This is a genomic window from Acinetobacter sp., assembly GCF_036666595.1.
Lineage (GTDB): Bacteria > Pseudomonadota > Gammaproteobacteria > Pseudomonadales > Moraxellaceae > Acinetobacter.
Window position 1 is genome coordinate 172640 of sequence record NZ_JAVWVO010000004.1, and the last position, 55392, is coordinate 228031.

66 protein-coding genes, 4 tRNA genes and 1 pseudogene (2 of these 71 only partly in view) are annotated in these 55392 nt (G+C 43.2%); 47 read left to right on the top strand and 24 right to left on the bottom strand.

Annotated elements, in window-relative coordinates; genetic code table 11:
• Window positions 1–330 carry the start of a glycerol-3-phosphate 1-O-acyltransferase PlsB gene (plsB, locus tag RR876_RS07740; protein WP_332476450.1) on the bottom strand. 2244 nt of this gene lie to the left of the window's left edge, so 330 of the gene's 2574 nt are visible here — the first part of the coding sequence; it begins with the start codon at window positions 328–330; the stop codon falls past the left edge of the window.
• Between the two features lie 292 nt (window positions 331–622).
• Here plsB and RR876_RS07745 point away from each other — a divergent pair, with 292 nt between their 5' ends.
• Entirely contained in the window at window positions 623–1495 is an 873-nt protein-coding gene (locus RR876_RS07745) for an acyl-CoA thioesterase II (protein ID WP_004691343.1), read from the top strand.
• Between the two features lie 229 nt (window positions 1496–1724).
• Complete coding sequence (locus RR876_RS07750; RefSeq protein WP_332476451.1) at window positions 1725–2984, top strand: dicarboxylate/amino acid:cation symporter; 1260 nt, start codon at window positions 1725–1727, stop codon at window positions 2982–2984.
• A gap of 55 nt (window positions 2985–3039) precedes the next feature.
• On the opposite strand, the gene RR876_RS07755 is transcribed toward RR876_RS07750, so the two are convergent.
• The 6 genes from RR876_RS07755 to RR876_RS07780 form a co-directional block, all read right to left on the bottom strand.
• Entirely contained in the window at window positions 3040–3984 is a 945-nt protein-coding gene (locus tag RR876_RS07755; RefSeq protein WP_332476452.1) for a metal-dependent hydrolase, read from the bottom strand.
• A gap of 140 nt (window positions 3985–4124) precedes the next feature.
• Complete coding sequence (yihA, locus tag RR876_RS07760; protein WP_332476453.1) at window positions 4125–4985, bottom strand: ribosome biogenesis GTP-binding protein YihA/YsxC; 861 nt, start codon at window positions 4983–4985, stop codon at window positions 4125–4127.
• A 103-nt stretch (window positions 4986–5088) separates the two neighbouring features.
• On the bottom strand, window positions 5089–5538 hold the full coding sequence (locus RR876_RS07765; protein WP_004977913.1) for an Rrf2 family transcriptional regulator: 450 nt from the start codon (window positions 5536–5538) through the stop codon (window positions 5089–5091).
• An 88-nt stretch (window positions 5539–5626) separates the two neighbouring features.
• The gene (hmpA, locus tag RR876_RS07770) at window positions 5627–6835 is read right to left on the bottom strand and encodes an NO-inducible flavohemoprotein (protein ID WP_062032527.1); all 1209 of its coding nucleotides are present in this window, start codon (window positions 6833–6835) and stop codon (window positions 5627–5629) included.
• A gap of 150 nt (window positions 6836–6985) precedes the next feature.
• Window positions 6986–8602, bottom strand: coding sequence for a helicase HerA-like domain-containing protein (locus tag RR876_RS07775; protein WP_332476454.1), 1617 nt, complete (start codon window positions 8600–8602; stop codon window positions 6986–6988).
• Between the two features lie 8 nt (window positions 8603–8610).
• Window positions 8611–9819 carry a PLP-dependent transferase gene (locus tag RR876_RS07780; RefSeq protein ID WP_332476455.1) on the bottom strand — a complete coding sequence of 403 codons (1209 nt, stop codon included), beginning with the start codon at window positions 9817–9819 and terminating at the stop codon, window positions 8611–8613.
• Between the two features lie 160 nt (window positions 9820–9979).
• Between RR876_RS07780 and RR876_RS07785 the strand changes: the two genes are divergently transcribed.
• From RR876_RS07785 to RR876_RS07935, 31 genes and pseudogenes are all read left to right on the top strand, one after another.
• The gene (locus RR876_RS07785) at window positions 9980–10717 is read left to right on the top strand and encodes a type 1 glutamine amidotransferase (protein ID WP_332476456.1); all 738 of its coding nucleotides are present in this window, start codon (window positions 9980–9982) and stop codon (window positions 10715–10717) included.
• A 264-nt stretch (window positions 10718–10981) separates the two neighbouring features.
• Window positions 10982–11293, top strand: a complete 312-nt coding sequence (gene rpsJ, locus RR876_RS07790; RefSeq protein ID WP_000070912.1) for a 30S ribosomal protein S10 — start codon at window positions 10982–10984, stop codon at window positions 11291–11293.
• A 60-nt stretch (window positions 11294–11353) separates the two neighbouring features.
• On the top strand, window positions 11354–11992 hold the full coding sequence (gene rplC / locus RR876_RS07795; RefSeq protein ID WP_004691328.1) for a 50S ribosomal protein L3: 639 nt from the start codon (window positions 11354–11356) through the stop codon (window positions 11990–11992).
• Window positions 11993–12003: 11 nt separating this feature from the next.
• The gene (gene rplD / locus RR876_RS07800; RefSeq protein ID WP_004691326.1) at window positions 12004–12606 is read left to right on the top strand and encodes a 50S ribosomal protein L4; all 603 of its coding nucleotides are present in this window, start codon (window positions 12004–12006) and stop codon (window positions 12604–12606) included.
• Window positions 12603–12923, top strand: coding sequence for a 50S ribosomal protein L23 (rplW, locus tag RR876_RS07805; protein WP_004691323.1), 321 nt, complete (start codon window positions 12603–12605; stop codon window positions 12921–12923). Before rplD ends, rplW begins: the two co-directional genes overlap by 4 nt.
• 11 nt (window positions 12924–12934) lie before the next feature.
• Window positions 12935–13759 (top strand): 50S ribosomal protein L2, encoded by an 825-nt coding sequence (rplB, locus tag RR876_RS07810; protein ID WP_004691322.1) that lies wholly within the window; start codon window positions 12935–12937, stop codon window positions 13757–13759.
• A 19-nt stretch (window positions 13760–13778) separates the two neighbouring features.
• A complete protein-coding gene (gene rpsS, locus RR876_RS07815) occupies window positions 13779–14054 on the top strand; it encodes a 30S ribosomal protein S19 (RefSeq protein ID WP_004281508.1) in 276 nt (91 codons plus the stop codon).
• Window positions 14055–14063: 9 nt separating this feature from the next.
• The gene (rplV, locus tag RR876_RS07820) at window positions 14064–14393 is read left to right on the top strand and encodes a 50S ribosomal protein L22 (protein WP_004691320.1); all 330 of its coding nucleotides are present in this window, start codon (window positions 14064–14066) and stop codon (window positions 14391–14393) included.
• Between the two features lies 1 nt (window position 14394).
• A pseudogene (gene rpsC, locus RR876_RS07825) lies at window positions 14395–15211 on the top strand (30S ribosomal protein S3).
• On the top strand, window positions 15151–15564 hold the full coding sequence (gene rplP, locus RR876_RS07830) for a 50S ribosomal protein L16 (protein ID WP_004691317.1): 414 nt from the start codon (window positions 15151–15153) through the stop codon (window positions 15562–15564). The pseudogene rpsC and the gene rplP overlap by 61 nt, the downstream one beginning before the upstream one ends.
• Window positions 15564–15761, top strand: a complete 198-nt coding sequence (gene rpmC / locus RR876_RS07835; RefSeq protein ID WP_004650482.1) for a 50S ribosomal protein L29 — start codon at window positions 15564–15566, stop codon at window positions 15759–15761. The genes rplP and rpmC overlap by 1 nt, the downstream gene beginning before the upstream one ends.
• Window positions 15758–16015: a 30S ribosomal protein S17 gene (gene rpsQ / locus RR876_RS07840; RefSeq protein ID WP_004691314.1), complete on the top strand. Its 258-nt coding sequence runs from the start codon at window positions 15758–15760 to the stop codon at window positions 16013–16015. The genes rpmC and rpsQ overlap by 4 nt, the downstream gene beginning before the upstream one ends.
• A gap of 92 nt (window positions 16016–16107) precedes the next feature.
• On the top strand, window positions 16108–16476 hold the full coding sequence (gene rplN, locus RR876_RS07845) for a 50S ribosomal protein L14 (protein WP_004657680.1): 369 nt from the start codon (window positions 16108–16110) through the stop codon (window positions 16474–16476).
• Window positions 16477–16485: 9 nt separating this feature from the next.
• Window positions 16486–16803, top strand: a complete 318-nt coding sequence (gene rplX / locus RR876_RS07850; protein WP_004691313.1) for a 50S ribosomal protein L24 — start codon at window positions 16486–16488, stop codon at window positions 16801–16803.
• 15 nt (window positions 16804–16818) lie between these two features.
• Entirely contained in the window at window positions 16819–17355 is a 537-nt protein-coding gene (rplE, locus tag RR876_RS07855; RefSeq protein WP_004691311.1) for a 50S ribosomal protein L5, read from the top strand.
• A gap of 9 nt (window positions 17356–17364) precedes the next feature.
• Complete coding sequence (gene rpsN / locus RR876_RS07860) at window positions 17365–17670, top strand: 30S ribosomal protein S14 (protein WP_004691309.1); 306 nt, start codon at window positions 17365–17367, stop codon at window positions 17668–17670.
• A 12-nt stretch (window positions 17671–17682) separates the two neighbouring features.
• Window positions 17683–18078, top strand: coding sequence for a 30S ribosomal protein S8 (gene rpsH, locus RR876_RS07865; protein ID WP_004691308.1), 396 nt, complete (start codon window positions 17683–17685; stop codon window positions 18076–18078).
• A 13-nt stretch (window positions 18079–18091) separates the two neighbouring features.
• Window positions 18092–18625 carry a 50S ribosomal protein L6 gene (rplF, locus tag RR876_RS07870; protein WP_332637068.1) on the top strand — a complete coding sequence of 178 codons (534 nt, stop codon included), beginning with the start codon at window positions 18092–18094 and terminating at the stop codon, window positions 18623–18625.
• A 14-nt stretch (window positions 18626–18639) separates the two neighbouring features.
• The gene (gene rplR, locus RR876_RS07875) at window positions 18640–18990 is read left to right on the top strand and encodes a 50S ribosomal protein L18 (protein WP_004650473.1); all 351 of its coding nucleotides are present in this window, start codon (window positions 18640–18642) and stop codon (window positions 18988–18990) included.
• A gap of 2 nt (window positions 18991–18992) precedes the next feature.
• On the top strand, window positions 18993–19490 hold the full coding sequence (gene rpsE, locus RR876_RS07880) for a 30S ribosomal protein S5 (protein WP_004691304.1): 498 nt from the start codon (window positions 18993–18995) through the stop codon (window positions 19488–19490).
• 6 nt (window positions 19491–19496) lie between these two features.
• Window positions 19497–19673: a 50S ribosomal protein L30 gene (gene rpmD / locus RR876_RS07885; RefSeq protein ID WP_004691302.1), complete on the top strand. Its 177-nt coding sequence runs from the start codon at window positions 19497–19499 to the stop codon at window positions 19671–19673.
• A 3-nt stretch (window positions 19674–19676) separates the two neighbouring features.
• Window positions 19677–20117 (top strand): 50S ribosomal protein L15, encoded by a 441-nt coding sequence (gene rplO / locus RR876_RS07890; protein ID WP_004691300.1) that lies wholly within the window; start codon window positions 19677–19679, stop codon window positions 20115–20117.
• 45 nt (window positions 20118–20162) lie between these two features.
• Window positions 20163–21482 carry a preprotein translocase subunit SecY gene (secY, locus tag RR876_RS07895; RefSeq protein WP_332476486.1) on the top strand — a complete coding sequence of 440 codons (1320 nt, stop codon included), beginning with the start codon at window positions 20163–20165 and terminating at the stop codon, window positions 21480–21482.
• A gap of 19 nt (window positions 21483–21501) precedes the next feature.
• Entirely contained in the window at window positions 21502–21618 is a 117-nt protein-coding gene (gene rpmJ / locus RR876_RS07900) for a 50S ribosomal protein L36 (protein WP_000867907.1), read from the top strand.
• Window positions 21619–21725: 107 nt separating this feature from the next.
• Window positions 21726–22082 carry a 30S ribosomal protein S13 gene (rpsM, locus tag RR876_RS07905; protein ID WP_004691296.1) on the top strand — a complete coding sequence of 119 codons (357 nt, stop codon included), beginning with the start codon at window positions 21726–21728 and terminating at the stop codon, window positions 22080–22082.
• Window positions 22083–22101: 19 nt separating this feature from the next.
• The gene (gene rpsK / locus RR876_RS07910; protein WP_001040166.1) at window positions 22102–22488 is read left to right on the top strand and encodes a 30S ribosomal protein S11; all 387 of its coding nucleotides are present in this window, start codon (window positions 22102–22104) and stop codon (window positions 22486–22488) included.
• A 12-nt stretch (window positions 22489–22500) separates the two neighbouring features.
• Complete coding sequence (gene rpsD, locus RR876_RS07915) at window positions 22501–23127, top strand: 30S ribosomal protein S4 (RefSeq protein WP_004691294.1); 627 nt, start codon at window positions 22501–22503, stop codon at window positions 23125–23127.
• Between the two features lie 16 nt (window positions 23128–23143).
• Window positions 23144–24151 (top strand): DNA-directed RNA polymerase subunit alpha, encoded by a 1008-nt coding sequence (gene rpoA / locus RR876_RS07920; protein WP_004691292.1) that lies wholly within the window; start codon window positions 23144–23146, stop codon window positions 24149–24151.
• Window positions 24152–24169: 18 nt separating this feature from the next.
• On the top strand, window positions 24170–24535 hold the full coding sequence (gene rplQ, locus RR876_RS07925; protein ID WP_004691290.1) for a 50S ribosomal protein L17: 366 nt from the start codon (window positions 24170–24172) through the stop codon (window positions 24533–24535).
• Between the two features lie 195 nt (window positions 24536–24730).
• Window positions 24731–26221 (top strand): NAD(P)/FAD-dependent oxidoreductase, encoded by a 1491-nt coding sequence (locus tag RR876_RS07930; protein ID WP_332476458.1) that lies wholly within the window; start codon window positions 24731–24733, stop codon window positions 26219–26221.
• 138 nt (window positions 26222–26359) lie between these two features.
• A complete protein-coding gene (locus tag RR876_RS07935) occupies window positions 26360–27151 on the top strand; it encodes an alpha/beta hydrolase (RefSeq protein WP_332476459.1) in 792 nt (263 codons plus the stop codon).
• Window positions 27152–27186: 35 nt separating this feature from the next.
• Here RR876_RS07935 and RR876_RS07940 read toward each other — a convergent pair whose 3' ends face one another.
• Complete coding sequence (locus RR876_RS07940) at window positions 27187–28359, bottom strand: acyl-CoA dehydrogenase family protein (RefSeq protein WP_332476460.1); 1173 nt, start codon at window positions 28357–28359, stop codon at window positions 27187–27189.
• Window positions 28360–28551: 192 nt separating this feature from the next.
• Here RR876_RS07940 and RR876_RS07945 point away from each other — a divergent pair, with 192 nt between their 5' ends.
• The 5 genes from RR876_RS07945 to RR876_RS07965 all read left to right on the top strand — a co-directional run bounded on the left by RR876_RS07945 (window position 28552) and on the right by RR876_RS07965 (window position 33781).
• A complete protein-coding gene (locus RR876_RS07945; RefSeq protein WP_005401275.1) occupies window positions 28552–28809 on the top strand; it encodes a succinate dehydrogenase assembly factor 2 in 258 nt (85 codons plus the stop codon).
• Window positions 28810–28814: 5 nt separating this feature from the next.
• The gene (locus RR876_RS07950; RefSeq protein WP_062032505.1) at window positions 28815–29201 is read left to right on the top strand and encodes a protein YgfX; all 387 of its coding nucleotides are present in this window, start codon (window positions 28815–28817) and stop codon (window positions 29199–29201) included.
• 520 nt (window positions 29202–29721) lie between these two features.
• Window positions 29722–30759 carry a hypothetical protein gene (locus RR876_RS07955; protein WP_332476462.1) on the top strand — a complete coding sequence of 346 codons (1038 nt, stop codon included), beginning with the start codon at window positions 29722–29724 and terminating at the stop codon, window positions 30757–30759.
• A gap of 71 nt (window positions 30760–30830) precedes the next feature.
• On the top strand, window positions 30831–31403 hold the full coding sequence (gene rrtA, locus RR876_RS07960; RefSeq protein ID WP_332476463.1) for a rhombosortase: 573 nt from the start codon (window positions 30831–30833) through the stop codon (window positions 31401–31403).
• A 182-nt stretch (window positions 31404–31585) separates the two neighbouring features.
• Window positions 31586–33781 (top strand): TRAP transporter large permease subunit, encoded by a 2196-nt coding sequence (locus RR876_RS07965; RefSeq protein ID WP_332476464.1) that lies wholly within the window; start codon window positions 31586–31588, stop codon window positions 33779–33781.
• Between the two features lie 423 nt (window positions 33782–34204).
• Here the strand turns inward: RR876_RS07965 and RR876_RS07970 are convergent, their stop codons facing one another.
• From RR876_RS07970 to rnr, 5 genes are read right to left on the bottom strand one after another with little or no spacing between them, the layout of a single operon-like run.
• Complete coding sequence (locus RR876_RS07970) at window positions 34205–34624, bottom strand: hypothetical protein (RefSeq protein WP_178895980.1); 420 nt, start codon at window positions 34622–34624, stop codon at window positions 34205–34207.
• A gap of 12 nt (window positions 34625–34636) precedes the next feature.
• A complete protein-coding gene (locus RR876_RS07975; RefSeq protein ID WP_171057590.1) occupies window positions 34637–34849 on the bottom strand; it encodes a YheV family putative zinc ribbon protein in 213 nt (70 codons plus the stop codon).
• Between the two features lie 52 nt (window positions 34850–34901).
• The gene (locus RR876_RS07980) at window positions 34902–36944 is read right to left on the bottom strand and encodes a M3 family metallopeptidase (RefSeq protein WP_332476487.1); all 2043 of its coding nucleotides are present in this window, start codon (window positions 36942–36944) and stop codon (window positions 34902–34904) included.
• Window positions 36945–36996: 52 nt separating this feature from the next.
• Window positions 36997–37878, bottom strand: a complete 882-nt coding sequence (locus tag RR876_RS07985) for a VanW family protein (RefSeq protein WP_332476465.1) — start codon at window positions 37876–37878, stop codon at window positions 36997–36999.
• Window positions 37879–37934: 56 nt separating this feature from the next.
• Window positions 37935–40373, bottom strand: a complete 2439-nt coding sequence (gene rnr, locus RR876_RS07990; protein ID WP_332476489.1) for a ribonuclease R — start codon at window positions 40371–40373, stop codon at window positions 37935–37937.
• A 264-nt stretch (window positions 40374–40637) separates the two neighbouring features.
• Between rnr and RR876_RS07995 the strand changes: the two genes are divergently transcribed.
• From RR876_RS07995 to RR876_RS08020, 6 genes are all read left to right on the top strand, one after another.
• Window positions 40638–40727 (top strand) — tRNA-Ser (locus tag RR876_RS07995).
• A gap of 14 nt (window positions 40728–40741) precedes the next feature.
• Window positions 40742–40818: transfer RNA gene (locus RR876_RS08000), tRNA-Arg, on the top strand.
• Between the two features lie 48 nt (window positions 40819–40866).
• A tRNA-Arg gene (locus RR876_RS08005) sits at window positions 40867–40943 on the top strand.
• 275 nt (window positions 40944–41218) lie between these two features.
• A tRNA-Arg gene (locus tag RR876_RS08010) sits at window positions 41219–41295 on the top strand.
• Between the two features lie 270 nt (window positions 41296–41565).
• Window positions 41566–42063, top strand: a complete 498-nt coding sequence (locus tag RR876_RS08015) for a YcxB family protein (protein ID WP_004691260.1) — start codon at window positions 41566–41568, stop codon at window positions 42061–42063.
• A 42-nt stretch (window positions 42064–42105) separates the two neighbouring features.
• On the top strand, window positions 42106–42750 hold the full coding sequence (locus tag RR876_RS08020; protein ID WP_125280244.1) for a fumarylacetoacetate hydrolase family protein: 645 nt from the start codon (window positions 42106–42108) through the stop codon (window positions 42748–42750).
• A gap of 53 nt (window positions 42751–42803) precedes the next feature.
• Here RR876_RS08020 and RR876_RS08025 read toward each other — a convergent pair whose 3' ends face one another.
• Window positions 42804–43616 carry a helix-turn-helix transcriptional regulator gene (locus RR876_RS08025; protein ID WP_286405481.1) on the bottom strand — a complete coding sequence of 271 codons (813 nt, stop codon included), beginning with the start codon at window positions 43614–43616 and terminating at the stop codon, window positions 42804–42806.
• A 104-nt stretch (window positions 43617–43720) separates the two neighbouring features.
• Between RR876_RS08025 and RR876_RS08030 the strand changes: the two genes are divergently transcribed.
• Window positions 43721–44656 carry a DMT family transporter gene (locus RR876_RS08030; RefSeq protein WP_159127872.1) on the top strand — a complete coding sequence of 312 codons (936 nt, stop codon included), beginning with the start codon at window positions 43721–43723 and terminating at the stop codon, window positions 44654–44656.
• A gap of 111 nt (window positions 44657–44767) precedes the next feature.
• Here RR876_RS08030 and RR876_RS08035 read toward each other — a convergent pair whose 3' ends face one another.
• On the bottom strand, window positions 44768–46018 hold the full coding sequence (locus RR876_RS08035) for a YihY family inner membrane protein (RefSeq protein ID WP_159127871.1): 1251 nt from the start codon (window positions 46016–46018) through the stop codon (window positions 44768–44770).
• Between the two features lie 115 nt (window positions 46019–46133).
• On the opposite strand from RR876_RS08035, the gene wrbA reads away from it, so the two are divergent.
• The gene (wrbA, locus tag RR876_RS08040) at window positions 46134–46727 is read left to right on the top strand and encodes an NAD(P)H:quinone oxidoreductase (RefSeq protein WP_332476467.1); all 594 of its coding nucleotides are present in this window, start codon (window positions 46134–46136) and stop codon (window positions 46725–46727) included.
• Window positions 46728–46771: 44 nt separating this feature from the next.
• Here the strand turns inward: wrbA and RR876_RS08045 are convergent, their stop codons facing one another.
• The 5 genes from RR876_RS08045 to RR876_RS08065 form a co-directional block, all read right to left on the bottom strand.
• Window positions 46772–47143: a hypothetical protein gene (locus tag RR876_RS08045; protein ID WP_332476468.1), complete on the bottom strand. Its 372-nt coding sequence runs from the start codon at window positions 47141–47143 to the stop codon at window positions 46772–46774.
• A 211-nt stretch (window positions 47144–47354) separates the two neighbouring features.
• Window positions 47355–48407 (bottom strand): sensor domain-containing diguanylate cyclase, encoded by a 1053-nt coding sequence (locus RR876_RS08050; protein WP_332476470.1) that lies wholly within the window; start codon window positions 48405–48407, stop codon window positions 47355–47357.
• A 277-nt stretch (window positions 48408–48684) separates the two neighbouring features.
• A complete protein-coding gene (locus RR876_RS08055) occupies window positions 48685–49260 on the bottom strand; it encodes a xanthine phosphoribosyltransferase (RefSeq protein WP_004691243.1) in 576 nt (191 codons plus the stop codon).
• A gap of 90 nt (window positions 49261–49350) precedes the next feature.
• Complete coding sequence (locus tag RR876_RS08060; RefSeq protein ID WP_332476471.1) at window positions 49351–50061, bottom strand: DUF3108 domain-containing protein; 711 nt, start codon at window positions 50059–50061, stop codon at window positions 49351–49353.
• Window positions 50062–50216: 155 nt separating this feature from the next.
• Window positions 50217–50894 carry a hypothetical protein gene (locus RR876_RS08065; protein ID WP_004977854.1) on the bottom strand — a complete coding sequence of 226 codons (678 nt, stop codon included), beginning with the start codon at window positions 50892–50894 and terminating at the stop codon, window positions 50217–50219.
• Between the two features lie 260 nt (window positions 50895–51154).
• Here RR876_RS08065 and RR876_RS08070 point away from each other — a divergent pair, with 260 nt between their 5' ends.
• Complete coding sequence (locus RR876_RS08070; RefSeq protein ID WP_004691238.1) at window positions 51155–52012, top strand: TonB family protein; 858 nt, start codon at window positions 51155–51157, stop codon at window positions 52010–52012.
• A gap of 45 nt (window positions 52013–52057) precedes the next feature.
• On the opposite strand, the gene RR876_RS08075 is transcribed toward RR876_RS08070, so the two are convergent.
• The 4 genes from RR876_RS08075 to miaB form a co-directional block, all read right to left on the bottom strand.
• Window positions 52058–52468, bottom strand: a complete 411-nt coding sequence (locus tag RR876_RS08075) for a hypothetical protein (protein ID WP_332476472.1) — start codon at window positions 52466–52468, stop codon at window positions 52058–52060.
• 101 nt (window positions 52469–52569) lie between these two features.
• The gene (gene ybeY / locus RR876_RS08080; RefSeq protein ID WP_332476473.1) at window positions 52570–53049 is read right to left on the bottom strand and encodes an rRNA maturation RNase YbeY; all 480 of its coding nucleotides are present in this window, start codon (window positions 53047–53049) and stop codon (window positions 52570–52572) included.
• A gap of 57 nt (window positions 53050–53106) precedes the next feature.
• Window positions 53107–54183, bottom strand: a complete 1077-nt coding sequence (locus RR876_RS08085) for a PhoH family protein (protein WP_004977846.1) — start codon at window positions 54181–54183, stop codon at window positions 53107–53109.
• Between the two features lie 38 nt (window positions 54184–54221).
• On the bottom strand, window positions 54222–55392 hold the 3' portion of the coding sequence (gene miaB / locus RR876_RS08090; RefSeq protein ID WP_332476474.1) for a tRNA (N6-isopentenyl adenosine(37)-C2)-methylthiotransferase MiaB. Its footprint extends 287 nt past the window's final position; the window shows 1171 of its 1458 coding nt (coding positions 288–1458); its start codon lies beyond the right edge, outside the window — the gene reads right to left on this strand; it ends in the stop codon at window positions 54222–54224.

The following is a 55392-nucleotide window of genomic DNA, read 5'->3' on the forward strand; positions in this document are numbered from 1 at the left end:
GTGTGGTGAAGGGTTAAGTAAATTATTTTCATCGCTATGCTGTAAAAACACGATCGATGCTTTTTCTTGATGTGTCCCCACGACCAAAGGATCGAGTGCAGGAGCAAGCTTTAAACGACGTGTTTCACCATCCACCAACAGCGCATTACTGCGTGAGTGATTTTGAAGCACATAACAGACAATTTTTTTGGGATGGCCTGAAGCTGCTGGGTCAGCATCTGTTGCTGTCGGTTCTGTTGGAACCTCACCCAATACATGTGGGGTTACTATTAGGTCAAGAAGCTTACTTGAAAGCTTTCTATACATTTGACCAAAGCCACTTTTGGACATATACACTCCTGCTTAAATGACCAATCCCGCAGTTTGTCTGAAGGGGTATTTATTTTGCGTAATTGTAAACATAAACCGTATGTCATTTCCTGACAAATTTGTTTTATATGGTGAATTTTATCGTTAAAAATCGTATTTTTAGTCGGAAATAACGAAAAAAACTTATGACAACTCAGTCAAGTAATCTATAGGGTTTTAGTCTGAATTTATGGCAAAATAGAATTTATACTCTATATATGATACCTGTCACTTTACATAAATATTGGGTATCTCACCATTAAGTAGGTTGTTTATGAATGCTTTAACCCAAGAGTTGGTTGAATTACTGAGCCTCGAAAAAATTGAGGAAAATATCTTTCGTGGACAAAGCCGTAATTTGGTTGGGAAGCGCGTTTTTGGTGGGCAAGTCTTAGGTCAGGCCCTGCGTGCGGCATCATATACGACGGATCGTCCAGCTCATTCTTTACATGCATACTTTTTATTTGGTGGCGATGTGAACGCGCCGATTATCTATGAAGTTGATCGGATTCGTGATGGCCGTAGTTTTGTCAGTCGCCAAGTGCGTGCTATTCAGCATGGTAAAACCATCTTTATGTGCATGGTGTCTTTTGCTGACAATGAAGAAGGGTTGAATTATCAAATCGGTGAGCCTGAGTATCCAACACCCGAGTCGTTAAAGTCTGAGGCTGAACTGAAAAAAATGATGGTGGAATTTGTGCCTGAAAATGTGCGTGCAAGTTTCATGCGCGATCGTCATGTGGAAATTCGTCCGATCAATCCACAGAACCCGTATCAGCCGCAGCCTGAAGCACCTGTGTATGCGCACTATATTCGCACGCATGACCGCATTGCAGCAGAGGTGGATGAGATTTCATTGCATCAAGCAATTGCGGCATTCTATTCAGATTTCACTTTAATGACCACAGCACTGCGCCCACATGGTTTAAGTTATCTTTCGCCAAGTTTGCAATGTGCGAGTATCGATCATGCTATGTATTTCCATAAACCCTTTCGCGTGGATGACTGGATGCTGTATGACATGGACGCCACAGTCAGTGCCAGTTCACGTGGTTTAAATTTTGGACGAATGTGGCAAAATGGTGAGTTGGTGTGTAGTACCACTCAAGAAGGTTTAATTCGGCTCCGCGAAATCGAAGCCCAATAAAGCCTGAGTAGAGAAAAAGCTGAGTGATATGACTCAGCTTTTTTATGGCTGATTTTATGACTGAAAGGTGGTCAGGGCAGAGCTATGAGTTGACCTTCAATTGTAACGCCTTCACCTTTTGGGCAGAGGCATATGGGGAAATGTGCAGTACTTGTGACAAAAAAATGCTCGATTCTAGTCTGTTCACATGGCATAGTTTCCCAAAGAAATCTTTGAAAAGCATGAAGCTATGAGCTTAAACACGCAAATTCTAATTGCAGCAATCTTCGGGGTCATCTTCGGATTTATTTTAAATCTTTTCCCTGAGACCGCTTTTTTAGACATGAGTTTGTATGGAATCGGGGTGGTCAGCAGTATTTTTATCGGTCTATTAAAAATGCTCTTGATTCCCCTTATTTTTAGCTCAATTGTGGTGGGGGTATCCAACTTACAAGCGGGTGGACAACTCTCCCGTGTTTGGAAAATTACGGTGGCATGTTGTGTCACCACCACGACTTTGGCCTTGATATTGGGTTTAAGCTGCGCGCATTTATTTGAAGTCGGCAAAGGTGTCGATATTGCCATGTTCCAAGACGCCATGGCCGCTCATCAAACTCCAGATACGCTCACCCCATCTTCGTTCTTCACCAACTTTATTCAAAATACGCTGATTAATCCCTTCAAAGCTTTTGCCGAAGGCAATGTTTTAGCGGTGGTGGTTTTTGCGCTGTTCATTGGAGTGGCACTGGTTAAAGGCGGCGAAAAATTCCGTACCGTGCGTAAGCTGAGTCAACAGTTCTTTGACATCATGATGCTGATGATTGGTTGGGTGATGAAGCTAGCCCCGCTAGGAATTTTTGCATTACTCGCCAAGTTGATTGCCACTGAAGATATTTCAGTATTGAGTCGTTTGGCTGAGTTTGCTGCTGTGGTAACGGGCACCACCATTTTTCATGGTCTGGTGGTTTTACCGCTATTGCTATGGATTTTTGGCAAGATGAATCCGATGACCTTTTTTAAAGGCACGCGTGTGGCGTTAATTACTGCTTTTGCCACCAGTTCAAGCTCGGCAACTATGCCTTTATCACTCAAGTGTGCGCAGGAAAATCTTGGTGTACGTCCGCAAACGGCGGGCTTTGTGATTCCGTTGGGGACGCAGCTCAATATGGATGGTACTGCGCTGTATGAGGCAGCGGCAGCTTTGTTTATTGCCAACTTGATGGGGCTAGATTTGACCGTGAGTCAACAGTTGGTGGTGTGTCTGACGGCGATGATTGCCTCTTTAGGTGCTCCGGGAATTCCGAGTGCAGGCATGGTTACCATGATTATGGTATTGCAGTCTGTAGGGCTTCCTGCTGAAGCGATTGCGATTTTATTGCCGATTGATCGCTTGCTGGATACCGTGCGTACTGTGGTGAATGTGCAAGGTGACATGATGATTAGTGTGGTGGTAGATCGACATACCAAGGATCTGGATGCACCTTTGCCCAATTTATCGAATCCTTCTTAAGTTTTGCTCTAAATTAAAAAAAGCAGCCGATTGAGCTGCTTTTTTATTTTGGGATTTAAGCGACTTTGAGCATGGCACGTTTAGCCGCTGGGGATTGGTCTAAGTAGGCAATCGCATCTTCTGTTTTGGCTTCGTGTACAGGATCATACCATGGTACCAAATAGCCAAATTGCTGTGAGATGAGCCATAACGGACTTGGCAACACTTGATGATTCCGTTTAGAAATAGACAGCCACTCACGCCAAATCCAAGGTTTAAACAGACTGGGTTGAATCGACTTAAAGCGGTCATCTTGCTTCATAATATGAGCTGCACCATCGACCCATAAACCCAGAACGGCAGCAATCACCACCAGACTTAAATAATAACGCGCAATATAGCCACCACCTAAATGTCGGTACAAATCAAATGCGACGGTACGGTGTTCAATTTCTTCTGCGCCGTGCCATTTGATCAAGTCTAACATCGCAGGGTCAGCGCCCATTTTTTCCCATTCGGTGTTGTCCAGTGCATATTTTCCAAGGACACAGGTCATGTGTTCCACCGTGGCAATAATACCGAGTCGAAACAGATCCCACTGGTGCTCAAGTGCTTTGGGTACAGTGAGATCAAGCGGTTTATCGGCCAGTAATTTTCCAAATAAGAAATCCATCAACTCTAGATTACGGGAGACATCAATATGTCTTTGGCTGAGATACTCTTTATTGGCTGAGTTGTGTGCCTGCGCATGCATGGCTTCTTGGCGGATAAAGGCTTGTACATCTTGCTTCAGCTTTTCATCGCTAATTTGCGGTAAGACTTTGTTATAGAGGCGGCAGAACCAGAACTCACCTGCGGGCAGAATCATATTAATTTCATTGATGAAATAGCTGGCAAAAGGTTGGTTGGGAATCCAATCAATCGGACTGTCTTGCCACTCAAATTTAACTTTGCGGGGCTTAATTGTGTAGGCAATAGAGGAACGAATTTTGTTTTTTTTCAATCGAGACCATAATTTCATATGCTGACCTATTTTTATATGTGTTGAACTTTTTCACGAGCTGAATAAAGTCAGTATAAAAAAAAGTCCCCGATTGTGATTAGCAATAGGGGACACAGATACAGCAATAGATGATGCTTTTATAGGTTGGCGTTTAAAACTTAAGCCTCAGACTGCGGTTTGGTTTCCACATCGTCTTCAGCTTCAAGATCCGTAGCGGCTTCAGTATCTTCATCGAATTCTTCTGTATCTAGCTCATCGGCTGTTGCATCTGGAATGCTGCTTAAGTCAAAGTGTTGGGCTTGGTCTAATGTAAAATTCAGTCGTCCGCCCATCACACTTGCCAGTTCTTCTAGGCCTTGTTTATTGAGGGAAGAGAACAATTGAATTGAGAAATCAAGTTTCATCTTTTTCAATTGGGCTTTAACTTCTTGCAATGCTTTAGAAGCAGGGCCACGGTTGAGTTTATCGGACTTGGTTAGCAGTACATGCACAAACAATTTACGTGAATAAGCCCATTCCAACATCATCACGTCAAAGTGTTGTAGTGGATGACGAATATCCATCAACAACACTAAGCCTTGTAAGCTTTTACGCTGAATCAGGTAATTTTCTAACTCTTTTTGCCACACGATTTTCATCGCTTCAGGCACGGCCGCATAACCATAACCAGGTAAGTCGACGAGACGTTGGTTAGGATTACCCAGACTGAAAAAGTTAATCATCTGCGTACGACCCGGTCTTTTTGAGGCACGAGCCAATTGCTTTTGGTTGGTTAAGGCATTGATCGCACTAGACTTACCTGCATTTGAACGACCCGCAAAGGCAATTTCATAGCCTGTATCTTCTACACACAGGTTGAGCTTCGGGGCACTCATTAAAAACTCTGCTTTACGCAGCCAGTTGAGAGCGCGCACAGCATATTCAGTAACTGCAGAATCTACCTTTTTTTCATAGCTAATTTTTTGCTTTGGGGCAGCAGCAATTTTACTGTTTTTGGATTTTCCTCGGCTGTGGTGCATAACTCAACTTCAATTTATGATCTACAATCAGCCATTATAATGGAAGTCGAGCAGGCAATCGACCTTTGCAGCGTAAAGTCCGTAATCTTGTTTATAAAAGACCTTAATCGGCGAGATTGATCAGGTTAATCGGCGAATGGGTTGTGAACTTATTTTGAGCCTCAGTACCCAGTACATCAGCTAATGTATATTGGTCTAAGCTGTGATAGAACTGATCCAACGCTTGATCTAAGATCCCTTTCAGTCCGCAATTCGAACGGAGTACGCAAGGTGGGGTGTTACATTCCACAATGTTCTGATCTGCTTGTAAGACCCGTACAATCTCACCCAGTCTTAAATGTAGGGTTTCTGGATTGAGTCGAATCCCACCGCCACGACCACGTGCAGTAATAATCCACTGCTGTTTCGCCATAAAGTGTACGATTTTCATCAAGTGGTTTTCAGACACTTGTAGAGCTTGCGCCAGTTCTGCGATGGTATGCGGCAGCGCTTTCGGCTGGGAAACATACATCAGAATTCGCAAAGCATAATCGGTAAATTTATTGAGCTGCATGAGGGTACTGATCGTTGATAAGCAAAAAACAAAGGGCTAGTCTAGCATAACCTGACTAACCCTCTCTATTTTATGCCGATGGCATGGGTTAGTGATGAACACCACCTGTGCCAAAAGCTTCACTGTGAATATTTTCGGCAGGAACACCACGGGCTATCAGGGCTTTTTGTTGCTCTGCCATAAATGGCATTGGGCCGCATAAGTAGTAATCTGCTTGAACAGGTAGAATCGCGCTATCAATGGTACTCAAATCAAGGCGACCCTTCGCATCATAATCTTGACCCAAAACATCGCTTTGATGTGGGAACTCATATGCAGTAAAGGTGCTTAAACGTGGGTATTTGGCTTTTAAGTCATGAATGTGTTGTTTCATAGCATGCACTTGTTTGCTGCGGCAGGCATGTACAAAAGTCACAGGCTCTGGCATATCCAAAGTCACCAACTGATTTAGCATCGCCACCATTGGCGTGAGGCCTACACCACCACTAATAAAGACATTGCGTTTATTTGGGTCAATTAGGTAGAAGTTACCTGTTGGTGCAGACACTTCAATTTCAGCACCTTCGGCTAAACCATGCAGGGTATTTGACACCCAGCCTCCTGCCAAATCGCCTTTTTCATCTTCGCGTTTGACCGAGATACGTAAATAGTCAGCTTGAGGGCTAGTTGAAAGGGTATATTGGCGAGGTTGTTTTAGACCAAGTTCCTCAACAAATACACGTACTGAAATGTACTGACCTGCTTCATATTTTGGTAAATCACCACCGTCCACAGGGGCAAGATAGAAAGAAGTGATTTCATCGCTTTCAACCACTTTTTTCGCAATTTTAAAGTTGCGCCAGCCTAACCAGCTACCTTTGGTTTGTTGATGTTGCTCATAAATCGCTTTTTCAGTGCTAATGAATAAATCAGCCAATTGACCATACGCCGCAGCCCAAGCATCTATCAATGGATCTTCCATTGAAATACTTAAAACTTCACTAATCGAATGGAGGAGGTTTTCCCCAACAATGTTGTAGTCGGGTGCTTGAATATTCAAGCTGACATGTTTGTGAGCGATCAGCTCAACCACAGGGAGCAATACTGAAGGATCTTCAATGTTTTCTGCATAGGCCAACACAGCACCCGCCAAAGCTTGGGCTTGAGCACCACTGCGCTGATGCCCCATATTAAAGGTTTCTTTTAAATTAGGATTATTGCCTAACATACGGTTATAAAAATAACCCGTGAGTGCGACACCATTTTCACGAAGGACAGGAACAGTTGCTTTTACAAGGTCAATTTGCTGCGGAGTCATGTTTGATCTCTCTTGGCTATCATTTATAAGATGTATTTAAAATATACCTTTAAAGATGTAATGTAAATACATCTTTTCAAGAAAAGCTTAATTTTTTTATGGAATATAATAATATCTCATAAATTTTGATTTTTAGATTTAAAAAGTAGATCACTTACGACCAAACAATGAGCCGAGTAAACCACGGACAATTTTTTGTCCCGTACTGCCCCCGAGGCTACGTGCTGCACTTTTAGCGAAGGTTCCTACTGTGTCTTGAATTAGCTTCTCACGCTGTTTTGCTTCACGTTCAGCTTCCTTCTGCTGTTCTTTCGCGATGCGCTCTTGCTCACGTACTTGTTGCTTGACCAGAGTCTCAGCTTCTTTGGCTTGTTGTTTCGCTAGCGCTTCTTGTTCTTTGGCTTGTTGTTTCGCTAGCGCTTCTTGTTCTTTGGCTTGTTGTTTCTCTTGTTCTATCTGTACGGCTTGTTGTTGGCGTTCAACCACTTTATTTTGTAGAAGTTCAAAGGCACTTTCACGGTCTAGGCTTTTTTCATAAATGCCTGCCACGATACTTTGTGAAATCAAGGTTTGACGTTGTTCTGGGCTAATGGGACTGAAAGACGAGTAGGGTGGCATCACCCATGCGCGCTCCACGACTTGTGGTGTGCCTTGTTCATCTAGGCAGCTAATCAGGGCTTCACCCACAGCTAGCTCAGTGATGGCTTGCTCAACCTTAAATTCAGGGTTGGCACGGAAGGTATCTGCAGCCGTTTTTACTGCTTTTTGATCTTTCGGGGTAAAGGCACGTAAGGCATGTTGTACGCGATTGCCGAGCTGCCCTAACACGCTTTCAGGCAAATCCAGTGGATTTTGCGTGACAAAGTAAATACCAACACCCTTGGAGCGGATCAGACGGACCACTTGTTCAATTTTTTCTTGCAGCGCTGCACTGGCATTATCAAACAGCAAATGTGCTTCATCAAAGAAGAACACCAGCTTGGGCTTGTCCATATCGCCAACTTCAGGCAGCTGTTCAAATAATTCTGAAAGCATCCAGAGCAGAAAAGTGGCATATAGCTTTGGGGTATTCATGAGTTTGTCTGCGGCTAGGATATTGATATAGCCATGACCATTACTGTCGGTCTGAATAAAGTCGAGAATATTTAAGCTGGGTTCCCCGAAGAATTGATCACCGCCTTGATCGGCTAGTGCCAATAAATTCCGTTGAATCGCGCCAAGGCTGGCAGGAGATAGGTTGCCATATTCGGCTTTAAACTCTGCGGCATGTTCACTGACATAACCGATCATGGCTTTTAAGTCTTTAAAGTCGATTAGTAACATGCCTTGATCATCAGCAATACGAAATACCGCAGAAAGTACCCCTTCTTGGGTATCATTCAAATTCAGCATACGTGCCAGCAACAGCGGGCCAATTTCGGTAATCGTGGTACGAATAGGATGACCTTGTTCAGCAAATAAATCCCAAAACACCACGGGGGATGCAGTAAAGGGAATGCTGTCGATGCCTAAACTTTTAATGCGTTCATCAAATTTGGGATTGGATGCACCTGCCTGCGCTAAGCTGGAAACATCACCTTTGGCATCGGCTAAAAATACGGGCACCCCGAGCCTGGAAAAACTTTCAGCCAACACCTTCAGGGTTACGGTTTTACCCGTCCCTGTTGCCCCTGCAATTAAGCCATGACGGTTGGCAAACTTTGAGTGTAGAACAACATCTTGTTGGGTATTCGTGGTTTTCTTGGCAATGGTGATCGGGGTGCTCATACTTTTTCCTATTCAATTTTTTTGTGATGGTTATTCAGTTGTTTTAGTGCGTTTTCTATATCTTGAATTAAATCGGCAGGATGTTCTAGTCCTATACAAAAGCGAACCAATAAACCTTGTTGTAAATGTGTATGCTCAAGTGCACGCATGTCTTTGAGGTCATACAGCATCACCAAACTGACAGGACCGCCCCAACTAAAGCCGAGTTTGAAGAGGGATAGGGCATCACAAAATTGACGAATATCCTGTAGATCAAATTCGGGCTTGAAAATGACACTGACCAAACCTGCACTGTGTTGATCGACACAAATGTCTTTCCAGTATGAATGACCCGCAGCACTCGGATTGGCAGGGTGTAAGACCTGCACAAATTCAGGTTGTTGTTCTAACCATGCCAGTAGCTGTAGCGCACTTTCAGACTGTGCGGCATATCGAACGCGCATTGACGCTAGACTGCGTTGGACTTGAGCAACATCATCCCCTGAGACACTAATGCCTTGAATGGCATGCGTGCGAAAGAGTTGATGATGTAAAGCTCGCTCACGTGTCACAACTGAGCCCATTAAAATGTCTCCGCCACCACTTGGGTACTTGGTCAAAGCATGTACCGTCACATCTACACTTAAGTGCTCATCACTAAAATGAAAAGCATTAAAGGCGAGGCCTGCGCCCCAAGTGTTGTCCAGAGCAGTCAGTACATGATGTGCTTGTGCCTTTTTCACCAGTCCGACCAAATCTGGAAACTCCAGTGTGACCGAGCCTGCGGCTTCTAGCCAAATCAGTTTTGCTTTTTCTGTCGGTTGGAAAGAGGACACATCAATAGGGTTATAAACACGAACATCAATGCCATAGCGTTTTTCTAGATTACGAAGATGCTCCATGTTTGGCCCATAAATATTATCTGCCACCCAAACTTCATCACCATGACTTAAAAAACATGAGTTCACTAGGTTTATGGCAGATAAACCACTCGGTGCCAATAAGCAGTAGGTTCCACCCTCAATTTGTGCAATGTTATCGCCTAACGTAAAGGTGGTGGGGGTGCCATGGGTGCCATAACTATAGTCATAGGCATCGGTCCAATGGCGATTAAACAGTGCATTGGTATCTTTAAAAATAATCGTCGATGCACGATACAGGGGAGGTTGGATTGTTGAAATGTACTGAGGCGCTTGTCTTGGTGCATGAACCAAGGCAGTTTGCGGATTTTTTTTCACGAATCGACTCTTCATAAAGCGCTAAATTGTTTTAGCTTAAGAGAAAGTTTCTAAATAGGCGAGAAAATTGAACAAATGTGAATAAAGGTAAGCAAAATAAAAAGTTGGCTTCAATTTTGCTAAATCATCTATAAGGATAGTAAAAAGAAGGCATAAGCGCATGACGTCGCATTTAAAAGTACATTATTTTCAGCATATTGCTGGTGAAGGGTTCGGCAGTTGCTATACGTATTTAAAACAACAAGGTGCAGTAATCAGTGCAACAGAGTTTTTTGCTTTACCTATAGATCAAGCCTTAGAGATAGAAGCTTTACCGAGTATTGAGGATGTCGACTTACTCATCATTATGGGCGGGACCATGAGTGTGAATGATGAAGTTAATTTTCCATGGTTAAAGATCGAGAAGCGTTGGTTAAGACGTTACTTGGCCGCAGGAAAACCCGCGATTGGTTTATGCTTGGGTGGGCAATTGATTGCCAATGCGCTCGGTGCCGCGGTCAGTCGCAATGAACAACAGGAGTTGGGTTGGGCGACAGTACGCAAAATCCAGCACGTCCCAACAGAATGCTTTGAGTTGCCTGAACAGTTTAATGTGATGCAATGGCATAGCGAGACCTTTGAAATTCCAAAAGGTGCTGTACATTTGGCTGAAAATACAGTCTGTCGTAATCAAATGTACCAAATTGGAAAGAATGTATTGGGTTTTCAATTTCACCCAGAGATCGTGCCAGAAACCTTGGCACTCTTTTTAGAAAATGATGACGAACTGAATAAGTTCTCGGGTCAATACGTGGCAACTGAAACTGAATTGAAAAAATCGCAAAAATTAAATTTTATTGAGGGAAATCAAATTCTTAATAGCGCAATTGATTATGTGTTGCGGCAAACAGTCTATTGATGCTTTTTTAAGCTACTGATAATCCAAACAAATTGAATATATTGTAAAAAATCAAAAATGGATTTGCTTATGCATTAAACAATGGCTATAATGAGCGACCCTTTAATGAAAGGGGGTTAACTGCGAATAAAGTAGTTAACATCGTGACAGTCGTGGCATCGATCATGACCTTAGTGATATTTCACTGCTCTTGACACTTACCTTTTAGTGGGGTGAGATGCGTCAGGAGTGATTCTTTATATATTTGGCTTGGAGTTTACTGGTATGTCTAACCAGAGAATTCGTATCCGTTTGAAGTCTTTTGATCACCGTTTAATTGATCAATCAGCTCAAGAAATCGTAGAAACAGCAAAACGTACTGGCGCACAAGTTTGTGGTCCAATTCCAATGCCTACACGCATTGAACGTTTTAACGTTTTAACATCACCACACGTTAACAAAGATGCGCGTGACCAATACGAGATCCGCACTTATAAACGTTTGATCGACATCGTTCAACCTACAGACAAAACTGTAGATGCATTGATGAAGTTAGATCTTGCAGCTGGTGTTGATGTTCAGATCGCATTGGGTTAAGGCTTTCGGGTTAATTAACGCTCTAAGTTAATTAGGCCGCTTTTTTAGAGGTTTATGCACATGGCTATTGGTTTAGTCGGTCGCAAGTGCGGTATGACACGTATCTTTACAGATGCTGGTGTTTCTGTGCCTGTTACAGTGATTGAGGTTGATCCTAACCGCATCACTCAAATCAAAACGCTTGAAACTGATGGTTATCAAGCGATTCAAATCACTACTGGTGAACGTCGCGAATCTCGCGTAACTAACGCTCAGAAAGGTCACTTCGCGAAAGCGGGTGTTGCTGCTGGTCGTCTAGTTCAAGAATTCCGTGCAACAGAAGCTGATCTTGAAGGTCGTGAAGTTGGTGGAACTATCGGTGTAGACATGTTCACAGTTGGTCAAGTAGTTGACGTAACTGGTCAGTCGAAAGGTAAAGGTTTCCAAGGTGGTGTTAAGCGTTGGAACTTCCGTACGCAAGATGCGACTCACGGTAACTCACTTTCTCACCGTGTTCTGGGTTCTACAGGTCAAAACCAGACTCCTGGTCGCGTATTCAAAGGCAAAAAAATGGCTGGCCATTTAGGTGCTGAACGCGTAACTGTACAGGGTCTAGAAATTGTATCTATCGACGCAGAACGTTCAGTTTTAGTAGTGAAAGGTGCAATTCCTGGCGCTACTGGTGGTGACGTAACTGTTCGTCCTACGATCAAGGCCTGAGGGGAAATAACGTGAATTTAAATACTGTTTCCGGCTCTGCTGTTGAATTATCAGAAGTTGCGTTCGGTCGTGAATTCAATGAAGCTCTTGTACACCAGGTTGTTACAGCTTATTTAGCTGGTGGCCGTCAAGGTTCAAAAGCTCAGAAATCACGTGCAGACGTTTCTGGCGGTGGCAAAAAGCCATTCCGTCAAAAAGGTACTGGTCGCGCTCGTGCTGGTTCTATTCGTAGCCCAATCTGGGTAGGTGGTGGTAAAACTTTTGCTGCTCGCCCACAAGATTGGTCTCAAAAAGTTAACCGCAAAATGTATCGCGGTGCAATGCAATGTATCTTAGCTGAACTTGTTCGCCAAGATCGTCTTGTATTGGTTGAAGAGTTTGCTGTTGCTGCTCCAAAAACTAAAGAGTTGCTTGCAAAACTTAACGACTTGAATGCTACTCGTGCATTGATCGTTACAGAATCTGTAGATGAGAATCTATACCTTGCAGCGCGCAACATTCCACACGTTGATGTGGTTGATGCTGCTGCTATCGATCCTGTTAGCTTGATTGCGTTCGATAAAGTTGTTATGTCTGTAGCTGCTGCTAAGAAAATTGAGGTAGAACTCGGATGAACAACGAACGTATCTATCAAGTCCTACAAGGACCTGTATTCTCAGAGAAAGCACAAGTTTTAGGCGAAACTGCTGGTGTTCAAGTTTTCAAAGTTGCACTTGATGCAAACAAGCTTGAAATCAAAAAAGCTGTTGAGCAATTGTTTGGTGTTCAGGTTGTTAAAGTTAACACAACGATCACTAAAGGTAAGACTAAACGCTTTGGTAAAACATTGGGACGTCGTTCTGATGTTAAAAAAGCATACGTCACCCTGAAAGCTGGCCAAGATGTTGAAATGGCTGACTTGGGCGATACCGCTGAAAGCGCAGCGGAATAAGGACGAGAATTATGCCAATTCAAAAATGTAAGCCAACGTCTCCTGGACGTCGCTTTGTAGAGAAAGTCGTTCACGACCATCTTCACAAAGGTGCGCCTTATGCTCCGTTGGTTGAAGCTAAAAAACGTACTGGTGGTCGTAATAACAACGGTCACATCACGACTCGTCACGTTGGTGGCGGTCACAAGCAGCACTACCGTCTAGTTGACTTTAAACGTAACAAAGATGGTATTCCTGCAACTGTAGAGCGTATTGAATACGATCCTAACCGTACAGCACACATTGCACTAGTATTGTATGCTGATGGTGAGCGTCGCTACATCATCGCGCCTAAAGGCCTTCGCGCTGGCGATAAAGTTCAATCTGGTAACGATGCTCCAATTCGTCCAGGTAACTGTTTACCGCTTCGCAATATGCCTATCGGTTCTACTCTTCACAACATCGAACTTAAAATCGGTAAAGGCGCGCAATTAGCTCGTTCTGCTGGTACTTCAGTTCAGTTGTTGGGTCGTGACGGTTCTTACGCTATCGTTCGTTTACGTTCTGGTGAAATGCGTAAAATTCACGTTGAGTGCCGTGCAGTTCTTGGTGAAGTTTCTAACCAAGAAAGCAACCTTCGTTCACTTGGTAAAGCAGGTGCAGCACGCTGGCGTGGCGTTCGTCCTACCGTTCGTGGTATGGCGATGAACCCAGTAGATCACCCGCACGGTGGTGGTGAAGGTCGTAGCAAAGGTATTCAACCTGTAAGCCCATGGGGTCAAAAAGCTAAAGGGTACAAGACACGTACCAATAAGCGTACGACTAAGATGATTATTCGCGACCGTCGCGTTAAGTAACAAGTAAAGGAATCTGACAATGCCTCGTTCTCTGAAAAAAGGCCCATTCGTCGATGCGCACTTGTTCGCTAAGGTTGAAGCGGCTATCGCGGCTAATAACCGTAAGCCGATCAAAACTTGGTCGCGTCGTTCGATGATCCTCCCAGATTTTGTTGGTTTAACAATTTCTGTACATAATGGCCGTAACCATGTTCCAGTGATCGTATCTGAACATATGGTTGGTCACAAACTTGGTGAATTCGCGCCAACTCGTACCTATCGTGGTCACGGTGTTGACAAGAAATCTAAACGTTAAGGTGCTATGATGGAAGTTACTGCTAAATTACGCGGTGCCGCTATCTCGGCACAAAAAACTCGTTTGGTTGCAGACCTAATCCGTGGCAAATCTGTTGCTCACGCGCTTAATATTCTCAACTTCAGCAACAAAAAAGCTGCAGTTTTGGTTAAAAAAGCATTGGAATCTGCAATTGCAAACGCTGAACACAATAACAGTTTAGATGTAGACGACCTTAAGGTTACTACGATTTACGTTGATGAAGGCACTAGCCTTAAACGTATTATGCCACGTGCTAAAGGCCGTGCAGATCGTATTACTAAGCGTACTTGTCACATTACCGTTAAGGTAGGGGTTTGATATGGGTCAGAAGGTTCATCCAATCGGTATCCGCCTTGGTGTTGTAAAACGTCATAACGCCAACTGGTATGCGAGTCCGAAACAATACGCTGAATACTTGCTTAAAGATCTTCAAGTTCGTGAGTTTTTAACTAAAAAACTTAAGAATGCAATGATCAGCAATATTCTTATCGAACGTCCTACGGGCGCTGCTAAAGTAACTATTAGCACTGCACGTCCTGGTATCGTTATCGGTAAAAAAGGCGAAGACATTGAGAAACTACAGCGTGAACTTACTCAAATTATGGGTATTCCAGCGCAAGTAAGTATCAATGAAATCGATCGCCCAGACTTAGACGCTCGTTTAGTTGCTGAAGCTATCGCTTCTCAATTAGAAAAACGTGTAATGTTCCGTCGTGCTATGAAGCGTGCGGTTCAAAACACAATGCGTGCTGGTGCTAAAGGTATCAAAGTTGAAGTATCAGGCCGTTTAGGTGGTGCTGAGATTGCTCGTACTGAGTGGTATCGTGAAGGTCGCGTACCTTTGCATACACTTCGTGCAGACATCGATTATTCAACTATGCGTGCTGAAACGACTTACGGTACGATTGGTGTTAAAGTTTGGATCTTCCGTGGTGAGATCTTGGGTGGCATGAAACAAGTCATGAACCCAGCTCCAGCTGAAGAACGTCCAGCTAAACGCGGTCGTGGTCGTGGTGAAGGTCAAGAGCGTCGTGGTCGTCGCAATGATCGTTCTGCTGAAAAAGGAGAATAATCCATGTTACAACCTAAACGTACTAAATTCCGTAAAGTGCAGAAAGGCCGTAACACTGGTCTAGCTCACCGCGGTAGCTCGGTATCTTTTGGTACAATCGCACTTAAATCTGTTGAGCGTGGTCAAATGACTGCTCGTCAAATTGAAGCAGCGCGTCGTACAATCAGCCGTCGTATTAAACGTGGTGGTAAGATCTTTATCCGTGTTTTCCCAGACAAGCCGATTACTTCTAAGCCTCTTGAAGTGCGTATGGGTAAAGGTAAAGGTTCTGTGGAATACTGGGTTTGTCAAATCAAACCAGGTAAAGTCTTGTACGAAATTGATGGTGTTAACGAAGAATTGGCTCGCGAAGCGTTTACGCTTGCAGCTGCTAAACTTCCGTTTAAAACCACTATCGTGACTCGGACGGTAATGTAATGAAAACTAAAGATCTACGTGAAAAGTCGGTAGAAGAGTTGACAGCTTTGCTTGATGAGCAACAGCTTAACCAATTCCGTCTTCGTATGGCAAAAGCAACTGGTCAATTGGGTAAATCGCACGAAGTTGCACTTACTCGTAAGACAATTGCTCGTATTAAGACACTCCTTACCGAAAAACAGGGGAACGGACAATGAGTGAACAAACAGTTCGCACGTTAACCGGCAAAGTAGTAAGCGACAAAATGGACAAGTCTATTGTTGTACTTATCGAACGCCGCGTTCAACACCCGTTGTATGGCAAATCAATCCGCCGTTCAACTAAATTACATGCTCACGATGAGAACAACACAGCTAAAACTGGCGACGTTGTGACTATCAAAGAAAGCCGCCCAATTTCTAAAACTAAGTCTTGGACTCTAGTTGAAGTTGTTGAAGCTGCTGCTGAGTAATTAGACGTATCTGTTGCATCATCGGTTAATTTCGAGTACTCTTTGAGCCTTTCGAAATTGTGACCGGTGATGCTCGGTTTTGGAGTAGGGCAATGATTCAAACCGAAAGTATGCTAGACGTAGCAGACAATAGTGGTGCTCGCCGCGTACAATGTATTAAAGTACTTGGTGGTTCACACCGTCGTTATGCTTCTGTTGGCGACATTATTAAAGTTACTGTAAAAGAAGCTATTCCACGCGCACGTGTTAAAAAAGGTGACGTGATGAATGCTGTTGTAGTTCGTACAAAATTCGGTATCCGTCGTCCAGACGGTTCAGTGATTCGTTTCGACGATAACGCTGCTGTTATTTTGAACAACAACAAAGCGCCGATTGCAACTCGTATTTTCGGACCAGTGACTCGTGAACTTCGTACTGAACAGTTCATGAAAATTATTTCACTGGCTCCTGAAGTTCTATAAGAGGCAATCATGGCTAAGATTAAAAAAGGCGATCAAGTTATTGTGATCGCAGGTAAAGAAAAAGGCAAACAGGGTACTGTTCTGTCTGTTTCAAATGACCGTGTTATGGTTGAAGGCCTTAACTTGGTTAAGAAGCATCAAAAGCCGAACCGTGCAACAGGTGCTGAAGGCGCTGTAGTTACACAAGAAGCTTCGCTTCATATCTCTAATGTGGCAATTTTTAATGCTACAACCCAAAAGGCTGACCGTGTTGGTTACCAAGTGACTGAAGGCGTGAAAACTCGCGTTTACAAGTCAAATGGTGAATCAGTGGCGGTAGCGAAGTAATAGGTTGAAAAGGCAATGGCCAGACTTAAAACGCGTTACAACGACGAACTTAAGGCTCAATTACAAGAGACTTTAGCCGTTAAAAATGTGATGGATATTCCTCGCATTACTAAAATCACGATCAACATGGGTGTTGGCGCAGCTGCTGCTGACAAAAAACTCCTTGATGGTGCTCTTGCTGATATGCAAGCTATCGCTGGTCAAAAACCAGTTCTTACGTTAGCTCGCAAATCAATCGCTGGTTTCAAAATCCGTGATGGTTGGCCGATTGGTTGTAAAGTTACTTTACGCGGCGAACGTATGTACGAATTCTTAGACCGTCTAATCTCGATTGCGATCCCTCGTATCCGTGACTTCCGTGGTTTCTCTGCGAAATCATTTGATGGTCGCGGCAACTACTCAATGGGTCTTAAGGAACAAATCATGTTCCCTGAAATCGATTTTGATAAGATTGATCGTATTCGTGGTATGGATATTACCATCACTACGACTGCTCGCACCGATGACGAAGGCCGTGCGCTTATGCGTGCATTCGGCTTCCCGTTCAAATAAGAGGTCGATATGGCTAAGAAAAGTATGATTAATCGCGAATTGAAACGCGAAGCTACTGTTGCTAAATACGCTGCAAAACGTGCTGAATTAAAAGCTGTTATTGCAAACGTAAATGCTAGCGACGAAGAGCGTTTCGAAGCGATGATGAAATTCCAAGCATTACCACGTAATGCGTCTCCAGTACGTTTACGTAACCGTTGTGGTTTAACTGGTCGTCCTCATGGTTACTTCCGTAAGTTCGGTTTAAGCCGTAACAAATTACGCGATACAGTAATGCAAGGTGATGTACCGGGCGTTGTTAAGGCAAGCTGGTAAGGAGCGCTATAGATGAGTATGCAAGATACCGTTGCCGACATGTTAACTCGTGTTCGTAACGCGCAAATGGCAAAGAAACAAACAGTTTCTATGCCTAACTCTAAGTTGAAGGTTGCTATTGCAAACGTTCTTCAACAAGAAGGTTACATTTCAAACGTAGAAGTTGCGGATGCTGAAGGCAAAGCAACTCTTACTTTGACTTTAAAGTATTTCGAAGGCAAACCAGTTATCGAAACTGTGAAACGCGTAAGCCGTCCAGGTCTACGTCAGTATCGCGGTAAAGATGCACTTCCGAGCGTTAAGCAAGGTTTAGGTATTGCAATTGTTTCTACAAGCAAAGGCATCATGACTGATCGCGCTGCACGTGCTGCAGGTATCGGTGGTGAAGTTATTGCTTTTGTTTCTTAATAGGTGATTCCTCATGTCTCGTGTGGCTAAAGCCCCAGTAACTGTACCTAACGGTGTAGCAGTTACTCAGAACGGCCGGCAGGTCGAAGTGAAAGGTAGCAAAGGTACTTTGTCTTTCACCCTGCATGCGCTGGTCGAGCTTAAACAGGAAGACGGTATTTTAGCGATTGCTCCAAAAGCTGAGTCGAAAGACGCTTGGATGCAAGCTGGTACTGCTCGCGCTGTGCTTAATAACCTTGTAAAAGGTGTGAGCGAAGGCTTCGAACGTAAGTTACAACTTATCGGTGTTGGTTATAAAGCTGCGGTTAAAGGTAACATTGTTAACCTTAACCTTGGTTTCTCTCACCCGATCGACTATACGCTTCCTGAAGGTGTAACTGCTGAAACTCCTACAGCAACTGAAATCATTCTTAAATCTGCTGATAAAGCACGTTTAGGTCAGGTTGCTGCAGATATCCGTGGTTACCGTCCACCAGAGCCTTATAAAGGTAAAGGTGTTCGTTATTCTGACGAAGTTGTACTTCGTAAAGAAGCTAAGAAGAAATAAGGCGCGAGGTTCTTATGAACGAAAAGAAACAATCCCGTTTGCGTCGTGCGAAAAGCACACGCTTGCACATCCGTGCGTTGGGTGCGACTCGTTTGTGTGTAAACCGCACTCCGCGTCACATCTACGCTCAAGTTATTTCAGCAGATGGTGGCAAAGTTTTAGCGCAAGCTTCAACTTTAGATGCTACTTTACGTGCTGGTACAACTGGTAACGTTGAAGCAGCTACTAAAGTAGGTGCTTTAATCGCAGAACGCGCTAAAGCAGCTGGTGTTACTAAAGTTGCATTTGACCGTTCTGGTTTCAAATATCATGGTCGTATCAAAGCCTTGGCTGATGCTGCTCGTGAAAACGGCTTGGAGTTCTAATCATGGCTAAAGTTGAACAAAACGAAGGTCTTGTTGAAAAGCTGGTTGCCGTTGATCGTGTAGCCAAAGTTGTTAAGGGTGGTCGTATCTTCTCTTTCACAGCATTGACTGTGGTTGGTGATGGTAATGGTCGTGTAGGTTTTGGTCGTGGTAAAGCACGTGAAGTTCCAGCTGCTATTTCTAAAGCACTTGAAGCTGCTCGTCGCAACATGATTACTGTTGACCTTGTTAACGGTACTGTACAGCACCCTATTAACGCGCGTCACGGTGCAAGCCGTGTTTACATGCAACCTGCTTCTGAAGGTACTGGTGTAATCGCTGGTGGTGCTATGCGTGCAGTTCTAGAAGCTGTAGGCGTACGTAACGTATTAACAAAATGTTATGGTTCTACTAACGCTGCAAACGTAGTAAACGCGACTTTTAATGGTCTGCGTGATATGACTTCTCCTGAGAAGGTTGCTGCGAAACGTGGTCTTACAGTAGAACAAATTCAAGGGTAATCAATCATGAAAACGATTAAAGTTACCCAGACTAAATCTTCTGCGCATCGCTTGAAAAATCACAAGCTTAGCCTACAAGGTTTAGGTCTGCGTCGTATTGGTCATACTGTAGAAGTGCAAGATACGCCTTCTAACCGTGGTATGATCAACCAAGTCTACTATATGGTTAGTGTAGAGGAATAAGCCATGACTCTGCGTTTAAATGAGCTTGCACCTGCTGAAGGTGCAAAACGTGAAAATCGTCGTCTAGGCCGTGGTATCGGTTCTGGCGTTGGTAAGACTGGTGGCCGTGGTGTCAAAGGTCAGAATTCACGTAAGAGCGGTGGTACTCGTCCAGGCTTTGAAGGTGGTCAAACTGCATTATATCGCCGTTTACCTAAATTCGGTTTCACTAGCCAAATCGCTTTGAAAACTGCTGAAGTACGTTTATCTGAGCTTACTAAAGTTGAAGGCGACATCGTTAGCCTAGAAACTTTAAAAGCTGCAAACGTTGTACGTAAAGATATGTTACGTGCTCGTATCGTACTTTCTGGTGAAATTACTCGTGCATTCACTGTTCAAGGTGTTGCTGTGACTAAAGGCGCTAAAGCTGCTGTTGAAGCTGCTGGCGGTAAAGTCGAGGAGTAATCGCTAGTGTCTATGTCTCCTAGTTCTTCAGGTCATGTCAATATGATGAAAGGCCAGCCATTTCATGTGAAATACCGTGAAATTATTCGCCGCATGATGTTTCTCATCGGTGCATTATTGGTTTTTCGACTAGGAGCACATATTCCAGTACCAGGCATTAATAATGCCGCACTTGAAAATCTTTTTAATGCAAACCAAGGCACGATCCTTGGTTTGTTTAACATGTTTTCGGGTGGTGCATTAGAGCGTATGTCCATTCTTGCTCTTGGGATTATGCCGTACATTTCTGCATCGATTATCGTGCAGTTAATGTCTACAGTTATTCCTTCGCTGGAAGCTTTAAAGAAAGAAGGCGAACAAGGCAAGCGTAAGATTAATCAATATACGCGACAGGGTACATTGTTCCTTGCACTCGTGCAGGCAATTGGGATGTGTGCTGGTCTGATCAGTCAAGGGATTACCTTAACTGCAGGTCTGGCTTTCTACGTACCAGCTGTAACCTCTTTGGTTGCAGGTACAATGTTCTTGATGTGGTTAGGTGAGCAAATTACCGAACGTGGGGTGGGCAATGGTATTTCCATGATCATCTTCGCCGGTATCGTTGCAGGTTTGCCGAATTTAATTCTGCAATCAATATCATCAGTAGATAATGGTCAAACCAGTCTAATCGGCTTGGTTGTTTTTGGCGTGTTGTCTCTGGCTGTATTAGCTGCAATTGTGTTTATTGAGAAGGCGCAACGTCGTATTCCAGTAAACTATGCTCAAAAACAACAAGGACGTCGTGTATTTACTGCACAACAGTCGCATTTGCCATTAAAAATTAATATGGCTGGTGTGATCCCTGCGATTTTCGCAAGTTCATTGCTTTTGTTCCCTGCGAGCTTAGGGCAATGGGTGGGTAGTGCAGATCCGAATGCGGGTATTATCAAACGTAGTTTGCAAGATTTGGCATTGGTGCTTTCGCCTGGTCAGCCGTTGTATTTGGTGCTCTTTGGTGCGTTAATTATCTTTTTCTGTTACTTTTATACAGCGCTTGTATTTAGCCCGAAAGAAGTATCGGAAAACTTGAAACGCAGCGGGGCTTATGTACCTGGTATTCGTCCAGGTGAGCAAACTGCTCGTTACTTAGATCATATTCTTAACCGTTTGACATTTATTGGTGCGATTTATATCACCATCATTTGCTTAATGCCGATGATTTTACAAAGCTCATTTGGTATTCCATTCTCTTTAGGTGGAACATCTTTGCTCATTGTTGTGGTGGTAGTGATGGACTTTATGGCTCAGCTGCAAGCTCATCTCACCTCGCATCAGTACGATAATCAAACGTTAATGAGAAAAACGACTGCTCATCCTAAGGGATAAGCGCACTTGAGGTTTCATCATGAAAGTACAAGCTTCTGTAAAGAAAATTTGTGGTAGCTGTAAAGTTATCCGTCGTAATGGGGTTATTCGCGTAATTTGTAGCGCAGAACCTCGTCATAAGCAGCGTCAAGGTTAATCTGATCAAGACCTGTTGATTTCAGTAGGCTAATTAGGTTATTATCCGCCCCTCAAGATTTTTGTGGGGCGGTTGATTGTCTTAACTGCCTTTTTGGAGAAAATTGAATGGCTCGTATTGCCGGTGTAAACATTCCGGATAACAAGCATGCTGTTATCTCTCTAACGTACATCTTTGGTGTAGGTCGCCACACTGCTAAGAATATCTTGGCTGCTGTTGGTATTGCGCCGACTACAAAGATCCGTGAATTAGATGACGCTCAGCTTGATGCGATTCGTGCAGAAGTTGCTAAGGTTCCGACCGAAGGTGATTTACGTCGCGAAATTTCCATGAACATTAAACGTTTAATGGATTTAGGCTGCTACCGCGGTCTTCGTCATCGTCGCAGCTTGCCTGTCCGTGGACAACGCACCAAAACTAACGCACGTACCCGTAAAGGTCCGCGCAAACCTATTAAGAAATAAGATTTCTGGAAGCTAAAAGATGGCTAAAGATACTCGCACACGCAAGAAGGTCACTCGTACCGTCTCTGAAGGTGTTGCACACATTCACGCTTCTTTTAATAACACCATTGTGACTATTACCGATCGTCAAGGTAATGCACTGGCTTGGGCTACCTCTGGTGGACAAGGCTTCCGTGGATCACGTAAATCAACTCCGTTTGCTGCTCAGGTAGCTGCTGAAGTTGCTGGTAAAGCTGCTTTAGACTACGGTTTGAAAAACTTGGACGTCCTTGTAAAAGGTCCTGGTCCTGGTCGTGAATCTGCGGTTCGTGCTTTAGGTGCAGTGGGTTATAAAATTAACAGCATTACCGATGTGACGCCAATCCCGCACAACGGTTGCCGTCCACCTAAAAAACGTCGCGTGTAAGGAGAAACATTCATGGCTCGTTATATTGGTCCAAAATGCAAACTCTCTCGCCGCGAAGGGACAGACCTGCAATTAAAATCTGGCGTTAAACCATTTGACGTCAAAACTAAAAAAGCTGCTAAAGCTCCTGGCCAACATGGCGGAGCGCGTGGTGGCAAACAATCTGAGTACTCACTACAATTACGTGAAAAACAAAAAGTACGTCGTATGTACGGTGTTTTAGAGCGTCAATTTAGTAATTACTATAAAGAAGCTGCTCGTGTGAAAGGCGCAACTGGTGAAAACTTGTTGAAACTGCTTGAAAGCCGTCTTGATAACGTCGTTTATCGCATGGGTTTTGGTTCTACACGTGCAGAAGCTCGTCAGCTTGTATCTCACCGCTCGATCACTTTGAATGGCCGTCGTGTTAACATCGCGTCTATCCAAGTTAAAGCTGGTGATGTAATTGCTGTGCATGAAGGTGCTAAACAACAATTGCGTATCAAAAACGCAGTTGAATTAGCTGCACAACGTGGTATTCCTTCTTGGATGGAAATTGACCATTCTAAGTTGGAAGGTACGTTTAAAGCTGCACCAGATCGTTCAGATTTACCTGCTGAAATCAACGAAAGCTTGATTGTAGAATTGTATTCTAAATAATCCTTGAGGTAGCAATATGACGCGTACTGCAAATGAGTTTCTAACTCCGCAAGCGATCAAGGTCGAAGCGGTTAGCGGGACCTCGGCAAAAGTTATTCTAGAACCCTTAGAGCGTGGCTTTGGTCATACTCTGGGCAATGCTTTACGTCGCATCCTTCTTTCTTCTTTACCTGGCGCTGCTGTGGTTGAAGTTGAGATTGAAGGTGTCGAGCACGAGTACAGTACTTTGGAAGGCTTGCAGCAGGACATCGTCGAGCTCTTGCTGAACCTAAAAGGATTGTCTATTAAGCTGTTCGATCAAAATGAAGCTTATTTGACATTAGAGAAACAAGGTCCTGGCGACGTAACTGCCGCTGACCTTCGTTTACCTCATAATGTTGAAGTGGTTAACCCTGAACATTTGATCGGTACTTTAAGTGCTTCAGGCTCATTAAAAATGCGCTTGAAAGTTTCTCAAGGTCGTGGTTATGAAACTTCTGACTCGCGTTTCCCAGAAGGCGAGACTCGCCCTGTAGGTCGCTTACAGTTAGATGCTTCTTATAGCCCAATCAAACGTGTGTCTTATACAGTGGAAAACGCTCGTGTAGAACAACGTACAGACCTTGATAAATTGGTCATTGATCTTGAGACCAACGGTACAGTTGATCCTGAAGAAGCGATCCGCAAAGCGGCAACAATCTTGCAACAACAAATTGCAATTTTTGTTGACCTTCAGAAAGATCAAGCTCCTGTTGCTCAAGAACCTCGTGAAGAAGTTGATCCGATTTTGCTTCGTCCAGTAGATGATCTAGAGCTTACTGTTCGTTCTGCTAACTGTTTGAAAGCAGAAAACATTTACTACATTGGTGATCTTGTACAGCGCACTGAGGTTGAGTTACTCAAAACTCCTAACCTTGGTAAGAAATCGCTTACTGAGATCAAAGATGTTCTGGCTTCAAAAGGCTTACAACTCGGCATGCGTTTAGAGAACTGGCCACCAGCTAGTCTCCGTATGGACGATCGTTTCGCCTATCGTAGCCGTTAATTAAGTAGGACTATCACCATGCGTCATCGTAATAGTGGTGTGAAATTAGGCCGTACAAGCAGCCATCGTAAAGCGATGTTTCAAAACATGGCTAACTCTTTGTTTGAGCACGAGTTGATCAAAACAACTGTGCCTAAAGCAAAAGAGTTACGTCGTGTAGCTGAGCCTTTAATCACTTTAGCTAAAAACGATACTGTTGCAAACCGTCGCTTAGCGTTTGCTCGTACTCGTTCAGCAGCAACTGTTGGTAAATTATTTACCGTTCTTGGCCCTCGTTACAAAGAACGTAACGGCGGTTATCTACGTGTTCTTAAAGCGGGCTTCCGTGCAGGTGATGCTGCGCCGATGGCTTACGTTGAACTAGTAGATCGCGAAGTTAAATAATTTCGTAGAACTATTCAGTTGTTCTTAGAAAAAGACCAGTGTTTCACTGGTCTTTTTTTATGGGTTTTTGTTCGATAATCTTTGTATTTTGGCCTGTAGTGACATATTTTACGACAGATCTGCTTAAACTTGACATTGTGTATTGTCAGTTTTGTGGTTTAATAAGAACAGAATATAAGACAGGATAAAAACAACATGGATAAGCACGTCGATCTGCTCATTGTAGGTGCTGGTATTTCAGGCATTGGCCTTGCTGCACATTTAACCAAGCATTGCCCACAACGTTCGTTTGAAATTATTGAACGTCGTGACAGCTTTGGTGGAACATGGGATTTATTTAAATACCCAGGTATTCGTTCTGATTCCGATATGTCGACGTTTGGTTTTAATTTTAAACCGTGGCAACAAGCCAGCGTTTTGGCAGATGGTTCTTCGATTAAGGGCTATTTGGCGGAAGTCATTGATGAACAGAAACTCAAAGAAAAAATTCATTTTAAGCATCGCGTACTCAGCGCCAATTATGATTCTGCTCAGAAAAAGTGGCAGGTAGTGATTGAGAATGCAAAAGGCAAAAAAGAAAACTGGATTGCAAATTTTGTGTTTGGCTGTACAGGCTATTATAACTACGACCAAGGCTACCAACCTGATTTTCCAAATAAAGAAGTATTTAAAGGCGAGTTTGTAAATCCACAGTTTTGGCCTGAAAAATTAGATTATACAGGTAAAAAAGTCGTCATTATTGGTAGTGGTGCGACAGCGATTACACTGGTGCCTGCGATGGCCAAAGGTGGGGCGGCGCATGTCACTATGCTACAACGCTCTCCAACCTATATTGCTTCGGTACCATCGATTGATTTTGTGTATGACAAAATGCGTAAAGTGTTACCTGAAGATGTGGCTTATAAGCTGACCCGTGCACGTAATATTGGGATGCAGCGCGGGATTTATGCACTCGCGCAGAAGCAACCGAAATTGCTACGCCGACTGCTGCTACAGTCGATTAAGATGCAGCTCAAAGGTAAAGTGGACATGAAACACTTCACCCCAGAATATAATCCTTGGGATCAACGTTTATGTGTGGTGCCAGATGGTGATTTATTTAAAATTCTTCGTTCAGGTCAAGCCAGTGTTGAAACAGATCAGATTGAGAGTTTTACTGAAACGGGTCTTCAATTAAAATCTGGTCAGCATTTAGAGGCCGATATTGTCGTCTCAGCCACAGGTCTAGAAATTCAAATCTTGGGTGGTATACAAGCAACCATTGATGGCAAACCGTTAGATACCTCTAAACATATGTTGTATCAGGGCGTGATGGTCAGTGATGTACCGAATATGGCGATGATTATTGGCTATATTAATGCGTCATGGACCTTGAAAGTGGATATTGCTGCTGAATATATTTGTCGTTTACTCAACTATATGGATCAAAAGCAGTGGGTAGAAGTAATCCCGCAGGGGGATGCGACAGAGCTCATGGATGATACGGTTATGGGTAGTTTGAGTTCAGGTTATATTGCTCGTGCCGCTAATGTGATGCCAAAACAGGGTAAACATGCGCCATGGAAAGTCAGCAATAATTATCTTGCGGATCGGAAAACATTGAAAAGTGCTTCTTTTGAGGATGGAGTACTGAAATTTGCTAAACGTGATGCAGCATTGGACAAGAAACCTAAACTGGTGTCTTAGGCTGAGTGGTTGATTTTAAAAGGAGCGTAACGCTCCTTTTTTATGGAAATGACTTTAGGGTGTTCTGTTTTTACTTTCTTAAACGGTAGGACTGGTGGATGATTTTAAAAACTTAAAAGATAAAGAATAGGGAATATTTTGAATATCTTAGAACAAAGTTACCAAGTCCCATCTGCGTCAAATATGATTCATGCCAAAAAATGGCACACTGATGCAGCAGATCATACTTTAGCTCCGATTATTTTAATGCACGATTCATTAGGTTGTGTGGCTTTGTGGCGGGATTTTCCTGCCCGACTGGCACAAGCGACTGCGCGCGTGGTCTATGCCTATGATCGATTGGGTTTTGGTTTATCTGATGTGAGTACGCAGCCCTTGGTGCATAGTTTTGTCATCACTGAAGCAGAACAGTCCTTTAAAGCTGTATTGGATTATTTTTCGATCCAGAATTTTGTCATCCTCGGGCATAGTGTGGGTGGGGGTATGTCTGTTGCGGTTGCTGCGGCGTATCCAGAGCGTTGCCAAGGATTAATTTCAATCTCTGCACAGTATGCGGTTGAAGCACTGACACTGAGGGGGATAAGTGAAGCGAAAGTTGGCTTTCAACAAGCGGGACAAATGGAGCGTTTGGAGAGGTATCACCCAGAAAAGGTGCAGTGGGTGCTTGATGCATGGACCGAAACATGGCTATCGCCCATTTTCCAAGATTGGAATTTGTCCAGTGTGATTGATGGTGTGCGTTGTCCAACGTTGGTTATTCATGGTGAACTGGATGAATACGGCAGTACGGCACAACCCCAGCAGATTTTTGAAGGGGTGTCTGGGCAGGCTGAACTGCACATTTTAGAAGGTCTACACCATATGCCACATAAAGAGCAACCAGAGTTGGTGGTTGCTTTGATTGCTGAGTTTCATCAAGCACATTGTTAAAAGTAAAAGCCCATCCAAAGATGGGCTTTTTGATCTTAGAGTGAACGGGAAATTAACTCTTTCATAATTTCATTGGTTCCTGCATAAATACGATTGGCGCGATTATCTAGATAAGCCCGTGCAATCGGGTATTCCAGCATATAACCATAGCCGCCATGCAGTTGTAGACATTCATCGACAACTTTAGAAAATATCTCGGAAATTTTATATTTTGCTGCAGCGGCGGCATCAATACCGAGACTCTCTTCCAGTTGCAATTGCATACAACGGTCGAGGTAAGCGCGGCAAAAATCGATTTCTGTACGTAACTCCGCCAGTTTAAAGCGGGTATTTTGAAAGCTTGAAATTGTTTTTCCAAAGGCTTTACGCTCTTTGGTGTACTGAACGGTATGCGCCAGTGCTGCTTCTGCACCTGCTTGGCAGATAATGGCCACCAACATACGCTCCCAAGCCAGTTCTTTCATCAGCATCATAAAGCCCATGCCTTCCATACCCAGTAAATTTTCTTTGGGGACTCGGACATGATCAAAGAACAATTCGCAGGTGTCTTGCCCTTTCATTCCAATTTTATTGAGCGGTTTACCTTTACTGAACCCTGCACGATCAGCTTCAACGATGATTAATGAGAGATTGGCTGAACCTTTTTCGCTGTCGCCTGTCTTGCAGACCACAATCGCCATATCGCAGAGATAGCCGTTGGTAATGAAGATTTTGGAGCCATTGATAATATAGTCATCCCCGTCTAAAACAGCCGTTGTTCGTACCGCTTGCAAGTCTGAGCCTGTGCCAGGTTCAGTCATCGCAATGGCTGTGACGGTTTCACCCGAAGCCATCCGCGTTAACCAATAATGTTTTTGTGCTTCACTGCCAAAGTTATTGATATAGTTCGCGACAATGTCAGAGTGTAATGAAAAACCTGTCGAGGAATCCATGGCATAGGCTTGTTCCTCAATCAAAATCATACTGTATAAGCGGTCTACACCCGAACCACCATAAGCTTCAGGCATGGTGGCACACAGTAGCCCCATGGCACCTGCTTTATTCCATAGTTCACGATCGACATGTTGCTGTTGTTCATATTTTTCAATATTTGGAACGACTTCTTTAGCATAAAACTTCCGCACAGTTTCTCGAAATGCTTCATGTTCAGCATTAAATAAGTTACGCGGCAGCATATTGTTTAAAGGGCGAATTGCACCTGATTGCATGGAAGCTCATCCTGATGTTGTTATTTTGCTAAGAGAGTAGTGAAAAGCAGGACATGCGACAATGGACTGAATGCTCAAATCTATTTGATTTTTTGATGAGTTTTGCCAGTTGTTAAAATTGCGACATTTAACTAGTGGCGAGGACGGTGTGATCGGTTAAACTAAGCCGTTTCAATTAATTTGGGGAATGTAATGACTGAAGAAATGAGCCTAGAAGAACGTAAAGTAATCTACCGTGCACGTCGTGGTTTAAAAGAAATTGATGTGTACTTTGACCCTTATGTGAAAAATTATTATCTTCAGGCAGATCCTGCAGAAAAGGCCATGTTTGCGGCCTTGGTTGAACAAGAAGATCCTGATTTGCTGGATTGGTTTATGGAAGTCTCTGAGCCGCCGCACCCTGAAATGAAAACCTTGATTCAAAAATTAAAGCATTATGTACACGGATAAGTGCAATGGAACATCGTCATTTTCAACTTAAACCCAGCCGTTTGGCTTATGTGTTTCAGTTGTCGATTTATGCCGTTCTGATGTTGGTCCTGTATCAGCTACTTCCTTTAGGACTGTGGCTGATCGCTTTGGTTGCTGGCTTTGTGCTGTATTTGTTTTTTCTACGTGGGCCGCAACATTTTCAGCTTCAGCATTTAGATGGCCGTGATTGGTCTTTGTCACTTCAGAAACAAACCAATGTGCAACGAGTTCAAATCAGCCATATTGTGGATCATCGTGCTTATATTGTGATTTATTTTCAACACTTTAGAGCAAAACCGATGTTGGTTTGGTGTGATCAGTTACCCATCACGCAGTGGAAAGCCCTGAAAATACTCACTAAAATGCAATAATTGTTGGACAATTTAAACTTAAGAAATTTAATTAAGTAATTGAAAAATAATAAGTATTATTATATAAAATCTTACTTTGTCTGACATATCTGAAGAAACTGATGTGCTTTTTGGGATTGTCAGACAACTTTCTTCCAGTTTTTTGCTCTTAAAATGTACATTCAAATCACCAACAGCAAACAAGGAAAATCGTATGATGATCCCAACTTGGATGTTTCTAGTGGTAGCAATTGTGTTAGCGATTGTTATAGGACGATTAGGAACTGTGCTGAAGGAACGATTTGCACCAAACAAAGCCTAGCTAGGCCTCCCAGTTGATAAGTAGCATGTGCCGAACCGTCGCTATGCTACTTTTTTTTGCCTAAAAAAAAGTTGAGGCGTCATTTCAGTCAATTTTCAGATTTTTATTTCATGGCAGAGTAGTGGTCTGATTTAGAGTAAATACTCTTTTCTTCGGAAAATGCTTCTGCTATGTTTGTCAGCATGGACACATACAATTATACAAATAGAGGACAGGAAAATGTCGCAAGTCCAAAAAATATGCCAAGGTGTGGCTGTTGTAGCGCTTACAAGTTTATTATTTTCGGGTTGTTCACAAGTGGTTAAAACAGGCGCCAATGTTGCGCTCGGGTTTAGTGAAAAACATATAGTACCGCCTATTTTAGCTATGGAAGATGCTGAGATGGTGTGTAACTCAGGCAATGCTTTGACTCCAGCGATTATGTCGACCAAAGATATGGGGGCAGATCCAACGCGTGTTGCTGTTCTACTTTATTCAGCATCGGGTATATGTGCGGAAAATCAGGCGCTTGAGGCTGAGTTACGTTATTTGCGTGCCTCGAAAGCAGGCAATGTCTCGGAAGCACAGGATGCTCGGATTGAACAAAAGCGTTGGGCGGCGACTGCGGCACAACGCCAATATACCGGCTATCAGCTTTTTCAAAACCGCTGGGAAAAGAAATATAAGAAACCATTGGGCGAAGGCTGTCCAAAAATGAACAGCGATTTGGATCAAACCGTGTATATGCTGGGGATGTTGAGTGGGCTACAAGCCATGACCAATGATATTAACTCAGGTGGTGCAGTCAATGTGCCTAAAGACATTGCTGCGATTGTCGAGCGTGGGATGGTGTGTCTAGACAATGAAAAATTTTGGGGTGCGCCAAATGCAACACGTGCGGTGATTTGGACCTTATTGCCAGGTGCGGGTGAAGGCAAACCAGATCCCTATCAGACCTTGAAACAATCGATGCAAATTGGGGAGCAAAAAGGGGTTCGTTTATCTCATGCAATGTATGCTATAGCGGCTCAAGCCAGTGGTGACGATGCCAAGATTCGTGATGCATTGAAAAGTTATGCGGCTTCTTATAGTGATGAAAAACAAAGCAATCCACAATTTAAACTGATTGATAGTATGGCCTCGAGTATGGTTCAAGGCATTTCGGATCGTTATTGGACTGAACATACCGGGACACGAACTGGGGATGGTGGTATGGCGCATTTCTGGGATGAAAAAGAAGACCGTTCTGAGCTAGATGAGTTGTTTAGTGAAAGTTAACCAATTTTAAACTGAGCGGAAGCGCAGAAAAAATAACAATAAATGAATGAGCAACACGATAAGGACATGTGATGCATGATCAATTTCTGAATCGAAAAATCATTTTGATTGCGTTTGTCGTGTCGATCTCGGCATGCCTACAGATTTTTAAAGATCAATTTATTTATTGGCGGGTTGATATTTTTCCCGAAATTTGGCGCTTGTGGACCGCGCATTGGGTGCATGTGGGATGGATTCATTTTGCACTCAATATGCTGGCTTTTATGTGTTTGCCTTTTATTTTTCCACGGGCCCGTGTCTGGCATTTTGTGGCCTTATTGCTGATTTTACCGCCACTGATTAGTCTGAGTTTTTATTATTTTCTAGCAGACATTGAAGCCTACGCTGGGCTGTCAGGGGTGCTGCATGGGATGTTCACTGCCATAGCAATTGTCCATTTGCTGTATCGTAAAGAACGGATGTTTGCGAGTTTGGTGTTGTTTCTCATTTTAGGCAAACTGATTTGGGAAAATACCTTTGGCGAGAGTGCTACGGCTGAACTGATCGGGAGTCCAGTTTTGGTCGAAGCACATTTGTTGGGCGTGATCTGGGGAATTGTGATTTCAGCTTTGTATTTAATCGGGGTGAATCTATTTGATGAGTAATCTATTGACCTAAATTCTAAAAAGAAAATCTAGATTGTCATATTCAAAAATATAAATTTGATGCAAAGATAAACAAAACAAAAATCTAAAGGCATAGAGAAAGGACAAGCTCGAGCCGACTAAAACGACAGGTTCTGCGGTGCATTGCGCCGAATAGAACTGTAATAAAAATAGGAAACAACATGCAGAATCATGGACAGCGCAGATCAGGACTCGATCTGCTGAAGTATATATGGACCGAGTGGATTTCTACTTTTGTCATTCTGATTTTACTGTTACTTACGCTATTAATTGGTACAGGTGAAATGATCCATGGCCAGTTACTGCGTATGGGGGAGCGCTTATATGGCGATCCAGCCACGGGTATGCAGTATTCTTTTTTAAGAGCTGAGCCTGTAAAACCTGAGTGTAACCGCCATCCGAATATCGATATTTTGGTTCAGCAGCAAATGAAGTCTAATGCTGCCGATGAATTTGCGGACATCTTTGGCACAGCTTCGGAAGCCGATGTACGTGCTTCTGTGATGGCTGGGGTGCAACAGTGTGAGGAAAAGTATCAATTTTATGATAAGGCTACTCAATATTTGGACGAGCATCCAAGTATTCGAACTTATCGCACAATTGAAACTACGTTCTTCGGTATCTTTAAGTTTGGCTCTGAAAACCGTGTTTTAATTCTTTTGTTGATGGTATTGGTTTCAGCAATTACAGCTTCAGTCAAATATCACCATATTGGTTTACGGGCGCCGACAACTAAACTTGATTTCCGTGTGTATTCGGTCTTTATGGCGTTGGGTAATGGCTTGTTGACGTATTCGGTCTATAGTCAGTTCCAATCTGTACTGAACTCCGGGGTTGAATCCACCTTTGAAACGCTGACCGTATATTGGCTCTGGATTATTCTATTTTCCAGTGTGACTGTGATTAGTATTCTTCAATTTTTTAGAACTCCTGAGCCGAAACAAGCCGGTAAGGGGAATATTGGCTTAGCACTCTTAAGTGTACCACTGTATGCCTATATGGCTTTAGTGACAGGCATTGCGTTTACCTTCTTTATGGACTACCCAATGGGGCAAGGTATTTACCTTGGTCAGTTGGTTGAGTTTTCTGGCATTTTCCTCAATTTAGCACTGTTTATTTGGGCGGGGATGTTACTGACCCAAACGCGTGTTATGGATTTATTCTTAGGTATTTTACGTCCGTGGAATTTGGCTCCCGAAACATTAACGTGGTTGATTCTAATTGCGGCAGCTATCCCAACTGCTTATACGGGGGCATCAGGTATCTTTGTAGTTGCGGCGGGTGCAATTATTTATAAAGAAGTTTGGAATTCGGGGTCAAGACGTCAGTTTGCGCTTGCAGTGTCTGCAATGTCTGGCTCTTTAGGAGTTGTGATTCGTCCTTGTTTACTCATTATTTTGATTTCGATGTTAGATAGTCGACATGTCACTTCTGATGAGCTATTCGATCATGGTATTTATGTATTTTGGCTCACGGCATTTGTATTTTTAGGGATCTCTTTATACTTGGCTGAAACACGCTTCCGTGTTAACTCTCCGCGTGTTGCGATACCGGGTATGCTACGTGCCTTTATACCAGTGATTCCATATATTGTGATTACGTTAGTGGTGATTGCTTTTTATAAATATGGTCTAGATACGCAAATGGATGAATTCACAGCACCTGTGGTTCTGCCGATTATTTTAATTGCCTATATTATGTTTGACCGTTGGTGGAGTGATCGTTTTAACCCTACACCTGTAGATGCACATAGCGTATTGGCCCTAGAGCATGAAAAACACTCGGAATTTTTACGTGAGCATGCTGGTCAGACCAAGCGCCGTGGTTTTGGAGGGTCAATTTGGTTTGCCTCATCAGAGACGGTGGGACATATTGGAGCCTTAATTATCCTGATGGCCTTATCTGCAAGTGTAGGAGGCTTGATTGAAAGAACGGAAGTTGTTGAATTACTTCCAACCCATTTAGGTAATATTTACATTTCACTGGCGTTTATTGCTTTACTGTTGGCAATCATTGGAATGACCACGGATCCATTTGGTGCAGTGATTTTAGTCGCTGCAACGATTGCTCCTGTCGCATATGAAAATGGCATTCACCCAATCCATTTCTGGATGATCGTATTGGTCGCATTTGAACTGGGTTATGTCACTCCGCCAGTGGCGCTGAACCATTTGCTAACACGGCTTTCAGTCGGGGATGATGAAGTCCGTGCAGCCGATGCGGAAGCTAAAGAAATGTATACTTCGTTTTACTATCGTTATGAACGTTGGATTTTACCAATATTAGTCTTGTTCCCATCTTTGTTGATTGTAACTTACGCACCTTATATCTTTAAGCTGTTCAATTGGTATCACTGAGTTTAGAACTTGAGCTAGACCATAAAAAAGCATCTTCGGATGCTTTTTTATGCTTTGGATTTATTAGAGGTGTTTGTGAGGAAAATAGTTTCCCTCGCAGGAATTACCCACTCAAATCGTCACTTATATCAAATCAAAGTACAACGATATTGCTAAGCGGCCTATCTTAGAAAATCAGTCATCACTTAGGCTCAATGATAAGAGCCACTCGACAAATAAAGTCCTTCTAAAAGATATCCTTGGCATGAGCTAGGGGTTGTGATGTATAGCGACTAGAGACTTTATTAGTGGAGGTAGCTCAAAAGAGATGATGAGTTGTGTAATGGCTTTGCGCTGATTGAATAGGTGGGTGAAGCAGCAGGGCAAAAAAGACGTTAGCGTATCAGTCGATAGGCTAACGTCTTTAAAAATAACAACCGTATTTTACTGAGCAGCCAATTGGGCTTCTAACAGTTTAATTTGTTCTTCTTTGAGCTTTACGAGTTCATCGGCATCTTTGTGCTGTGCTTGCAAGCTCTTTTCCTGTTCCTTCAACTGGCTTTGAATATCGTCCAGTTTCGCCACTTCTTCTTTGGCAAGTGAGGCATTTTCAGGTACAGGTGCTTTTAAAATATCTTCTTCGACCAATTTAATGGTGTTGTCAGCCATGGCGGTCGAAGCTGCTTTTTCAGCTTCTGGAAGTGCCTTCACGGTCGGTTGAATCAACTCCGCTTGGTGCACCGGTGTTGCAGACTCTTGTGCAGCAAACAACCATTGATAAAGTGCAAAAATCGCAATGATTGCGACTAAACCTGCTGTAATACCCCAGAGTAATTTAGGGTTGTTGTGTTGTACGGACGACATTCGATTCAACCTTTATTCTTTGGATTGACGTGGTTTAAATTGAATGACCCCAACCTCGTCAGGGATAGCGGCGATCTGAGGCTCGTCTACATGAGTTGGACGATTCTCAGAATAACCACAGTCGATACATTCAATCCATTCATCGTCATTCGAGGTAAGCATAACAACTCGATCCATCGCCTGACATTTAGGACATTTTGCACCTGCAATGAAACGACGTTTAATAGTCATTAGACTTACCTTCTGAACAATTTAGGCGCCTAGTTTACTCACTTTTTTAGCGGTTCGTCCAACCTTGATGACGAAGTAAAGCATCTATTTTTGGCTCGCGTCCACGGAAATTGATAAATGCATCAAGCGCTGTATCTTTTCCGCCAACTGCTAGAATAAACTGACGAAATTCTTTTCCAGTGGCAGTATTAAAAATCCCTTCATTTTCGAAGCGATCGAAGGCATCACTGGCCAAAACTTCCGCCCATTTATAAGAATAATAACCCGCTGCATAGCCGCCTGCAAAAATATGGCTGAAGCTATGTTGGAAGCGGTTATAAGGTGTGGTTTCTAAAACAGCGTATTGTGCACGGATGTCATTTAAGGTGGCTTGGACCTGATCCGCTTTCAAAGCAGGAGCTGCTTTATGAATACTGAGGTCGAACAGGGCAAACTCAATTTGACGTAAACTTTGCATGCCAGATTGGAAGAAACGCGCATCCAGCAAGGCTTTGAGTAGACTTTCTGGTAAGGTTTCTTGTGTATCAATATGTGCACTGAGCAGGTCTAAACTTTCAGTATCCCATGCCCAAAATTCCATGAATTGACTTGGCAACTCCACTGCATCCCATGCCACGCCGTGTGTTCCAGCAACTGCAATATTGTCGACTTCAGTCAACATATGATGTAAACCATGTCCAAATTCATGGAACAAGGTAATCACTTCATCATGTGTCAGCAGCGCTGCTTGATCCCCCACAGGTGGCGTAAAGTTACACACCATATAGCAAATCGGTTTTTGTAGGCCGTGCGTTGTTTGGGTGCGAGAGCGGAAACCACTCATCCATGCACCACCACGTTTGCCTTGACGCGCATAGAGGTCAAAGTAGAATCCACCGACCACTGCGCCTTGATCTTCGAGTTCAAAATAGCGTGCATCTGAGTGCCAAACTGGGGCTTCACGCTCCACAATTTGAATCCCATAAAGACGGTTCACAATGCTAAATAAGCCCTGCAAAATCTTGGGTGCAGGGAAGTAGGGCTTGAGTGCTTCTTGAGATAAATTGAACTGCTGGACTTTCAATTTTTCCGAATAATACGTGCTGTCCCACGGTTTTAAATCCTCAATGCCATCTTCAGCAGCAATAGCTTTCAGCTCCGCCACTTCTTTGAGTGCAGGGGCGCGTGAATGTTCAGCTAAATCACGTAAGAATTGATCCACCGTTGCTACATTTGGCGCCATTTTGCTGGCCAATGAAAGCTCGGCGTAGTTGTTGAAACCTAACAGTGCAGCCATTTCCTGACGCAGGCTTAAGATTTCTTCCATCGCCGCGGTGTTATCAAACTCAGCGTGTTCAGACTGATCAGATGCACGTGTAGTATAGGCACGATACAGTTCTTCGCGTAAAGGACGGTTTTCCGCGTAGGTCATAATTGCCAGATACGATGGGAAGTCTAAAGTGGCAACGGGTTGATTAAGTTCGCGCTGCTGACCATATTGTTTTAATAGTTCAATACTGCTTTGTGGTAAGCCTGCCAGTTCGTGTTCCGCTAAAGGTTTGAAATAGGCTTGGGTTGCATCAAGAACATGGTTGGAAAAGTCTGAAGACAGTTGTGATAAACGTGCTGAAATTTCTGCATAACGTTTTTTGGCTTCACCTTCTAAAGCCACCCCTGACAGTTTGAAGTCGCGCAGTGCAAGTTTAATCGCACTTTGTTGGGCTTCAGGCAGGTGATCAAATTGTGCAGCATCATGAATGTGTTGATAGGTTTGATACAGCGCTGTGTGTTGACCTAACTCGGTATAGTATTCACTTAAGCTTGGTAATAGTGACTGGTACACCTCACGAGTTTCAGCATTGTTCATCACGGCATTGAGGTGGGACAGCACGCCCCATGCTTCACTCATATTATTTTCTAAATGATCGACTTGTTCTAAGACCGCAAGCTGTGCCTGAATTGATTCAGGGACTTCGCTCAGGTCTTTTAAGAAATGTTGACCCTGTTGAATTGCCTGTTCGATCTGCTGTTGGAGTTGTACTAAGGTGATTTGATCAAACTGTGGAACAGGCAAGGTTGCTTTTTCTAATGTCATGCGTTTAAGCCAAATTAAATGTTCAGTTATCACTAGATGTAAGGGTGATGCCGTGGGAAATCAAGTTTTAATTGGTTTTGATGTTTTGCGCCGCTTGAAATTCAGCCCATGATGGGTAGTGCTGGTCAATGTGTGAGGGTTGATAAAGCACTTTAGCAAAGTTACGGGTCATGCATTCAGTTGCTAAGATTTCACCGCTTTTATATTTTTCTTTACGGTGTCGCCAAATTTCGTTTTGTCGGTAGTAATCCGTCCCGATTTTAAGAAAGGCATGCTGTTGCTCAAACACATGGTAGACATAGCCTAAATCGGCGGAGCAACGCAGTTCACTTTCTAAACATTTCTCACTAAACCACAGCCGAATTTGAAAGCTATGTGGAGTGGGGTTGTAAAATTGATAATCGATATAGTTATAAAAAATTGCAGCGCCACTACCAAATGGAAGTACACGACCATGATCTGGAAAAGGGTCAAAGGAGTGCTGTGAACGTTGTACCACTTGTAACGGGCTATGCAAGACAAGCCAGTGAATAAGATTGGCAATTTGGCAAATACCGCCACCAATACCACCGCGAGCTTGGCCAAAGCTGAGTTCCATTCCCTCAACATAGCCTTTTTGAGTTGTTGGTTGTCCCACCAACTGACAAAAAGAAAAAGTCTGTTGTGGATGGATTAAAATCCCGGAAATACACGGACTGGCAATTTTAAGATTGATGACTTTATTGTGTTGCCAGTGCTGATCGCTGTCGCCTAATTTACGAATCAGAACGGACTGATGTTTTTTGACACGAAAAGCTAAAGGGGCGTTAGAAAATGAATGTGCATAGTCTTTCCCATCTGTTTTCCATTGCCAATAGCGCATCATACGTCGACTACGCGTGGCCATGAAGTAAAGCAGGGGATGATATTGGCTGATGGGTTTGCTTAAAAATAAACGCAAAAAGTTCATGTTGGCCCTATGAAAAAAGGTGCTAGGACATTAAGCCCTAGCACCTTTTACATCATTTACTCAGTTTTCGCTTTTGCATTTGATTTTTTCTTTTTAGGTTTCGACTTTTTCTTCACTTTATCTTTAACCTTTGTTTCAGACTTTGATGAAGATTTTTTACCAGGCTTTTTGCTGTAGGAGCTAGGTTGGGGTTTATCTTTTTTGCGTCGTATGGGCTGGTCTCCGCTGTTACTGGGAGAGGCGTTTGTCGACTCGCTAAAGACTTCTTCTTTACTTTCGCTTCGTGCTGTTTTGGCTTTGCCAACACGGGGTGCTCGACTACGTATGGGCCGACCACCATGTGAGAGTTGCTGCAATAATTCAAAATCAATTTTGCGGTCTTCTAAATTCACTGCTGCAACTTTGATTTTCACTTCATCGCCCAAGCTAAAGCTTTGACCGCGTGCCTGACCAATCAAGCTCTGACTTGGTTGGTCATAGACAAAGTAGTCATCACCCAGTTGGCTGACATGGATCATGCCGTCAACATATAAGTCTTTGAGTGTCACAAACAGACCAAATTCCGCTACGGCAGAAATGGTACCAACAAATTCTTCACCCAAATGCTGCTGCATATAATGACATTTCAACCATGTGGTGACAGAGCGAGATGCTTCATCTGCACGACGTTCAGTCGCCGAGAAATGTTGACCAGCATCATCCAAGGCAGCCCCTGAAAGAGGTGCAGGTTTATGTTTTAACTTGGCTTTAATAGCACGGTGTAACAATAAGTCTGGGTAGCGACGAATTGGAGAGGTGAAGTGCGTATAGGCTTCATAAGCCAAGCCAAAGTGACCTGCGTTATTCGCACCGTAGTAGGCTTGCATCATCGAACGTAACAGCACGGCATGGATACTTGGAGCATCAATACGATCTTTGGTTGCATCAATTACGGCTTGGTAGTCTTTCTGAGTCGGCTGTTCTGGGAACGATAGACCTAGAAGTTTGACAAAATCGCGTACTTTTTGAATACGTGAAAACTCAGGTGGCTCATGAATACGGTATAACATTGGCACATCATGTTGTAGCGCATATTCAGCTGCTGCTACGTTTGCCAACAACATGCATTCTTCAATCAGTTTGTGCGCATCATTACGCGTACGCGGTAAAATTTCCTTAATACCGCCCAGCTCATCAAAGGTCATGTATGTTTCAACAGTTTCAAATTCCATGGCATGACGTTCAGCACGTAAACCTTTGAGGACTTGATAGAGTTGGAACAGCGTGTTCAAGGATTTGCGCACATCACGGTCTTCAGGAATGGCACTGCTGTCGCCTTCAAAGTATTGGGCAACATTGGTATAGGTTAAACGTGCCTTTGAGTGCATTACAGATGGGTAGAACTCAAACTTGGTGACGCGACCAGCACGTGACAGGTTTAAATCACAGACCATACACAGACGGTCCACATGCGGATTGAGTGAGCATAAGCCATTCGAGAGGGCTTCAGGCAACATCGGTAAAACAAAGTGCGGGAAATACACCGATGTACCCCGTTCTTGAGCTTCATCATCCAGTGGTTTGCCAGAACGGACATAGTGACTCACATCTGCAATCGCCACCACCACACGGTAACCGCCGCCTGGACGTTTTTCTGCATAGACCGCGTCATCGAAGTCGCGTGCATCTTCACCATCAATAGTGACTAAGGCTAAATCACGTAGGTCAATACGACCTTCACGGTCCTGTGCTGAAGGCTCTTTAAAGCTTTCTGCTTCTTTAATGACTTCTTCTGGGAACTCATACGGCAAACCAAACTCTAAAATGGTTTGCGGAATAATAATTTCAGTGTCGGCCTTGTCTGCCATCGATTGCACAATATGACCTGTCGCCAACTCATCTTTGGTTGGGTAGTCATCAATTGCGACACGAACCGAATCGCCCACTTTGACTTGTGCGTGTTCGATTAACTCTTTTTCTAAGGTAATTGGTTGGTGTGCATTCGGATTTGCTGGCTGAATAAAGTATTCACCATCATGTATCGACACCTTACCAATGATTTGCTTTACACGGTGTTGCACCACTTCGGTAATAAAGCCCCAAGCTTTACCTTTGCGGTCTACTGAGGTTTGACGCACTTTAACACGGTCACCATTAAACACTTGGCGCAGTTCGCGTTCAGGTAGAAGTAAGTCTTCATGACCTGCAATATTCGCCGTGCCAAAGCCTTTACTGTTAATGTAGACGGTTGCTTCATGTTCAGGTTGCTCTTCGGCAATTTGAAACTTGAAGCCATCTTTCATCAGTTGACCATCACGAACCATCGCAATTAAGCGATGGCTGAGTGCTTCAATGCTTTTTTGATCTGCAATTTCAAAAATTTCGACCAAGTCCGCATGCGATAAAGCCGTCTTTTTTTCTTCGATGGTTTCTAAAATGAGCGTGCGGCTTGGAATAGGGTTGTCATAACGTTCAGCTTCAGCTTTTGCTTCAGGATCGACCCAATTTTTCATAATGTCGTTGGCTGTATGTCAGTAGATAGGATTAGCATAAGTCATGCGAAGACAGACTGCACGCAAATGATTGCAATATTGTGTTTTATGTCGGCAATTTAGAATATCTGCTGTTTTATTCAACATGCAGATGTAGAGAAAAGAATAAATTCGGCTGAATCTGCTCTAAATTGTTTAAAAAGTATTTAATTGAACAGAAATATGCAAAAAATTGAGTGTCTGTGCTTGCAGTGCTAGCATGAAGTTTGTATTATGGCCGCACGTTACGGTGAGATGGGTGAGTGGCTGAAACCACATCCCTGCTAAGGATGCGTACGGGTAACTGTACCGAGGGTTCGAATCCCTCTCTCACCGCCAACTTTACTTATGTCGCGCTCATAGCTCAGCTGGATAGAGCACTTGGCTACGAACTAAGGGGTCGGGAGTTCGAATCTCTCTGAGCGCACCAATAAGTAAACTGTATGTAACGTATCGCCTGAATTGGCACACAAGTAATGCGCTCATAGCTCAGCTGGATAGAGCACTTGGCTACGAACTAAGGGGTCGGGAGTTCGAATCTCTCTGAGCGCACCAACTTGAACAATCAACCGCACATGTTGCGGTTTTTTTGTGCCTGTTAAAAATGAAGTGCTTGGCATGAGAAAGTGGTTCTTCAAGAAAAATTTGATATAAATAAAGCGCTATTCTTGCGTGATTCCCTAGCTATGTTCGTATGAAATGATCAATCTGTTGGTTTATGCAGCGTTTTATATCCACTATGCTTAATAACTGGGCAGTTGATCGGCTTTTATGAAAATAAGACTTAACAAAAAATAAGATTCACGTATAATTCACCCCATCAAGACGTCGCGCTCATAGCTCAGCTGGATAGAGCACTTGGCTACGAACTAAGGGGTCGGGAGTTCGAATCTCTCTGAGCGCACCAACTTGATCAATATTGAAAAAACCGCACATGTTGCGGTTTTTTTGTGCCTGCACTTTCTGTTCAGTAGAAATTCATAGCATGGATGGATACTTTGCCGTATGTATGAAGTTGTTTGTTGCATCTCAGTTTTATAATGTGGCTCTGATATCGGTATGGCCTCGGCTTGAGTGGATAGCCAACTAATCAACATCGATCTGCTAAAGTCCTAAAATAATGACCGATTGTGTTGTAGTATTGAGCACAATATTTTTAGCTATTTGATATGACCCTATGTCAGAGAACAAGCCTGCATTATCGACACGTTATTTCCTCACTTTAGAAGAATCCCAAGATGGCTTTGCCTTAGCGACCTTTGGTAAAAAGCAAATGACGCGTTTTATCACGCCGTTGATTAGTGTCGGGATTATTGTGTGGGGCTTTATGCTCGGCTTTTCAGGCGTCGGTCGTTACTATGTGGCATTGGGTATATTTTTCTTAGTTTTACAAATTCTCATGCGCTATTGGTTCCTGCCGATGATGTTTAAGCGCCAATTTGTGAAATATCAGTTTGGTAAAAGTGAGCAAGGCATCGATTTATACCAAGATTATGCGGAAATTTATGCCAATGGCCGCAAGCAAGTGGTCCATTATAATGAAGTGCAAAAGTTTGCCAGTGGCAAGCTGACCTATATGCTTGAGCTGAAAAACCGTACTGTGGTGATTGTGCCTAAGCGTGCGTTGGCCGATAGTGCGGATCAAGCAAAATTTGAAAATACTTTCAAAAAATAAGCATTTTGCTCCATAACACCATCAAAAAATCAGAGGAAGATCATGAGTACACGTCCATCTAAAATTGTCTGTGTCGGTCGTAGTTATGCAGACCATGCCAAAGAATTAGGCAATGCGATTCCTGATCGTCCCGTTTTATTTATCAAACCACCGAGCAGTTTGCTCAGTTTAGATGCGGGCATTTCTTGGAATCCTGCATGGGGCAGCTGCCATTATGAATGTGAACTGGTTTTACGCATTGACCATCGCCTAAGCAAAGCCGCCGATCCAGCTCAAGCCCTGCAAGCGGTGGGAGCTGTGACTTTAGGTTTGGACTTAACCTTGCGTGACTTACAAGATGACTTAAAAACCAAAGGCCAGCCTTGGGAACGTGCTAAAGCCTTTGATGGTTCGTGTGTGCTGGCAGACTGGGTTGCTGTTTCCGATGTGGTACAGGACTGGGATGATGTGCACTACAGTTTTCATGTCAATGATGAGCTACGCCAAGCTGGCAACACAGCACACTTAATTTTTGACATTGGCACCTTGTTGGCCGACATTAGCCAAGTCTTCACTTTGGAAGCGGGTGATGTAGTCATGACAGGTACACCTGCTGGGGTGGCTGCACTACAGGCGGGTGAGCAGTTGAAAATGACCCTAAAAGGTAAAAACCAAGACTATTCGTGGAATACCTTTGTTCAAGCTTAATTTACAGGCTTTCAAATCCCATCATTCAAAAAGGTCACTTCGGTGATCTTTTTTTAGCGCTGTTGATGACTATGGTACAGTTTGCGGAACTGATCGGGGGTATACACCATCCAGCGTTTAAACATATTAATAAAGGCCGATGCATTGGCATAACCCAAATCCAGCGCGATACTTTCGACCTTTTTTCCCTCTGTCAGCATGCTCATGGCTTTCATGACTTTTAAGCGCTGTCGCCATTCATTCAAGGACATGCCAAGTTCTTTTTGACTATAACGTGCGAGTGTGCGTTCAGTCATATTGTGCTGTACCGCCAGTTGTTGCAAAGAACTGTTGTCCGCAGGATGTAGATGTAAAAAATCTAAAATACTTTTTAGGGTCGGGTGTTCAGAGTGCGGTAAATAGCTGCTGACCAATTCTGCATGATGTAACTGATCAAGCAAGACATAGAGTAAGCGCATGTGCTCAGGTGCATCATCTGGCAGGCTATGTTGTCTCAAATGTTTGAATAGTGCCGAGACCAAAGGTGAGCTGAGCATAATACCCGCTTGCTGAGGTAGATGAGTGCATAAGCTTTCATGGATATACAAGGTGCCATGCGAAACATCGGTACGATTCAAGCTGCTATGGGCCACATTGGGGGGGAGCCAAATGCCATAAGGTGGTGGGGTAAGGTAGTCAATCTGGTTAATATTCACTTCCATCACACCATTAAAGGCATATACAAATTCGCCCCATGCATGTCCATGCACGGGATAAACCGACTGCGCGGGGTCTTCACGAAAGCTGATCCACAATAATTTATCAATATGATCATTGGTGGGTAATTGTTTGAGTGGCGCGCTCTTTTTTTGTTGTCGTTGGGGCATGGCTGAAATTGCCTGAATAAGAAGATCTCTTGTCTGTTTTAAATTATATGTTTTATTTCAGACAAATCTATAGTGAGCTTTAATCTTTTTCAGTGGAGCAGGTCGTGAGTAGTCGTCAAGCGCTGGACAGTAAAGCTTCAGGGATTATGTTTGGGCTGTGTATTTTGTGGGGATTACAACAAGTGGTGTTAAAGCTTGCTGCCCCCGATATTTCTGCAGTAATGCAAATTGCACTTCGCTCAGGTTTATCTGCGTTGATGGTTTACCCCATGATCAAGTTGGCAAAGGGCACATCTTTGTGGGGGCGAGACTACTTACCCGCAGGAATTTTAGTTGGGCTTTTATTTGCAGCAGAATTTTTTCTGGTCGCTCAAGCTTTACGTTTTACCTCAGCGGCGCATACCGTGGTTTTGCTGTATACCGCACCTATTTTTGTAGCATTGGGTTTGCACTGGAAATTACCCTCTGAACGTTTATCGCTCATCCAGTGGTTGGGCATTGCATGTGCATTTTTCGGGATTGTGATTGCATTTTTATTTCGTCCTGCAGCTTCACAAGCAGCCGCAAGTTCTGCACTTTGGGGCGATGCTTTAGCACTCTTGGCAGGGGTATTGTGGGCAGCCACGACTATTGCAGTTCGGTTGACTAAACTAGCAGAAGCACCTGCGACCCAAACTTTGTTTTATCAGCTCTTTATCGCTTTCTTAGTGTTATTGCCTGTGGCTTTTTTCATGGGACAAGCGACGATTCACTGGTCTGTATTATCCGTTACAAGTTTGCTTTTCCATACCGTTGTCGTGTCATTTGCCAGTTATCTGATTTGGTTTTGGCTGTTGAAAAAATATTTGGCCTCCCAGTTGGGAGTCTTTTCTTTTTTGACCCCAATCTTTGGGATGTGTTTTGGTGTGGTATTACTCAATGAGCAGCTGGAACTCAACTTTTTGGTGGGAACATGCTTTGTTTTGATGGGGGTAATGGTGGTGAGTTTGCATCATAAAATTAAGCAGTATGTACAGGCCTTTAAAATGGCTTTGCAGTAAATACTGAGTTGGCTTGAATCTGCCTTAAATTCAGGATGAAGCTTGAACTCAGGCGGATTTGAGTGAGCTGATAAAAAAAACGTGTCTTAGACACGTTTTTTTATAGAAGGCTTAAGATTTATCATCAAAAATTGTAGACAGTGGAATGGCGAGTTTGGCCGCCAAGTAATCATCCGATTCTACTAACGCTGGGCCAATTTTCTGCATCCAGACATCATCCGGATGGACATTACCCATATCTTTACGCTTTGGTAAAGGGTAAGGAAGTTTGCTGTAAAAACTCCAAAAATCGACTTGAGATAAATTACGTACCAGTACATATTGGTTGTCATCGGTACGTTTGACTAAGTTTTGTTGTTCAAGCATAAACACATAACTCGGCCAACGCCCCAATTCATCCCGCCCTAATACATCTAAAGCTTCATCATCAGAGACACTGAGTCCTTGCTGTTGCTTTTTATAAAACAGCTCCAGCAAATCTAACAGCATAATGACTGGGTGCCGTTTTTGCTCTTTATGGGAGGTAAATGCGGTCAGTGCATAACTAATTTCGACCCCGATCAGGACAATATTCCACGATAGAAAAATCCATAACAGGAAAATGGGAATCGCGGCAAATGCACCATAGATAATTTCATAACTGGTGAAGTTCGACATAACGAAGCCGAATAAGTTTTTTAGGAGTTCAAACACGACGGCACTAAATAAACCTGCAATCAAAGCTGATTTAATTGGGACACTGCGGTTTGGAATGGTCCAATTCAGAATAAAAAAGCCGACGACGGTTAAGCAGAATGAAATCAGCCACAGGACAAATGCGCCATCAAGCTCATAGCCTGCAAAATTATTACTCAGAACATTAAGGGAAGCCATTGTCGACGAAATAACAAAGGCACTACCGAGTAGAATGGGGCCCAAAGAAATAATGGTCCAATAGCGCATAAAGCCAATAATGCCACCGCGAGTCTCACGAACGCGCCAAATTCGATTAAAGACCGTTTCAATACTGGTCAGCATCATGACGGTCGTGACGAATAAAAATAAGATCCCGATAATGGTTAAATTACTGGATTTATCGGTAAACGCATTTAAGGCCTTGTCAAAAGCAATCGTGGTTTTCGGTAAAAAATTACTATAGATCAGTTGTTGTAATTGCTGCCGTGCAGGTTCAAGCGCTTTAATTGAGGAAATGATCACCAAAAAAACCGTCAGCATCGGAACGACGGCAAACAAGGTGGTATAGGTCAGTGAACCGGCTTGTTCACGACATCGATCAGCCTCAAAGCGGCGCAGTACAAATAAAACGAACTGAAACCAAGTTTTCTCATAGAAAGGAAGTTTTCTTAAGTACTGTTCTAACATAGGCAAAGTATCTCTTTTGTTTTCTTCATCTTTTCTACATTTTTCACCCTAAGCTTAACCAAAAAATAGGAAAAATACCGTATAGTTTTATTTTTTCTGTCACCGAACTCTATTCATGCAAACCTATGTTTTAGTTTTATATTACAGCAAATACGGCAGTACCCGTGAAATGGCGCATCTGATTGCAAATGGAATTGAAGCCAGTGGTGTTGCTGTTAAAATTCGAACAGTGCCAAATATTGCAACTGTGGTGAAGGAAGCAGAGCCGAGTATTCCTGCAGAAGGCGATATTTATTGTAGTTTAGAGGACTTGGCAAACTGTACAGGTTTGGCGCTAGGCTCACCAACCCGCTTTGGTAATATGGCCTCTGAAATGAAATATTTCCTCGACCAGACCACCAGTCTATGGCTCAATGGTGCTTTGCATGGCAAGCCTGCTTGTGTGTTTACCTCGTCAGGTTCGATGCATGGCGGCCAAGAAAGTACTTTATTGACCATGCTGCCACCGTTGTTTCATCATGGCATGATGATTTTAGGGTTGAACAATGCCATCCCCGCATTGTCACATACTAAAACAGGGGGAACACCGTATGGCGCAAGCCATGTCAGCGGGCCTAGACATGATCAGAGCTTAAGCCAAGATGAAAAAGTGCTGTGCGAAGCTCAAGGTAAGCGTCTTGGGGAAGTGGTGAGAAAACTACAAGCCTAGGCATTGAGACATGAAAAAGCCCATCATTGATGGGCTTTTTATTATTAAGTTGGTGTCAGATGCTGTTCTTTAAATTTTGTACCGCACTTGAGACATTTATAGTCAAGGAAGATATTTTTATCGACAATCACACCCGCTTTTTTACCAAAACGATGTCCTAAAAACCCGCCTGTTACACCGATACTGACCGCACCAACAAAAGTGCCAATGGTGCCACCCATAATCACCCCCAGAGGTCCAGCTGCTGCACCGATCGCTGCACCAATAGAGGCCCCAGATGCTGCACCACCGACGGTACCAGCGGTTGCACCTGCCGAACTGAGCAATACGCCCCCAATTTTAGTCAGTTGTTGCTCGTGATTGCGTTTTTCAACATCGCTAGAGCCACATTTTGGGCAGAGAATTGTATTTTCCATAGTCTATTGGCCTATTCGGGTGACCAGTGATTGAAGCTGGCAGCCGTTTTACGGTGTGGATGACACGTTGCGCAGAACAACCGTGTTTTGCGCTTAAATTTTAAAGATCTAAACAACTGAATCTAGAGTAAATCTTAGTTGAACTTGCGGCAATAATATTTATTAAACTTGTAATTTTCTTGAGTAGTTTATGCTGTGTTTTTAATACGGTTTAGTTGGCAAAATGAATTCGGTTTCGTCCTGCTTGCTTGGCACAGTACAAGGCTTTATCTGCGCGTTTAAAGACATCCTCTGCATCTGCGTCATGTTTGCCGACTTCAGCAACCCCTATACTGACCGTAAAACACAGCACTTCTTGTTCATAATGCACTTCCATGGCTTCAATCGTTGAACAAATGCGTTTAAAGACCCGCATGGCTTCATTACCCAAGCAGGCCGGTAAAATAATCGCAAATTCCTCACCGCCAATACGAGCTAAAAAATCTCCCTCACGTAGGATACCTTTTATTTTTTTGGTCATCTTTTTCAGCACATGGTCACCTGCGGTATGCCCATAACAGTCATTCAGCTGTTTAAAGTGATCAATATCTAAAATGCCTATCGTAAATGGCACGCGAGCATGGCTGAAATGCTGCATGGTTTGATTACTTTCTTGTACAAATACCCGACGGTTAAAGGTTCCCGTGAGCTCATCTGTAGAGGCTAAGACCGCCATTTCTTGCACTTGTAAATGCAATTTTATGTTTAAAGCTAACCAAGTGGCGAGACTTTGTAAAAGAATCGCTTGTTGCACGGTGTAGTGATGCTTACGTTGATCTGCCACATTTAAGGTGCCAATACACACGCCATTGTGAATCATGGGCGCATCCATACAGGTTCCCATGCCATGCTCGGAAAGCATTTTACAATCCAGTTCATCCGACTGAGCGAGGTCATCACAAATGATCAGCTTTGCGCAGGCAAAAACGCGTCCGACAAAAGTATGTCCAATGGGAATTTTAAAATCCATCGGAATCGCATGATTGCCTGAGATCGAATACAGCTTGAGATATTCTTCAGTATCTTGCAGGGTAATACTGGCCCGATCCGCATCAAACACGTGAGAAATCCAGTAAGCAATGGTGTCTAAAACAGCTTGTAAGGAGTCTGCTTTACTCAAGTCGTGAATGAAGTCTACAGGGAGTTGAATGGAGTGTACGCCATCAAATCCAGATAATTGGCTTGGGGTAAATGATCGTTCAGTTAATTGTTTCTTGTTTATCATTCAATACGGTATCTCTATAAAAATAGTATCCAGTTTAGTCTTTGTTGGTTTTGCTCTTAGAGAGTGGACATTACCTTTTAGATTTGATCATGCTATAGAAATCGCGTTTCTCCAACGTCAATGTGTAATTAAATTGAAAAAAAACGATATATTTTTACTTTAAATTAAAAATAACCTACAGCGCAAATGTGGCATTTACATGTAGATGACCCGCGGGTCATCTGAGTGACAAAAAAAGAGCACTTAAAGTGCTCTTTTTTGAGGTTGAATGTCGTAATTAGTCACGAACAAATTCAACAGTCCCATTTGCCAATGACTTCACACGTGCCAAAGATTCAACGCGGTAGCCTTTTTCAAGCAAAATGTCACGACCAGGTTGGAATGATTTTTCAATCACAATACCCACGCCTACAACTTCTGCCTTCGCTTGGTGAATTAAGTCAATCAGACCCAAGGCCGCTTGACCATTGGCCAAGAAGTCATCAATCACGAGGGCTTTGTCAGCTGAGCTGATGTGCTTATTTGAAATTGCAATCGTACTTTCCGTTTGTTTAGTAAACGAAAAGACTTTTGAGCGGTAAAGGTCATCTTTTAAGGTTAAAGATTGGTATTTACGCGCAAAAATAACGGGCACGCCCAGTTCTAAACCTGCCATGATTGCAGGTGCAATACCTGATGCTTCAATCGTGATGATTTTAGTGATGCCTGCATCTTTAAAACGAGCAGCAAATTCTTTACCGATTAATTGCATCATAACCGGATCAATTTGGTGGTTTAAGAAAGCATCAACTTTCAGAACTTCATCAGATAGAACGATACCTTCGCTTAAGATTTTCTGTTCTAGTGCGTACACGGGAGAATCCTCTAGGGGCAGGTGCTTTTTCAAGCAAAAGCGTATTTTAGGAAGCACCTGAAAAAATGCAAGTAAAATTCGTCAAAATGACTAATTGCTTGCACCTTTATAACCCGTTAATAGCAATCCATAGGATGTTTTCTTATCAACATGGCTGACTTTGACTGGAAGGTAGTCCAATTTAGGTGCTAACCAGAAAATCGTTTCGCGGCCAGGTTTGTCATGTTTCATGACCACTTTAATGGTATCAAAGGTGCCATAATCAGTTTTGATTGACTCAGAACCTTGCTTCACAAATTTACGTGCTTCCACTTCTTTGGCATCGGCCAAATAATAAGTCGATTTTAAACCGCCGTTTTTGATGTCTTCACGAAGTTGTAATTCAGCATTCAGTTCATCCAGTACGCCGGCTTTCCAAGCGAAAGAACGCGCTTCTTTGTCTTTCTTAGTATTGATGGTTTTTGCCGCTGGATTGAAGTTAATACTCATGGTGTTGTTATGCACCAAAATTTTACTACTACGGCTAAAACTGCTGGACTGAATTTGCTGACCATTGAAACTAAAGCGACTGCTTTCGGTCGCAGACGCGATACCACCAGCTTTGGCTGCAAAGACATAGTTCCAGTTGTTGCCCGATTTTGATAACGTACGTGTCGCTGAGCCCATGTTTTTGCCATTATAGTTAAATTGATAACTGGCTTGGAATGGACTCATGGCAAAGGTTTGACTTGAGAAACCGACAAAGAGCAAGGTGCTGACCCCTGTTGCCATTGCGACTGTTTTCAACATTGATTTAGCCATAAGAAAAAGTTTCCTATTCAGTTGTAGGCACAAATTTTTTGCATAGAAATATTATGCACGTTGATTATGAAGAAAAAATTCGAAACATAGAGCAAACTGTAGTTTTATGTTTCTTTTACACACCTTAAATCACATTTTAGTCGTAGCGTACCGAGTTATTTTTGTCGAATTGGCGAGACCGTGCTTTCGTCTAGATTGGGTTCAATTAAGTCATCGATAGAGGTTTGCGAAAACTTATTGAACAATGCCGTTAAGTTGACATTACCGATCACCACCAATTCTGCTTCACGCAACACGGCATGATTGACATGGACTTTACCTAAAGTATCGATAATGGAACGATTTTTTCCTAACCAGCGATTCAGATCCAAATGTAGTAGATCATCTTTGACTTTAATCACATTCAGTTTTTCTAAAATCATGCCTAAAGGGTCTTGGTTCAGGACTTTTTGATAAAAGAATAGGGCACAGCGCACACCCATTTTATGAAATACTGTTGGGTATTCAGCATCCAGTACGCTGGTATCACTGATTTGCTCAAATACGATCAACTGCGTTTTTTTATTTAACTCCATTTGTGCCAGTTTCAAATCTACCGAAAGCGTGAGTTTGAGTCCGTTATAGTCGAGTGTGGCATATAAACGTAACCAATCATCATGTAAGTCGGCATGCAAGTCTTTCAACATTCTCACATTGTCGGTCACAAAACGTTGAAAAGTGGCATTTAAAAAGACTTGAGACATTGGGAACTCGCGCTCATCCTCAATAAATCCTTCCGCCTTTTGATAAACTTGGCGTAAACGATTTGAAATGTTGGAAATAAGCGTTTGCATAAGAGGCGTCCTAGCTAATCAACGTGTTTGAGCGATCAGATCTCTGGTCGAAATGTTTGAAAAATACTGCTCATCAACCTTGCAGTTTAGCAAAATTAATTGCACCATTTTCATGATTTTATGAAACAGTGAATCTAAAGGGCACAAGGTCTCATTCTACGCAATAAAATGAAGACTGTGTCTATTTTATACTGCGCGCATGCGCTTTGGGGAACAAGACAAATTGTCGGTTTGGTGTGATGCTTAGAAAAATAAATGTAATGCCTTTGGCTCATGATTGGTGGAAAGACCCAATTTTTACAGCGACCGTCGTACTGGCGGTATTTTTGCATCTCGTGATTTTGACTTTGCAATTTGCTATGCCTCAAGAAAATGATGCGGCAGTGAAAGAAATTGCCGTTACTTTGCGTCCTTCTGATAAAAAAATTGAAAATGCAGATTTTTTAGCGCAAGCCGATCAACAAGGTTCAGGGACCTTTCGTGAGTCACATCGCATGTCGAGTGACATGCCCGCACCGATGCTTGAGCAAAGTACAGGCGAACAGCAGCGTGAAACTTTAGAGCAGATCCAACAAAAACGTGAGCTGAATTTTGAAGAAAAACTGTTGATGACGACTTTAAGCTGGCAAAAACAAGCTGAGGATAACCAGCGCAAAAAAGCCATGGAAGAAATGAACAGTCAGTTTCAAGCCAAAGCAGCAATGGTGGCCAGCCTTGAAGCGCAATATTTACAACGCCAACAAAACTTTAGCCGTCAGCAAAAAATCAAAACAGTTGATGGGATTCAAGCTAAGCAAGATATTTCGGCAGCTTATCTTGAAAAGTTCCGTCAGAAAGTGGAATTTTATGGCAACCGTTACTATCCAGAAGCAGCTAAACAACAACGACTGGCGGGTGAAGTACGTTTAATGGTGATTCTAAATGCATCAGGAGGCATCCGTGCTATTCGCCTGATTGATAGTTCAGGTCATGAGATGCTCGATGAGGCGGCAAAAGCATCGGTACGTAAGGCCGCACCATTCGGTGGATTTGATGCCAAAATGAAGGATATTTCTGAATTACGCATTGTGCGTACATGGCGTTTTGACCCAGCAGAGGCAGAGTTTGAAGTGCACTGAGCTGTGCACTTTTAAGTGTACTCTGATGATTTTGCTTACTTCGGTTTATTGGGTTGCGCGGACATAGGCACCGTCTTGACGTCCACCGATCCAAGTTACGGTTAAATGAGACTCTTCCACATCTAGGCGGCTAGGAAAAATCTCTAAGTGCTTGCTATATTTCGGTGATGCTTTTAAACCAATGCAGTTACCATTTTTCCACCATGTCCCTTCGGCATATTGGTCTAAAGAGCCGACAACTAAGTACCATTTAAATTTACCGTTGGGTTCTAGTAAAAGCTCGGAACCGACCTCCATAACGCCGTTTAAATAATAATGTCCAGCCCACGCCTGAGCTGCGTCTTGAAATTTCACTTCTTGGCAGGATGTTTGATTTTGATCATTGCTATTGGCATAAAGTGGCGTGGTGCAGGAGAGGGCGATAACGCAGAGTAGTTTTGAAATTGGTGTATGCATTTTTATAATCTCTTCATCTATTTTTTCATTTTGCATTATTTTTAGCATAAATAAACCCGACACATCGAGATGTATCGGGTGAGTTGTTTCAAATCTAATAATTACTGTTCTAAATAAGGGTTTTCAAAACCGAGTTTCGCTAAAATTTCAATTTCGATACCTTCCATTTCTTCAGCATCTGCTTCTGACGTTTCATGGTCATAACCCATGAGATGCAAGGTGCCATGTACCAACATATGAGTGAAATGCGTCAGTGGCGCTTTGTTTTGTTCTTCCGCTTCCAACAGCACCACAGGAATGCAAATGACTAAATCGCCAATAGGAAATGAGTCAAGAATTTGCGCCATTTCATCGGGCAAGTCACTCGGGAAAGATAACACATTGGTTGATTTATCTTTGCCGCGATATTCCAAATTCAATTTATGACTTTCATCATGGTCGACACAAGCAATGCCAATTTCACAGTTACTCTGTGTGCCAATATGGCGTAAAACAGTTTCTACAACTTTTTTGATATAACCACGTTTCAAGACCAATTCAGGTGCTTGAAAGTCCTGTTGTAGAGAAAGACTCAGTTTCAAAATAGATCCTTAAATAATGACATCTGCGGGCATTTTAAAATGCCCGCAGACTTTAACTTAATGCTGAGCATCGGCAGCGGCATCATTTTCAGCCACTAAGGCCTCTTGACGCGCTTTGCGTTCAGCACGCGCTTCAGCCGTTAAGCGATGTTGTTCTGCATCCCATCCCTCATAAGCTTCAACAATTTTTTGCACTAATTGGTGACGTACCACATCACGAGAGTGGAAGCGGGTAATGTGAATTTCTTTGATCTTGTCGATGATGCGTAAAGCATGCGCCAGACCGGATTGCTGACCACGCGGTAAGTCGACCTGTGTGATATCACCCGTAATCACTGCACGCGAACCAAAGCCTAAGCGTGTGAGGAACATTTTCATTTGTTCAGGCGTGGTGTTTTGTGCTTCGTCTAAAATCACGAAAGAGTGGTTTAAAGTTCGACCACGCATATACGCCAGTGGTGCCACTTCAATCACTTGACGTTCAATCAGTTTGGCTACTTTTTCAAAACCAAGCATTTCATACAAGGCGTCGTAGAGTGGGCGTAAATAGGGATCAATTTTCTGGCTTAAATCACCCGGGAGGAAACCAAGTTTTTCACCCGCTTCAACGGCAGGACGAACCAATAAAATCCGTTGAATTTCATTACGTTCTAGCATATCGACTGCGGCTGCAACTGCGAGATAGGTTTTACCTGTACCCGCAGGTCCAATACCAAAAGAAATATCGCTTTGTAGAATACGCTGCACATAACGCTTTTGGTTGGCACCACGTGGATTGATACGACCTTTACGGGTTTGGAGCCATACTTCATCTAAACCAGTGTGCTCTTGCCCGTCGAGGTCTTCTTGCAATTCACGGTCAGTCTGACTGCCTTGAATCATGAGGTGTAAGGTGTCAGCACTGATTTGTGCCGTATTTTCTGCTTCTTCATGCAGGCGATGGAGCAGACCTTCGGCTCTCTCAACTGCATCCATTTCACCATCGACATAAAATGCATCACCTCGATGGGAAATAGTGACATCTAAACGCTGTTCGATTTGTTTCAAATGACCGTTATAAGCACCGAGCATGCTCTTTAAACGTTCTATTGAAACCCCAGGAAAAGTTACTGTACGTCGAATCGCTGCAGTCAAGAGAATTCCTTTAAGTAGTCAGAATCTATTCCCTTACATTACGCCACGTCAGGCTCAAGATTCAAGAGTTCACCATAAACAAAATTCAAAGTTTTAATCTCTGTCACTTCGATTTCAGCGAAACGTCCGACCCATGCTGCATCACCAATAAAACTCACATAACGAGTGTTATCCGCCGTGCCAATCAGTAGGTTTGGATCTTTGTCTGAAACTTTCTCGACCAAAACGCGTTGAATGGTGCCGAGCATGGCATCGGTCTTGTCAATACTCGATCGTTTGATCCATTTTTGAACTTTACTGAGACGCTCTTTTTTCACCTCTTCAGAGGTGGTGTCTTCAAGATCAGACGCAGGTGTACCCGGACGTTTTGAATAGACAAAACTGTAGGAATGGTCGAAGTCCATATCTTTGATGAATTGATAGGTTTCTTCAAAGTACGCATCGGTTTCACCCGGGAAACCAATGATGAAGTCACTGGATAAATGCATATCTGGACGGACTTTGCGTAATTTGGCAATTTTGTCGATATACACATCAATGGTGTGGTTACGCTTCATGGCTTGCAATACATCGTTTGAGCCGCTTTGCACGGGCAAATGTAGATGCGACACCATTTGTGGGAGGTCACGGTAACATTCAATTAAGTCATCATTAAATTCAAGTGGATGTGAGGTGGTGTAGCGTAAACGCCCAATCCCCGGAATTTCTGCAACAAGACGTAATAAGTCTGCAAAAGTACAGATATTGCCTTCAAACGTTTCACCACGGTAACCATTGACGTTTTGACCCAATAACGAAATCTCACGGACGCCTTTTTCGGCTAAGGTCGCAATTTCAGCTAAAACATCATCCAGTGGGCGAGAAACTTCTTCACCACGGGTATAGGGCACTACACAGAATGAACAATATTTTGAACACCCCTCCATAATTGAAACAAAAGCCTTGTAACCTTCCACACGCGGTTCAGGTAAAAAGTCGAATTTTTCAATGTCAGGGAAAGAAATATCGACCAATTTGATTTTTTCTTTCTTGGGTTTTTCGATTTGATCAAAGTGCTGATCCAGCATTTGTGGCAAACGGTGCAAGGTTTGCGGGCCAAAAATCATGTCGACATAATTGGCGCGTTTTTGAATGTTGTCACCCTCTTGAGAGGCCACACAACCACCGACACCAATGATCAGGTCTGGATTTTTGTCTTTCAGCTTGCGC

Excerpts from the sequence above, each read along its gene's own strand:
- RR876_RS07745 (WP_004691343.1), top strand. The coding sequence starts at position 623 with ATGAATGCTTTAACCCAAGAGTTGGTTGAATTACTGAGCCTCGAAAAA.
- RR876_RS07750 (WP_332476451.1), top strand. The coding sequence starts at position 1,725 with ATGAGCTTAAACACGCAAATTCTAATTGCAGCAATCTTCGGGGTCATC.
- RR876_RS07755 (WP_332476452.1), bottom strand. The coding sequence starts at position 3,984 with ATGAAATTATGGTCTCGATTGAAAAAAAACAAAATTCGTTCCTCTATT.
- yihA (WP_332476453.1), bottom strand. The coding sequence starts at position 4,985 with ATGCACCACAGCCGAGGAAAATCCAAAAACAGTAAAATTGCTGCTGCC.
- RR876_RS07765 (WP_004977913.1), bottom strand. The coding sequence starts at position 5,538 with ATGCAGCTCAATAAATTTACCGATTATGCTTTGCGAATTCTGATGTAT.
- hmpA (WP_062032527.1), bottom strand. The coding sequence starts at position 6,835 with ATGACTCCGCAGCAAATTGACCTTGTAAAAGCAACTGTTCCTGTCCTT.
- RR876_RS07775 (WP_332476454.1), bottom strand. The coding sequence starts at position 8,602 with ATGAGCACCCCGATCACCATTGCCAAGAAAACCACGAATACCCAACAA.
- RR876_RS07785 (WP_332476456.1), top strand. The coding sequence starts at position 9,980 with ATGACGTCGCATTTAAAAGTACATTATTTTCAGCATATTGCTGGTGAA.
- rpsJ (WP_000070912.1), top strand. The coding sequence starts at position 10,982 with ATGTCTAACCAGAGAATTCGTATCCGTTTGAAGTCTTTTGATCACCGT.
- rplC (WP_004691328.1), top strand. The coding sequence starts at position 11,354 with ATGGCTATTGGTTTAGTCGGTCGCAAGTGCGGTATGACACGTATCTTT.
- rplW (WP_004691323.1), top strand. The coding sequence starts at position 12,603 with ATGAACAACGAACGTATCTATCAAGTCCTACAAGGACCTGTATTCTCA.
- rplB (WP_004691322.1), top strand. The coding sequence starts at position 12,935 with ATGCCAATTCAAAAATGTAAGCCAACGTCTCCTGGACGTCGCTTTGTA.
- rpsS (WP_004281508.1), top strand. The coding sequence starts at position 13,779 with ATGCCTCGTTCTCTGAAAAAAGGCCCATTCGTCGATGCGCACTTGTTC.
- rplV (WP_004691320.1), top strand. The coding sequence starts at position 14,064 with ATGGAAGTTACTGCTAAATTACGCGGTGCCGCTATCTCGGCACAAAAA.
- rplP (WP_004691317.1), top strand. The coding sequence starts at position 15,151 with ATGTTACAACCTAAACGTACTAAATTCCGTAAAGTGCAGAAAGGCCGT.
- rpmC (WP_004650482.1), top strand. The coding sequence starts at position 15,564 with ATGAAAACTAAAGATCTACGTGAAAAGTCGGTAGAAGAGTTGACAGCT.
- rpsQ (WP_004691314.1), top strand. The coding sequence starts at position 15,758 with ATGAGTGAACAAACAGTTCGCACGTTAACCGGCAAAGTAGTAAGCGAC.
- rplN (WP_004657680.1), top strand. The coding sequence starts at position 16,108 with ATGATTCAAACCGAAAGTATGCTAGACGTAGCAGACAATAGTGGTGCT.
- rplX (WP_004691313.1), top strand. The coding sequence starts at position 16,486 with ATGGCTAAGATTAAAAAAGGCGATCAAGTTATTGTGATCGCAGGTAAA.
- rplE (WP_004691311.1), top strand. The coding sequence starts at position 16,819 with ATGGCCAGACTTAAAACGCGTTACAACGACGAACTTAAGGCTCAATTA.
- rpsN (WP_004691309.1), top strand. The coding sequence starts at position 17,365 with ATGGCTAAGAAAAGTATGATTAATCGCGAATTGAAACGCGAAGCTACT.
- rpsH (WP_004691308.1), top strand. The coding sequence starts at position 17,683 with ATGAGTATGCAAGATACCGTTGCCGACATGTTAACTCGTGTTCGTAAC.
- rplF (WP_332637068.1), top strand. The coding sequence starts at position 18,092 with ATGTCTCGTGTGGCTAAAGCCCCAGTAACTGTACCTAACGGTGTAGCA.
- rplR (WP_004650473.1), top strand. The coding sequence starts at position 18,640 with ATGAACGAAAAGAAACAATCCCGTTTGCGTCGTGCGAAAAGCACACGC.
- rpsE (WP_004691304.1), top strand. The coding sequence starts at position 18,993 with ATGGCTAAAGTTGAACAAAACGAAGGTCTTGTTGAAAAGCTGGTTGCC.
- rpmD (WP_004691302.1), top strand. The coding sequence starts at position 19,497 with ATGAAAACGATTAAAGTTACCCAGACTAAATCTTCTGCGCATCGCTTG.
- rplO (WP_004691300.1), top strand. The coding sequence starts at position 19,677 with ATGACTCTGCGTTTAAATGAGCTTGCACCTGCTGAAGGTGCAAAACGT.
- secY (WP_332476486.1), top strand. The coding sequence starts at position 20,163 with ATGAAAGGCCAGCCATTTCATGTGAAATACCGTGAAATTATTCGCCGC.
- rpmJ (WP_000867907.1), top strand. The coding sequence starts at position 21,502 with ATGAAAGTACAAGCTTCTGTAAAGAAAATTTGTGGTAGCTGTAAAGTT.
- rpsM (WP_004691296.1), top strand. The coding sequence starts at position 21,726 with ATGGCTCGTATTGCCGGTGTAAACATTCCGGATAACAAGCATGCTGTT.
- rpsK (WP_001040166.1), top strand. The coding sequence starts at position 22,102 with ATGGCTAAAGATACTCGCACACGCAAGAAGGTCACTCGTACCGTCTCT.
- rpsD (WP_004691294.1), top strand. The coding sequence starts at position 22,501 with ATGGCTCGTTATATTGGTCCAAAATGCAAACTCTCTCGCCGCGAAGGG.
- rpoA (WP_004691292.1), top strand. The coding sequence starts at position 23,144 with ATGACGCGTACTGCAAATGAGTTTCTAACTCCGCAAGCGATCAAGGTC.
- rplQ (WP_004691290.1), top strand. The coding sequence starts at position 24,170 with ATGCGTCATCGTAATAGTGGTGTGAAATTAGGCCGTACAAGCAGCCAT.
- RR876_RS07930 (WP_332476458.1), top strand. The coding sequence starts at position 24,731 with ATGGATAAGCACGTCGATCTGCTCATTGTAGGTGCTGGTATTTCAGGC.
- RR876_RS07940 (WP_332476460.1), bottom strand. The coding sequence starts at position 28,359 with ATGCAATCAGGTGCAATTCGCCCTTTAAACAATATGCTGCCGCGTAAC.
- RR876_RS07945 (WP_005401275.1), top strand. The coding sequence starts at position 28,552 with ATGACTGAAGAAATGAGCCTAGAAGAACGTAAAGTAATCTACCGTGCA.
- RR876_RS07950 (WP_062032505.1), top strand. The coding sequence starts at position 28,815 with ATGGAACATCGTCATTTTCAACTTAAACCCAGCCGTTTGGCTTATGTG.
- RR876_RS07955 (WP_332476462.1), top strand. The coding sequence starts at position 29,722 with ATGTCGCAAGTCCAAAAAATATGCCAAGGTGTGGCTGTTGTAGCGCTT.
- rrtA (WP_332476463.1), top strand. The coding sequence starts at position 30,831 with ATGCATGATCAATTTCTGAATCGAAAAATCATTTTGATTGCGTTTGTC.
- RR876_RS07965 (WP_332476464.1), top strand. The coding sequence starts at position 31,586 with ATGCAGAATCATGGACAGCGCAGATCAGGACTCGATCTGCTGAAGTAT.
- RR876_RS07970 (WP_178895980.1), bottom strand. The coding sequence starts at position 34,624 with ATGTCGTCCGTACAACACAACAACCCTAAATTACTCTGGGGTATTACA.
- RR876_RS07985 (WP_332476465.1), bottom strand. The coding sequence starts at position 37,878 with ATGAACTTTTTGCGTTTATTTTTAAGCAAACCCATCAGCCAATATCAT.
- RR876_RS08015 (WP_004691260.1), top strand. The coding sequence starts at position 41,566 with ATGTCAGAGAACAAGCCTGCATTATCGACACGTTATTTCCTCACTTTA.
- RR876_RS08020 (WP_125280244.1), top strand. The coding sequence starts at position 42,106 with ATGAGTACACGTCCATCTAAAATTGTCTGTGTCGGTCGTAGTTATGCA.
- RR876_RS08025 (WP_286405481.1), bottom strand. The coding sequence starts at position 43,616 with ATGCCCCAACGACAACAAAAAAAGAGCGCGCCACTCAAACAATTACCC.
- RR876_RS08035 (WP_159127871.1), bottom strand. The coding sequence starts at position 46,018 with ATGTTAGAACAGTACTTAAGAAAACTTCCTTTCTATGAGAAAACTTGG.
- wrbA (WP_332476467.1), top strand. The coding sequence starts at position 46,134 with ATGCAAACCTATGTTTTAGTTTTATATTACAGCAAATACGGCAGTACC.
- RR876_RS08045 (WP_332476468.1), bottom strand. The coding sequence starts at position 47,143 with ATGGAAAATACAATTCTCTGCCCAAAATGTGGCTCTAGCGATGTTGAA.
- RR876_RS08050 (WP_332476470.1), bottom strand. The coding sequence starts at position 48,407 with ATGATAAACAAGAAACAATTAACTGAACGATCATTTACCCCAAGCCAA.
- RR876_RS08060 (WP_332476471.1), bottom strand. The coding sequence starts at position 50,061 with ATGGCTAAATCAATGTTGAAAACAGTCGCAATGGCAACAGGGGTCAGC.
- RR876_RS08065 (WP_004977854.1), bottom strand. The coding sequence starts at position 50,894 with ATGCAAACGCTTATTTCCAACATTTCAAATCGTTTACGCCAAGTTTAT.
- RR876_RS08070 (WP_004691238.1), top strand. The coding sequence starts at position 51,155 with ATGCCTTTGGCTCATGATTGGTGGAAAGACCCAATTTTTACAGCGACC.
- RR876_RS08075 (WP_332476472.1), bottom strand. The coding sequence starts at position 52,468 with ATGCATACACCAATTTCAAAACTACTCTGCGTTATCGCCCTCTCCTGC.